Raw genomic sequence first — 57,671 nt, forward strand, 5'->3', positions numbered from 1 at the left:
AATTACAAATACTCAGGGAAAATACCAGCAGAAATCAAATCAAGGCTAAAACGTGCCGGTGAAGCCGCTTTTCAACTTGATGAGGAAATGTCAAAAATAAAGAGTGAAATTCAAGAAGCCCAACGTGCATTTTTAAGAAAAGAAGAACAAAAGAAAAATCCTAGAAAAACATAAAGGAGTGGTGGAGCGATGAAGTTCTCGATCCTTTCAAAAGGTGACCAAAAATCGAATGAAATCCGATCGAAAATCAAGAACTATTTGACGGAGTTCAAGTTGGAATACAATGAAGATGAACCGGACCTTGCTATTTCCGTCGGAGGAGATGGGACATTATTGGAGGCTTTTCATACGTATGTCCATCGATTGGATAAAACAGCTTTCATCGGGATACATACCGGGCATCTCGGGTTTTATGCGGACTGGATGCCAGAGGAATTGGAAAAGCTGATCATAGAAATTGCCAAGACGCCTTTCCAAGTAGTCGAGTATCCACTCCTTGAAGTCACCATCCGCCCAAAAAGTGGAGGGGAAGAAGATCGTTATCTCGCATTGAATGAGTGTACGATTAAAACATCCGAAGGTTCTGTCGTGATGGATATTGAGATTAAAGGTGATCATTTCGAAACCTTCCGCGGAGATGGATTGTGCGTTTCCACACCATCCGGTAGTACAGCTTACAACAAAGCGCTTGGTGGAGCAATTCTTCACCCTTCTCTTGAGGCATTCCAAATCGCAGAGATGGCATCGATCAATAATCGGGTTTTCCGTACGATTGGATCCCCTTTAATCCTCCCTAGCCATCATACATGCATGTTCAAACCGAAGCATGATCGAAGTTTCCTCTTCACCATCGATCATATTACGAGAACCTATAAAGATGTAAAATCGATTCAGTGTCGTGTAGCCGAAGAAAAAGTGCGTTTTGCACGTTTTCGTCCGTTCCCGTTTTGGAAACGGGTCCATGACTCGTTTGTCGCCGATGATTACTCCGATTAAAGTAAGAAAGGAATGGCAGATTACGGAAGCATACTCCGGTTTGTCCGTCCGCGATTTTCTTTGGAAAGCTGGGGAGTTTTCCCGTCAATTGTTAAAAAAGGTGCGGGTAGATGGTTCGGTATTCATTAACGGTATTCAAAAGGATCTATGGCACTCTTTGACCGAAGGCGACGAGATTATGGTCTTGTTTCCTGAAGAAGAAAAAGGATTGATTCTTCCGCATGAAGGTGATCTGCCTGTGGTATTTGAAGATGAAGATGTCCTCGTGCTGGACAAGCCGGCGGGCATCCCGGTCGTTCCTCCGGGTGATCCAAATGAAGCATCGATCGCCAGTTATTTGCTTTATGATTATGAGCGAAAGGGGTACCCCTGCACCGTTCATATCGTTACAAGGCTTGACCGTGATACGTCAGGATTGATGCTGATTGCGAAACATGCGTATAGTCATATGCTCCTAACGAAAAATTTAGAGGCCATTTCCCGTCAATACACAGCTATTGTAGAAGGGAATTTTCCAAATAAGAGAGGAATTATTGATGCACCGATTGCCCGTGCAAAAGATTCCATTATACGAAGGATGATTTCCCAGGAAGGGAAACCATCCAAAACGCGGTATGAACGATTGGAAACCAATGCTTCTTACACGAGGATGCGGTTTAAACTTCTGACTGGTCGCACTCATCAAATTCGTGTCCATATGTCTTCCCTCGGTAACCCGTTGGCAGGAGATACGTTGTACGGCGCCCGAAAAATAGATGGGGTGGAAGGACAGGCTCTTCACTGTGAGCGTCTTCATTTTATTCATCCATGGAAGAAGAAGAAGATGACATTCCTTTCAGAGCCTCCGATGAACTGGTCTGCGCTTGTCTGAAAATTGAAGATGTCTACTCCTCAATAGTACGGAGCATTTTTAAATGGAGCAGGGGCCTTGAGGCTCCTGCTCCATTTAATATCTGAACTTTTCCTCTACAAACGGCAGGGAAGAGGAAACTTGGACGATTTCTTCTTCTGGAAGCCGGAAAGCCGTTAAGCTTCCTCCAAATACACAGCCTGTATCGATATTCACGGTCTTATGAACAAAGCGCGGTTCCCGAACAGGGGTATGTCCATAGACAATCCACCGGTCTCCGGAGTAGTGCTGAGCCCAATCTCTTCGAACGGGTCGTCCATCTGGAAGTTTCTCTCCGGTAATGTCTCCGTAAAGAACGAATGTTTCAATCCTTTTACTTTCATATCCAATATCTTTTTCCTGAATTCCTGCATGAGCAATTACTGCATGCACGTCATTCAGAATCAAATGCAAAGGGGCTTGTTCGTAGAGTTGCTGGAATTGGTTTTTAATGGTACCCTGATCTTCTTTTGGAAGCGAACGATATTCAGCAGAAGTGGTTTCAAGGCCATGCTTTTCCTGGACGGGGTTTCCAAGAAAGAACCGGTATAATTTGTTGCAATGATTTCCCGGGACATAAAGCGCACCTTTTTCCATGACCAGCTGATGAACAAGCCGTATACACTCAATGGATAAGGGCCCACGGTCTGTGATATCACCTACAAAGACGGGAACCCGTCTATCAGGGTGTGCGGGTAGCCCGTCCTCCCATTGATACCCTAGCTTATTGAATAATTCTTTCAATTCATCCAGGCAACCATGAACGTCTCCGATGATATCATAGCGCATATTCATTCTCCTTTTGATTGTTGTTCTGCATTTATCCACTCGTCATGCCAGTCGTCGATATGGGAGATATTTTTCCCAGGGGCTTGGAATACTAAACATACGACATGTCTATTCCCTTATCTGGATTCGTTCTGTTAAACTACATTTATGTGATGGATTTGACTGGATGAAATGAAGAACTTTCGTTGACAAACACGTTCTTCGCCATTAAGATTAAACGGTCAAAAACGAAATAGACGCTGGGGAGGGTTGCTTATGGAACACTTAGATGACCAGGAGCGCCAAGAAGTATGGACGAATATAAAAGATGCTTTATTCAATGATCACATCGATCAGTTCCGAGCTGAATTTCTGGAGTTGCACCCTTACGATCAAGCCCGTATATTTGAAGGTTTGGAACAGGATGTACGCCTGCAGATTTACACCTACCTCTCACCTGAAGAGGTGGCCGACGTTATGGAGCATATCGATTATGAAGAAATTGAACCTTACTTTACGGAAATGGCCCCGACTTTTGCTGCGCAGGTATTTGCTGAAATGTCTACGGATGATGCTGTTGATATTTTCAACGAATTAGATAAAGATAAAGTGGCAAGCTTTTTGACCATCATGGATGATGATGCAGCAGACGAAATCAAAGACCTGCTTCATTATGAAGAAAAAACAGCCGGTTCCATTATGACCACAGAATTTGTTGTCGTTAAAGCCGGTATGACGATCAAGGAAGCGATGGTCCATCTGAGAACAGAAGCCCCTGACGCCGAAACGATTTATTATACTTACGTCATTGATGAAGATAAACGGCTCGTCGGTGTTATTTCGTTGAGGGATTTGATTATTTCAGAAGAAGAGTGGTTGATTTCCGATGTTATGAATGAACGAGTGGTATCGGTTTCAGTCGGCGAAGACCAGGAGGAAGTCGCACGTATGGTACGAGATTATGATTTCCTGGCCCTTCCGGTCGTAGATTTCCAAGACCATCTTCTTGGAATCATTACGGTTGACGATATTATGGACGTTATGGAAGAAGAAGCGAGCGATGACTATTCTAAACTCGCAGCCGTCTCTGATGTCGACAGCCCTGATGATAATGCTTTTGCATCAGCAAAAAAGCGTCTGCCATGGCTGGTCATCCTCCTCTTCTTAGGAAGTCTGACAGCAAGTCTTATCGGTCGATTTGAGGACACCTTGGATCAAGTGGCTATTCTCGCGATCTTCATTCCTTTGATTGCCGGAATGGCCGGAAATACAGGAACGCAGGCCCTGGCCGTTGCAGTCCGCGGAATAGCTACCGGGGAAATTGAGAAACAAGGAAAATGGAAAATGATGATGAGAGAAGCAGGCACAGGAATCATAACAGGATTGTCCTGCGGTGTATTGATCACTCTCATTGTATATATATGGCAGGAAAACTTCTTTTTAGGTGCCTTAGTTGGATTGTCCATCTTTATGACCTTGGTTGTAGCAACATTGGCCGGCTCTCTCGTTCCCCTTCTTATGCATCGTTTAAAGATCGATCCTGCTGTTGCTTCAGGTCCATTCATTACTACAGTAAATGACTTAATTTCCATCTTAATTTACTTTGGACTTGCGACAGCATTCATGAATTTATTGATTTAAGGAAGGAGGGCGAGTATGGAACATGGCGCTTCAGTAACTTCTTTAGTTATTGTAATTATCGCAGCATTCATAACTCCCATCTTACTACACCGATTTAAATTGAACGTCATCCCGGTAGTAGTCGCAGAAATCATCGTAGGATTAATCATCGGTCAAAGTGGATTTGACATTGTAGAACAGGGAAGTTGGTTAGAAATACTGTCTACTTTGGGATTCATTTTTTTGATGTTCCTTAGTGGTTTGGAAATTGATTTTTCTATATTTGCAAGTAGAAAGAAGAAAGCGAAGCCGGAAAACCAGGGGACAGGAGCTCCGAACCCTGTGTGGGTGGCTACCATTGTCTTTATTGGCATATTCGCCATATCCCTGGCACTTTCTTACCTATTCGTGTTGGGCGGTTTCATTGACAATGCCTTCTTGATGACGCTGATCATTTCCACCATTTCCTTGGGGGTGGTCGTGCCGACATTGAAGGATGCACAAATGATGAAGACAACAATCGGTCAGACCATTCTTCTTATCGCTGTTATTGCCGATCTTGTTACAATGATTTTGCTTGCCGTTTTCGTCTCCATCTATGGAGAAAGTGGCGGGAATACGTGGTTACTGCTTATTCTATTCGCCGCAGGTGTTCTCTTCTATTACATCGGTAAAAAGTTCCGGCATCAGTCATTCGTCGAGACGATGGCTAAAGGGACCATTCAAATCGATACAAGGGCTGTATTCACGCTTATCCTTTTACTAGTAGCTTTATCTGAAACGGTAGGAGCAGAGAATATTCTAGGTGCTTTCTTAGCAGGTACTCTGGTTTCCCTGCTGTCCCCTAACCCGGAAATGGTAAAGCGTCTGGACAGCTTCGGGTATGGATTTTTGATTCCAATTTTCTTTGTGATGGTAGGAGTAGAGATTGACATTTGGAGTCTATTCACAGACTCCCGTGTGCTGATTTTAATTCCACTGTTATTCATCGCTCTGCTCGTATCAAAAATTGTCCCTGCCTTGATCTTAAGTAAATGGTACGATAAGAAAACCGTCTTCGGTTCAGGATTCATCCTGACTTCTACTCTTTCCTTAGTCATTGCTGCCGCTGCGATCGGCAAGCGCGAAGGAATGATAGATGATCAAATGGAAGGAGCCCTGATCCTTGTGGCAGTGCTGACATGTCTAGTGGCACCAATTGTCTTCAAGAAGGTTTATGGCCGTTTTGAGGACGAAGACCACAAGACAGTCGTATCGTTCATCGGATCGAACCGTATGACCTTACCTGTTGTGCGGGAGCTCGATATCCAATCGTATGAAACCCATCTGTATCATACAAAGATGGATAAAGTCGATGAAAGAATTAGTAGGAACTGCTTTGATATTAAAGAGTTAGATGGGTACAACGTGGAAAAAATGAGAGAACTCGGAGTCTTTGATGTAGACTTGATTGTAGCATCCACCGGTGATGAAGAGCGAAATGCTGAAATCGCCAGGTATGCTAAAGAACAAGGGGTTGAGCGTATCATCGTACGTGTGGAATCCCCTGATTTATCTCAGGAAATGAAAGACCTGAATATCAATGTCTTCTCTGTATTCCTGTCATCAAAAGCTCTCCTGAAAGCGATGATCGAGGCTCCGAATGTTGTAGATATTCTAACGAAACAAGATAGTGCCCTTTATCAAATCAACATGAACAATTCCGTTTATAACGGGATCCACCTTCGTGAATTTCCATTTACGGGAGATGTCATCATGGTGCGGATCTTCCGTGGGAAAGATTCCATCGTCCCTCATGGGGATACAGAATTGAAAATGGGTGACCGTTTAATTGTGACCGGTTCTCATGAGTACGTAGAAGAACTGAAAATGGAACTTGAATATTGTGAATGGTGTTAACCTTCAACCGCTGCTTCTCATCACGAGAAACAGCGGTTTTTTTACTCTTCTTCCCTATAACTCCCTTCAGTTGAAAACTCAGTTTCGAGATGTTTTTGTGATCCATTCCCCCCAGCCCCTTAACTAATGTCTCGAAATGGAGTCTTCAAAGAAACGGCTAATATATTGAGTGAAATCCATTGGTATATCCTATTTTTGGATAGAGAATGGGCTTATGTATGTGGAAATAGGGGAAGGGTAAAAGGGTGTTTGTTTTTCAAAAGTTTATGGTTTAAAATAGGAGCAGGTACTAATAACAAATACTAATTCAGAGCCTATTACCTCGAGGAGGGTATTAAATATGAACTTTTCATTAGAAGGACGTACTTATGTTGTCATGGGTGTCGCGAATAAACGAAGCATTGCCTGGGGAATTGCCCGCTCCCTTCATTCAGCTGGAGCGCGTTTGATTTTTACCGTGGCAAACGAACGGTTCAAAAAATCCGTTCAGGATCTTGCAGACACGCTTGAAGGTGGCGAAGAATCGCTTGTTTATGAATGTGATGTAACGAATGATGAGGCCATCATCGAAACGTTCGAACAAATCGGGAACGACGTAGGAACAATCCACGGTCTTGCCCACTGCATTGCATTTGCAAATAGAGAAGAATTAAAAGATGAGTTCTTAAATACAAGCCGTGACGGTTTTCTCACCGCACACAACATCAGCTCTTATTCTCTGACGGCTGTAGCTCGTGCAGCTCAACCTTTGATGACTGATGGTGGAAGTATCGTAACCCTCACATATCTCGGCGGTGAGCAGGTCGTGAAAAACTATAATGTCATGGGTGTCGCTAAGGCAAGTCTTGATGCAAGCGTTAAATATTTGGCTAACGATCTTGGGAAGCATAACATTCGGGTCAATGCTATATCAGCAGGGCCGATCCGTACGCTTTCTGCTAAAGGAGTCGGTGATTTCAACCAGATCCTAAAAGTTATCGAGGAACGTGCGCCATTACGCCGTCCGGTTACTCAAGAGGAAGTCGGAGATACAGGCTATTATTTGATGAGTGACCTTTCCCGTGGAGTAACGGGTGAAGTGATTCACGTAGATTCCGGCTTTAGTATCGTAGCTTATTAAAAAAACCCCCTTTCCTGCCTATATGAACTATACCCCGAATAATGGACACTGATAAAAAAGTGCCCTTATTCGGGGTTTTTTGTGTTTCATGACCTCGATTGTCCATTTATAATCGAATTAACTAATGCGAGCGAGGGATAAACATGCCTAAGATTATTTTTACTGAATCACAAAGAAGAGAACTTGAGTCCAACCCAAACATCTTAAGAGTTTCAGATCGATCCATCACCTATTCTCCTGATTTCAAAGTGAAAGCTGTGAAGGAAAACGAGAAAGGGAAAGGACCTCACCAAATCTTTGTCGAACATGGATTCGATCTCTCTATTATTGGTGTTAAAAAGCCAAAACAATGTATAAAGCGCTGGCGAGAAACGTTTCAGAAGTACGGAGAAGATGGGTTTTACACCGAACGCCGAGGGAAAAGTGCGACAGGGCGCCCCTCATCAAAAGAGCTTTCCTCTGAAGATAAGCTGAAGAAAGCAGAAGCGCGCATTGCGTATCTAGAGGCGGAGCTGGACTTCGTAAAAAAGCTCGACGAACTCGAAAGGCAGGCGAAGAAGAACAAGTAACGACATCAGAAAAATTTCAGCTTATTGAACAAATGGTAAGAGATCATAATTTCCCAGAGTTGGTCCAATATTTTTGTGAGTTAGCGGGCGTCAGTCGCTCTGGTTATTATAATTGGTTAAAATCAGAAGGTACCCGCGCAAAAAGAGAGCAGAAAGATGAGGCGGATTACAAGCTGATTAAGAACGTGTATATCCGGAAAAATGGAAAAGTGGGAGCCCTCCAAATCAAAATGATTTTAGAGAACGAAGAGAACGTTGTGATGAACCATAAGCGTATCCGCCGTATTATGAAGAAGTACAGTCTGGTGTGCCGTATTCGGAGATCAAACCCTTATAAGCAAATCGCTCAAGCAACACAAGAGCATAAGACGTGCGAGAATAAATTGGAGCGTCAATTCGATCAACAAGAACCACACAAAGTCCTTCTAACAGATATTACCTATATCTACTATGCGAAAGGGAAGAAAGCTTATTTATCCGTAATTAAAGATGGCGCAACAAGAGAAATACTAGCTTATCATCTTTCAACATCCTTAAAGATGGACATTGTGTACACGACGCTTGATAACTTAATGGAACGCGAAGACTTTATTCCCCACCCAGACTGTCTTATCCATTCCGACCAGGGCGTGCACTATACGCATCCGGAATTCCAAAAGAAAGTCAGTAATCTAGGTTTGGATCAGTCGATGTCCCGTCGCGGTAACTGTTGGGATAATGCCCCGGTGGAGTCCTTCTTCGGGCACATGAAAGATGGGATAGATTTTAAAACATGCACTTCTGTTTTTGAAGTCAAGCAAGCGATTGAAGAATACATGGAGTATTACAATGAAGGTCGATATCAGTGGTCCTTACAAAAAATGACCCCGGTACAATACCGAGGTCACCTACTAGCAGCCTAGCACTTTTTATTAAACTGTCCATTTTTGAGGTTACAGTTCAATATGCAGAGAAGGGGGTTTTTTATTTGACCAGCCAGGAACGAAGTCGGGGGGAAATGAATGTTTCTTTATTCGCGTGGCAAGAGCCCGCGAACTTTATGATATCTGGCAATGGGATGCTGACTTTCCCTTCTCCATCCTGTAAAAGAGCGAAATGATGGTCATAACTTCCACTATATTTAGACAGCCATACCATAAGGTCGGAGAAGGAGGTATGCTCTGAAATCTTCAAAGGATACCATTCTGTGTTATTCTGCTGCTTCACTTGATCGGGGACAGGGTTTTGAAGAGCGCAGGGCGGATAGTCAGGCTTCGCAAAATAATATCCCTGCATTAATGAAATGCCCATTTGGCTCAAATGGAGGCACTCCTTTTCTGTTTCCACACCTTCACCAATGATACCTGCCCCTAGTTTTCTTCCAATATGTTGTATAGCCTCCACCATGAATTGTTTTTCCCGGTAGTGATCGATTTCAGTTATTAACGATCGGTCGATTTTCAGGAAGTCAGGCTTTAATTCTGAAATCATTTGTAGTGAGGAATAACCTGCACCTACATCATCTATGGCAACACGGAAGCCTTGTCTACGATAGTGTTCCAACAGCTCTTTCAAACTGTGAAAATCTGATATGGCTGAATGCTCGGTTAGTTCAAATACGATTTGATCGGGAGAGAGGTTGGTTTGTTTCAAAATGGAATGGGTGAACCCTGGTTCAAAGGAGGGGTCATGGATCACATTCGGTGTTAGATTCACCCACAATAATTGCTGGTTCAATAAATAGGTATGGATGGATTCTATAGCAAGTTCACGAGTGTGTTTCTCCAATTGGAATAGCTGTCCCGCTTCATCTGCCGCTTGGAAAAGGGCCGCGGGGTGATTGAAATGAATATTTGAAGGAAACCGCGTCAGTGCTTCATATCCGTAAATTGCTCCTCGCTTCAAATCGACAATCGGCTGGTAATGAATCATTAATTTATTTTCTCTCATTAAGTAGTTTAATTCTTCCTGGGGCGACTTGCATTCTCGATGTCGAGTAACGATCATGAAAACACTCCTAATAAATAATCTTCTACTACCATACCTATTTTAGGGTAAAAGGGTTTGAGTTTTTCGTAAATATTTTGTAAAAAATTTAGAGGTTTTGTCAGAAAAGGCCAAAAGTGAACATGGCCTGCCATTTGGGCATATACATAAAATGATGACCGATTGGAAAAGGAGAGATTTTGATGGCAGACGAAAAGCGACTTGCTAAGCAGCCGATGCTTTATATTGTTCAGCCAAAAGGCATAAAGCCAGCGGAAGTTCCGATGCAAACCAGCTTTCGAAGTCAACGTCCTTCAGAAGCAGAACAAAAATCCGTACAGCCACCTGTAGAAGTCCCATCAAACGAACAAGAAATTCGGATGCGCCGAAATTCCCCTCATCGCCAGGAATTGGCTAAATTGAATACATCAGATGGAGGAGGAAATGAACCTTCGCGTGACCCTTCAGCCGTCAGTACGGAAGATAAACCAGAGAAGGATGCCCCGCGGGAACGGAGGCAGCGGTTTCATGACATGACGCTAGAGGAGAAAGTTCTGTATTTCTTCAACCTTTCCCCTCATGTGCCGAAAATGAAATGCGAAGTGTCGACGGAGGAAGAGAGTTTTCGAGGGTATATAACGGATTATGTAGATGGCATGGTTCACATGAAGGTCTTTCAACGCCCGTTCCAAAGGGAAATATCATTTGAAGACATTACAGATATTAGACTTTTAGGCTTTTGAAAAAAAGAATAAAAAAACCGCGCCTCTGTGCGCGGTTTTTTACAGAATTATAGAGTTGCTGCTGCTGGTAGACACGTTACGTGGCAGAAGCAGTTCAAGTCTACTGTGATGCAGATTCCTGAAGCACGTAGATTTCTGCAGCTTTGGTCAGCTGGCGTTTTCGGATCGAATCCTCGGTGACGACGGGATCCTTCAACTTCATCCTCGTCATCATCATCATGCCAGCGATCAGCGAAAAGAAGTTCAAGGATTGCGCAGCCATCGTCATCTACAGACTTAACTCTGAAGAAGAAGCTTCCTTTGACGTGGCATTCTTCACCGCTTCGCTTAGATCCGTAGCCTTTGAAAGGTGTGCATCCATCTTTGCAGTAAAGGATGACAGGGACTGTATCGAAGCCGGAACCTCCACCAGTATCACCCAAAAGGTCTGCGATTGAACGCTCACAGCTTGTCGTGCAATCGTGCATGACATCATTCTGTGCATCTACGATATCTTTCAGAATATCAATCACACATGAACCTGAATCGTATTTTTTTCCACAGCTCATTTTTTAATTTCCCCTTTCCATACGCATTGACGTATTGTCTTTACTAGAATATGAAATGTGTCTGGGTCGGTGTGGGCATTTGTCTCTTTTCTCTCCAACCTCACTTTTTTTGTGGTTCTTGGGCAGGAGACTATACCTGACTGGGGCAAACGCCATAGATTAAAAGTGAATTCGAATAAGGAGTGAATGGAATGTCTGATAAAAAGAAGGTCATCCATGTGAAGGACCTTGTCATTAAGGCGGATAATGTCGTCATCGAACCGCAGCGTCACGATCGTCATGACAGAGACGACCGTGTTGATCCATTTTTCGGCGGACCAAGACGACATAGAGAAGAAGAAGTAAGTGAAGAAAGCAGTTCATCAAGAGGACGTCGAAATGAAGATGAATCTTCCGATCGCCGTGGGGGATTCCGCTGGTTTTAAGAAAAATAAAGAGTGAGCCACTACACAGGAAGTAGTGGCTTTTTCTTCATGGGAGTGAATAGATATGACATTTAGTGTAATGGAAATCTTGTTGCTTGCGCTTGCCGCTTTCCGGTTGACACGACTTCTGGTCAGAGATTACATCATGGAATGGATCCGCAGGCCGTTTATTGAAGTGAAAATCGTCAAAAATGAACAGGGATTCGAGGAAGAATGGATTGAGCCTAAAGGTTTCATTGGTGAAGGTTTGACTTGTCAATGGTGTGTAGGTGTATGGTCTGCTCTTATCATGGTGCTTTTTTATCTTGTCGTACCATACGGGGAATGGTTGGTTCTTCTGCTTGCACTTGCAGGTTTACAGTCCATCATTTATGCGTGGGTTGATCGTCAATGACAGAAGAAAAAAAGGAAAAATCTTTATTTGATGTTTTAAAGGAAATCAATGAGGAAACGTCGAAAATGAATGGAATCATTAAACAGCCAGATAAGAAATTCAACCAGTGGGATAAGGATTTCCAGGCCTGGGACCGCCGGTTCTCCAAGCGGATGACGGACATGGAAAAATTCCTGACCAAACAAGTTGGAAAAATGGAACGTTTCTTTGAGTAGGGGGGAAGGGTATAGATAAAAAAAGGAGGCGTCGACATGGGCTATATACTGCCTGTCCATCAGTATCAGTATAAGGATTATCAAACGAGAATCATCCGTCAGGAACGCTCGCCATTTACTCTTGATAAAATACACAGAGCGTCGCTCGTCAATGACAATCGTTCCCATCATCAGGATCAAGTGGATCGCCGGCAGACGGCACCGCTTCATATGACTGAAAAGACCCACGCCATCGACCAGCTGGAAAACTCCACCGCCACGTACAAAGCCGAGAAAATTCTTTCTAATATGACAGGAAAAGGGCGCCACTTCAGCGAAACTGTATGAAAATGCAAAAGGAGTCGTGTGCATGTCTTTTCATCAGTTGAATGAATCTTGTTATTATTATAAGGGAGCAGTTAATATTGGCTACGTATATGGAATGGGGGAAGAAGGGGTATTGATTGATACTGGAATTGATGCTTCTTCTGTGAAAAAGGTGCTCAAGGAGCTTGAAGAACGAGGGCTTCCTTTGACGCACCTTTTTATTACCCATGCCCATGCCGATCATTATGGCGGAGCGCGTTTTGTCCAGGAGAATTATGATGTACATACAGTCGCACCTGTTTTTGAAGAGGCGATCTTAAGGAACCCCGAATTAGAACCCCTTTACTTATTCGGGGGAGTTGAACCGCTCCCGGAACTTCATAATAAATTTGTAGAAGGTCCATCCATCCGTGTGGATGAGATCATCTCAGAGGGGAAGGTTCAGTTCGGGCCCATACAGGCGGAAGTGTATCATATTCCTGGCCATAGTTATCATCAGCTGGCGTTAAAAGTCGATGGGATTTTATATGCAGCCGATGGGTACTTCAGCTCAGAAACCTTAAGGAAGCATAGAATTCCTTTTATCACTGATTTTCAATTAACGCTCCACAGCCTGGAACGCCTCTTGCAAATTCCTTGTAAAGGGGCGGTTCCCGGGCATGGGGAATTCGAGTCTGAACCGTCGGCAACCATCCAAAACAATATCGACTATCACAAGGAGCTTTCAGCATGGCTATATCGACACGTCGCTGATCAAGGGATAATAACGCATGAGACCGTTGTTGCTGAGATGTGTGAACAGTACGAGATTGAAGTACGTGGTCTCTCTCAATGGTTGTTATTCCGTACGGCGGTTACCGCTTATTTGATGGGATTAAAAAAAGCGGGCCTCATCGAGGACCGCATCATGAATCATACGTGGAGCTTTTTTGTGACAAACCAATAACGTATAAGTCCCGCTCGCCCTCTTTGTGCTCAGCATACATAACTTCGGATGGGTCCTTGAAGTTTTGCGCCCTCAGTTGGTCTTCCAGCCAACTTTTGTCCAAACCGGCTTCCTTTAGGTTGTCCCAGATAACTTCGCCGTCACTAATGATCGTACGGGGAAGAGGAACATGACGGGGAGAGAGATTCATATCATCACGGGTGACATTCTGGTATTGAGAGGCTTTTAACACCGAGATCGTTCCATCTGTTTCAAGGACAGCATACTGGACTTCCTGCAGGGAGAATACTTCTTTCGAACGCAGCAGATGCTGGAGCTGATTGAGGTCCAGCTTGTTTTTTTTAAGCTGGTCGCGGTCGATCCTTCCCTTATAAATGACGAGTGAAGGACTTCCTTCCAAAACTTTTCTCGTTCCTTTGAATTTTTGTGTGATTATTTCTGTGGTGAAGATAAGGATACTCCATAATAAAATCGCATACCCGATATCCATGACCCCGACATCTTTATCGTACAGTGCGTTTCCAACTAATTCACCGAGCACCAGAGCGGCAATGAAATCAAATGCTGTGATCTGGGTGATCTGTGATTTGCCAAGCACTTTCGTCATGATGAACAGAGCAGCAAATCCAAAAAGTGTTTCTACAGTAATTTGTAAATAATCCATTGATTTTCACGACCCTTATCTCTAGCCTATACGTTTTATTCTAGACAAAAGGTCCTGAAGATAAACGAAGAAACCCCGGAATTCCGAGGTTTCTTTTTTTAGAGTTTATAGTTTTTTTACCATTGTGACATGAGGGATGCCGGCATCGATGAAAGGATCCGATATCGTCACATATCCAAGAGATTCATAGAACGCTTCTGCGTGGGTCTGGGCATTTAATTTAGCTTTATCAAATGCATACTCACGAATGACGTCTTCCATTGCAGCGATCATTTGCTTCCCAAAAGAATGACCACGTTGCTCTTTGACTACACAAATCCGCTCAAGCTTCCCGAATCCCTGGACGAAACGCAGGCGGGAAGCGGCAGCAGGAACTTGGTTTTCGTATCCTACAAAGTGGATGGCACTCTCATCGTACTCATCGATCTCAAGGTCGATAGGGACTTGCTGTTCTTCTACAAAGACGACTCGTCGTACGTTGAAGGCGTCGTCTTTTTCTTGTTTATTTTTTGCTTTTATGATGTTCACAGAACGTCACCCTTTTCCGAGACGGAAAGTTTCGTAAACGCTCCAAGCTCCATTTTCCAATTGATAAAGCAGCTGGAAGCGATCAACTTTATCATTCAAATCGAACTTAAGCATACGCAGGCTTCCATAAACATCCGAAAATTCTTCATCTGACAATTTTTGTGCAATTGTAATGTGAGGGACGAAAGTAAAGTCTTTTTCTTCTGGAAGTTCTCCAGCGTGCAGCTTATCATTCAATTCGAAAATTTCATCCGATGGTTCGATCTTCAAGTAAATCGTATTCGTAACCGGTGAGAAAGAGCTGACTTTATAAACACCGTATGAAAAAGGCTCGGTGTTTTTTGCAATTTCCTGCAATTCTGGAATGATTTTATTTTCTATTTCTTCCTCTTCTGCATCAAAAGCTTCCTTCATCGTAATATGTGGAGGAATCAACGCATAGTGGGGATCGTAACGCTTGCGGTATGAATTCGCCACATCCTGTACTTTTTTTGATGGAAAAACTGCTATTCCGTATTTCATTAGATTCACCCTCCTGTTTGCTCATTATCTCTAATCTCTACTAAACATTTTCAATAGAGCGCTCTCAAAATCCTTCTGCCATGTCCCCCATGTGTGGTCCCCATCCAGTTCATGATACGTATAGGCAAGAGCCTGGCGGTTCAGGAAATCACGAAGCTCCCGGTTTGGTTCGAGAAAATTTTTTCTCGCTCCTTCTGTCGTTTCAACATCGGTTTCTTCGATCCCGATCGTATGATAAATGGAGAGAGAAGAAAAGTCTTTCGTCGCGTGAACGACCTCTTTGACATGTTCATCTACGTAAGGGCTCTGCATGATGACGTTGCCGAATATATTCGGGAATTTCACCGCTGTCATTAAGGCAAGCGTACCTGCTAATGAATCACCGACAAGTGTACGGCCACGTCCCATGTAATAGCCTGGGAGTTCTTCATCAAGGAAAGGAACAACTTCTCTAATAAGGAAGTTTACATAGGCTCCTTGTTTTTTTCCGTCCGGATGATACTTGTCCTGGCGGTCATACTTGTCATTATAATGGATGCCGATGAAAATCGTGTTTTCAATTTTTTCCTCTTTATGCAGACGATCACTCAAGGTTGCCGCCCGCCCCATAGAATAATAGTCATTTCCATCCTGCATAATACAGAAATGGTATTTATATAATGGAGAGAAATTTTCAGGAGTGTATACCCTTAAAGTCATGGTCTCCTGTAAGTATTGGCTTTCAATTGTATATTCTGTCATGGATCCGTCTCTGCCCATATTCTGACCACCTCCTCACAGCATGGAAAGTTCACTTAGGCTTTCCCACAAAATTTTTCTAATAAACGTTCCACTAATCATTTTATCATATAATTGTCGAAAAAGTTGAAAAGATGATGCGTGGAAGATAAAGGTAGCTTCCAGAGATTAAATCCAATCTTTTTAACATCCGGGAGAGACTTTTTTTGAAACTGCTTCGTCTGGATGAATGTGATAAATCATGGGGGAAGGGGGAACTATGAATGGGTATGGGGAAAGTCTTGACACAATCGATGAATCGTAGTATATTATTCTTTGTCAGCAAGAAACATATTCCTACATACGATTCCGTAGCTCAGCTGGGAGAGCGCCACCTTGACAGGGTGGAGGTCGTTGGTTCGAGCCCAATCGGAATCACTAAATAAAAAAGAGGAGCATTCTTTACGAATGCTCCTCTTTTTTATTCTTTCAGGCTGATTTCTTTATGGCAAGCATCCGCTAATTTCTTCACTTGATCATTAAAACGTTGGCAGTCCAATTCATCGAGCGTATTTACATCGACAGCATTGAGGATCGTTTTTCCGAATGTCCATACATCCTCTCTACTGCTTTCATCTCCTAAATATGCAATTTTGTATAGCGATTCAAGCACACTATTCATGACCGATATATCGTGATGGCCATAAATCTTTATTTGGTAGAAACTCTTGTATAAATATTCTTCAAACGGCTTCGGCTGTGCAATCAGGCGGAGGTCATCAGCTTCATCGATATAATATCGAATAGGCTCGTACACCGATTGAAGTTCAATAAGCAGCGAGCCAATCCGATTGATACAATTGGATGCGGTGTGTGGATCATTGAGGCTTGGAGATATGGCTCTGACGGCAATTTCCACAAGTTTTTGAATCGAAAATTCCACGTCCTGTGTATCGATCCGTTCATTCCCGATCAGGACGAAAGAAGCAGCTGATTTTACATCTTCCTGTTCCTGAGTTGAAGAGTCCCAATATAAGAAGAGAGGCATCCCTTTCTGCACGTATTCTCCCATCAAAAATCCGGTTTCCATAACAACTTTTTTGTTACTTGCCCATTTGATCAGAGACCCATACTGGACATTTTGAACATACCCCGATTTATATGCAGGGATCACAGATGCTTGGGCTGAATTCAGTTCCGGCCATTTATCGTTCCACTCGGTTGCCGTTTTGTATTCTTTATCCCGGAACGTTTGAGTGATAAGTGTAGAAGTACTTTTTCTAATGGTTCCAATCAAGTTATTCACTTTTAAGAACCGTGAAGAGTGGTGGATGAACAATATGAAAAAGGCAAGGCAGACAATAGAAACAATGACTGTAAGTAAAGGACTCACCAATCCAAGTCCAGGTTCCTTCCCTAAAAGGAAAAGATTGATCAGTGAAAAAATGAAACCAAAAGAAAAGACCCCTAATACATGCTGGGTAACGCGGCTTTTCATAAAGTCCTGTAACGTCCGTGGGGAGAATTGAGTGGTATACGTCGTAAGTACCACCATGATGGTTGAAAAACTGATCGTTGTCATAGTCAAGATTGAAGTGACCATGGATCCATATAATGTTTGAGCTACCTCTGATTTTGTCAAAAGTAGGGATGGAATAGACTCTTTGTATTGAGCGACGATCCACTGATCGATGAGCGCAGTCAGGGCAACAGCTAGGATCGACAAGAAGCTGTAGATGGTAGGGAGAAACCAAAAACTGTCTCTCAAGTTGATCCAAACCTTTCCTTTGTTCATAACCTGTACCAACTTTCTTTGTTTGTCGTATGACTCTTAGTATGACCGATTGAACAACAGTTAAAAAGAGGCTTTTACATAAACTTAAAAAACTCTTAAAATTTTATTGACACTCTTTATCTTCCATAGTATATTAATATTTGTCAGCGAAAAGACGACAAAATTCTACATAGGATTCCGTAGCTCAGCTGGGAGAGCGCCACCTTGACAGGGTGGAGGTCGTTGGTTCGAGCCCAATCGGAATCATCCATACTAAGTGCCGGAGTGGCGCAGTTTCTCATCCATGGAGGGGCTGCGTCACTTCTTTTTATTCGGCTGATGGAAGACGATGGATGGCAGGGTGTATGTTCTAAGGGGAGTATGGGGGCACGGATGATGAAAATACATAAATAAAAAAAGCACAACTCCCCATCTTGTGGAGGAGTTGTGCTTTTTTTATGCCACTGCTTATACTTCCTTGAAATTGATCGATAGAATTCGATCCGTAGCAGGGTTATAAATGACAGTTCCTTCAATACTCATCGTTTCTTGAGGGGACTGCATGACGAATTTGTAAACCTCTTTTACCTGATTAGGTTCCGGCTCGGATTCACTTACCTTATTATAATCGGTTGGCTGGTAGTTCGGGTAGGCAGATTGTGCAATTTCCAATAGGTATTTTCCCCACTTCTCTTCTTCCAGCTGTGGATTTGGTGTAATTTCTACATTGATAATCCCGGCATCTACATTTGCTCCGAGAGTTTCAAACGCTTTTCTATGAAGGTTAATTTTAGTTTCTGGAAAACCTGGGACCTGATCAACAACTGTAACGAGAACGACTCGTTGGTTTGAGGGGTTTTTTACTTTTATCGTCTGTCCGCATTGATAAGGGGCGTTTTGCCCGACAGCAGCTGTCATGAAACGGTTGCTTGACCACGGAATTCCACACTTCGTAACGGCCCCGCCATCTGTCCATGTAGCTTGACCGCTGATCGTTTGTCTTGTCGCGTAGCCAAAGGTGTGATTTGTGTAAGTCACCGGATGAGAATACCGGGCATAAGGGAAGTAAGGACTTGCCCCATATGGGTAGCCATATCCATATGAGGCATGATTGAAGTTGGAGTACATACATTTTCCTCCTGTTTTTACTTTATATCCTCAATAGCCTATGCCAGTTGTAGATGGTCTGTGATTCCAACCTGAACAAGAGATCAGTCTACAAGGACCATCCAGTGGTCATTTTCCAGTTTTCTCGGTGATTCTTTGAAAATATTGGAGTAAACAGCTTTCATTTCATCATACAAGTCTTTAGAATGAATGGTCCTCAAGTAGTCATCGGTATTATTTTTAAAAGATTGCAGTTTATGTAAGTGAAGACCAACTTTATAGGAGTAGAAAAGTTCATGGCTTCTTAAGAAAGACTTTTCTGCAGGATCTTCATTGTTTTCAGCAAGGGCTTGTTTGCTATGAACTCTTATTCTTTTTGACGTCTCTCCATCTTCTTCGTATTCCTGACGAACATTATAAAATTTCGTGAAGGGGGCAGGGGATTCGTGATCTATATAGTCTGAGCGAAAGCTGAATTCCACAGCACCTTTTTCTCCGGATACAATGCAAAAAACGTGATAGGTTTTCTTTGTTGTTGTTCCTTGCATGAGTTCTTCCTGGTTACTGAAGCAGTGACAAATACTTTTAACCATGGGGCACCAACTTTCCTAGGTAAGTTGGGCTCATTATATCATGATTCTTTTCCGATCAAGGGAAAAGAGAAGCTTAACCATTGCTTCTCTTCATCCATTTACAGGTACTCCGCCGTTCACATGAATCATCTGACCGGTTACGTATGTAGAATCGCTGCTTGCCAGGTAGACATACGCTGGAGCCAGTTCATATGGTTGTGCTGGACGTCCCATAGGATTAGTCGATCCGAATTCCGCCACCTTCTGCCTGTCAAAACTTGCAGGAATCAAGGGTGTCCAAACTGGGCCTGGTGCAACACCATTGACGCGAATGCCTTTACTGACCACCGATTTAGCCAGCGACCGGGTGAACGCCGTAATGGCCCCCTTAGTAGAAGAGTAGTCGATCAATTGCTCGTTTCCTTCATAGGCAGTAATAGATGATGTATTGATGATCGAGCTTCCTTTTTGTAAATGAGGGAGAACCGCTTTGGTCATATAAACAAAAGAAAAGTAATTCACACGGAAAGTTTTTTCAAGCTGTTCATTCGTAACGGCAGTGAGGTCCTTTTGGGGAAACTGCACAGCAGCATTATTGATAAGAATATCGATCTGGCCAAAGTCATTCATAATTTCCTCGACAGTCTCCTCACAAAAAGAAGCACTCCCGATATCTCCATTGTAAAGGCGGCAGATTTGTCCCTCCGCTTTTATTAAATCCTTCGTTTTTTCAGCATCTTCCTGTTCGTCATAATACATAACAGCAAGATCGGCTCCTTCTTTCGCGAAGTATAGGCTGACTGCACGTCCAATACCGCTGTCACCTCCCGTAATGACCGCGACTTTTCCGGCAAGCTTCCCACTGCCTTTATAACTCGGATCCAGATAGACCGGCAGTGGTTTCATTTCATGCTCAAACCCCGGTTGACGATTCTGATGCTGCTCCGGCTGTATTTCCTTCTTTTCATTGCCCATACAAATCTCCTCCTGGATAATACTGGATGACCTGGTCACCCAATATTAGGATGCCCGGGTCATCCAGTATTATCCAATATATCTACTGGTCTGGTGGGGAGGTCATTTTGTTAAGTCTACGGAGGCTAGATTTGACATTTCGTCCATTGATGATGGAATTTTCTGAATTTATAATATATTGGGAAGGGTGAAAAGGAACAGAATCTACGAGTAGAGGTGAAAAAATGGAGACAACATTTTCGAAAAAGAATCAGGTGACCATTCAAAACTTCATTGGCGGGGAGTGGGTACCTTCCAAAGACGGGCAAACGGAAGACGTACCCAATCCCGCAACAGGCGAGATCATCGCACAAGTTCCTATATCATCGAAAGAGGATGTAGATAAAGCCGTCCAATTAGCAAAGGAAGCATTCAAGACATGGAAAAAGGTTCCGGTACCGAAGCGGGCAAGAGTGATGTTCAAATACCATCAATTGTTGGTGGAAAATCGCGAAGAGCTGGCAAAGGCTCTTACACAGGAAAATGGGAAGACGATGAAAGATGCGACAGGTGAAGTGCAGCGAGGCATTGAATGTGTCGAATTTGCAGCTGGAGCACCAAGTCTTATGATGGGCGATGTCCTTCCAGATATTGCGGAAGGGATTGACTCAGGAATGTATCGTTATCCTGTCGGGGTCGTTGGTGGAATCACCCCATTTAACTTTCCGATGATGGTGCCATTGTGGATGTTCCCGCTCGCCATTGTGTGCGGAAATACATTTGTGCTGAAACCTTCTGAACGTACTCCGATACTCGCGAAAATGCTCGTTGAGCTTATACATGAAGCGGGGCTTCCTAAAGGAGTTCTTAACGTCGTCAATGGTGCTCATGATGTTGTAAACGGATTGCTTGAGCATGACGAAGTGGACGCTATATCGTTCGTCGGATCTCAACCTGTCGCTGAATATGTGTACAAAACGGCGGCCAACCATGGCAAGCGGGTTCAGGCGCTGGCCGGTGCAAAAAACCATTCCATCGTTCTGCCTGATTGTAACTTAGACAAATCGGTAGAAGGTATCATTAATGCTGCTTTCGGAAGTGCAGGTGAGCGCTGCATGGCTTGTTCTGTAGTCGTAGCGGTGGGGGATGTAGCCGATGATCTTGTCGCCAAATTAAAAGAAGCGGCTGACCATTTAAATGTAGGAAATGGTTTGGATGAGGAAACAAACCTCGGTCCATTGATTCGCGATTCCCACCGTGAGCGCGTTCTTGGCTATATCGAAGCCGGAGAACAGGATAACGCGAAACTTGTCCGTGATGGTCGGGTGGAACTCCGTGAGAATGAGTCTGGTTATTTCCTTGGTGCCACGATTTTTGATTACGTAACGGATGATATGAAGATTTGGAAAGATGAAATCTTTGCCCCTGTTCTAAGTATTGTACGTGCCGATACGCTTGATGAAGCGATCGAAACGGCAAATAAATCTGAATTCGCTAATGGGGCCGTCCTATACACGACAAGTGGCAAAGCAGTACAACAATTCAGAGAAGAGATGGATGCCGGTATGCTTGGTGTCAACGTCAACGTACCTGCCCCAATGGCGTTCTTCCCGTTCTCTGGAAATAAAAAGTCTTTCTATGGTGATCTTCATGCCAATGGTAAAGACGGCCTCAATTTCTATACAAAGCGTAAAATGCTGACACAACGCTGGTACTGAGCTATTGGTGCGCGGAACTTTGAAATTTCGCGCACTTCCTTCATTCATCCACAAATTTTGAATATTGTTGGATTATTATTTCGAAACGGAGCCTTTCGCTATAGGGAAGGATTGTTGGAGGCTCCGTTTCGAGACTTTTGTTGAGTGGATGGGGGCTGCGGGGAATAGCTCGCTTTCCGCGGGAGCGCGGTGAGCCTCCTCGGACTACGTCCTGCGGGGTCTCACCAAGCACTCTCTTCCCGCAGGAGTCTCACCATTCCCCTCCCCCCCTTTGCCATATAAGTGTCTCGAAATCACTTTCAGAAGTAGGCGCTCACTATACGAATGGAGAGCTGTATCCCTTACCTCCATCGTATGGATGGAGCTCATAACCACTTGTTATAGAGCACTTTCTTACTATAGGTAGTAATAGTGGAAGGTGGTCCTTCTTGCTGAAAGGGTTCAATTCTCGCATGATTGAATGGGGTGGTTGAGAAGCTGCGAGACTCCCGTGGGAGAAAGGAGATCGGCGAGATCCCGCAGGGCGTAGCCCGAGGAAGCTCGCCACTCCCCCACAGGAAAGCGAGTAGCTTCCCAGCCACCCCTGACGCTCAACTAGGCAATGAATCCCTGGAGCATCTCGAAATAAAGTCTTCAAGAAAAGGGAGCTTTCGTTGAATAAGCCAAATATAAAATTGGAATTTCCTTATTGCAGTAATATCAACACTAAACTTTAACAGAGCCTACAGAAAAACTAATCACAGAAAGCAACATTTAACATTTTGTATAATGGTTTTTTTCATTTTTTATTGTACAGTTAAATTAGTTATTTAAAAATTCTGTAAATAAAGAAAATTAAAACATCAGGAGGTGGTCATGGAGATAAGAAATCAGGATCTTGGGGGATTTGATTTCAAGTACAACAAAAAAGGATTACATAAGGAGGAATTACGGTGTCTGATAAAGTCCAAATCGGTTTGATCCAGGCTTCACACGATGTGGATGGGAGTGAACCTGTAGAGGTTCATAAACAACACTCCATCGAGAAACATATCAAACTAGTGAAAGAAGCTGCGGAAAAAGGGGCGCAAATCATCTGCCTTCAAGAAATTTTCTACGGTCCATACTTTTGCTCGGAGCAAAATTCAAAATGGTATGACTCTGCAGAAGAGATTCCGAATGGTCCGACGACCATCCGTTTCCAGGAACTTGCGAAAGAGCTTGGTGTTGTCATTGTTCTTCCTATTTATGAAAAAGAAGGAATAGCTACCTACTATAACACAGCTGCTGTCATTGATGCAGATGGGTCCTACCTAGGGAAATACCGAAAACATCATATTCCACAGGTCGCGGTAGGGGACAAGGGGCACGGATTCTGGGAAAAATATTACTTCAAGCCAGGAAACCTCGGTTATCCTGTGTTTGACACGGCTTTTGCAAAAGTCGGGGTCTACATCTGCTATGACCGTCATTTTCCAGAAGGTGCCAGAGTCCTAGGTTTAAACGGAGCAGAAGTCGTATTCAACCCTTCTGCGACAGTGGCAGGACTTTCTGAGTACCTGTGGAAACTCGAGCAGCCGGCTCATGCGGTTGCGAATGGATATTACCTTGGAGCTATCAACCGTGTAGGTTATGAAGGACCGTGGAATATGGGAGAATTTTATGGACAATCTTACCTTGTCGACCCACGGGGGAACTTTGTTGCAACGGCCAGCCGTGACCAGGACGAGGTTCTCGTCGCAGAGATGGACAAGAAGTTTATCCGGGAAGTGCGTGACACTTGGCAGTTCTATCGTGACCGTCGCCCGGAAACCTATGAAAACATGGTTGAGCTTCTCCCTTAAACCTTTCAATCAGACACAAAGTAGAAGTTCTGCATAGAGCAAAAGAAAATGAAACATTTTCTCTATGTGGAACTTTTTTATTAGGAGGTATGTGAATGAGCCTCGCGTTAATCAAAGGAGGGAAACATCTTGACCCAGTTAAAGAGCAAAGGGATCTCATTGGAAAATTTGAAGCTGAACTTCGAGGAAGTCCATGATGGGCTGAATGCTCAGGAAGCGATGGAAGAATCAAACCGCTGTTTATATTGCTATGATGCCCCCTGTATTCAAGCCTGTCCAACAGGTATTGATATCCCGAAATTTATTAAGAAAATCGCTTCAGGGAATTTAAAAGGTTCGGCTACCACGATTATGTCGTCCAATCCAGTTGGGGCGACATGCGCCCGGGTATGCCCAACCGAAGAGTTGTGTGAAGGGGCCTGCGTTTTAAATCACTCGACAGAACCTATTTTAATCGGTGATCTGCAGCGTTTCGCTACAGACTGGGCGATAAAGAATGAACAGTTATTGTTCAAGCCCGGCAAAAAGAACGGGAAGAAAGTAGCGGTCGTTGGTGGAGGTCCAGCGGGACTAGCAGCAGCTAGAGAATTGGCGAGGTTCGGTTATGATGTGACCATTTTTGAAGCGGAAGCTGAAGCAGGTGGTCTGGATACTTATGGAATTGTCTCCTTCCGTCTTCCACAGGATATTTCTCGTTGGGAAGTCGACCAGGTCGAGAAGCTGGATGTTGAAATACGAACGAATACAAGGGTGGGCACTGATGTTTCATTTGACGAGTTGACGAATGATTACGACTCCATTGTGTTGACGATCGGGATGGGCAATGTTCCGATGCTTGGCATTGAAGGAGAAGGCTTGGAAGGAGTTCACGATGCCATCGAGTTTGTAAAAAGCACAAAGTCTGGATCGATCACTGATGAACTGCTTGGAAAAAATGTAGTCGTTGTCGGTGCCGGTAATACGGCGATTGACGCAGCGACCTGTGCTGCTCGGAAAGGTGCGGGTGATGTAAAAATCGTCTACCGTCGGACGAGGAATGAAATGACGGCCTATGAGTTCGAATATGACTTTGCCAAGCAGGATGATGTCGAATTCAACTGGCTGACTCAACCTATTGAAATCATAGGTGACGAAAATGGGAAAGTCACACACCTCAAATGCGTGAAGATGGCACTTGGCGAACCGGATGCAGATGGGCGCCGCCGTCCTTCTCCAGTCGAAAACTCTGAGTTCGTCATGGCAGTGGACGCTGTGATTAAAGCCATCGGGCAGAGCCGATATACCGATCTTATTGATGGATTTGGACTTGAGCATGATGGAGGGGTAGTCAAAGTCGATCCGCAAACTTTGCAAACATCGAATCCGAAAGTATTTTCTGCGGGAGATGTCATCTTCGCCAAAGGACAGGGAGAAGCGATGGTCGTTACCGCTGCGCAACAAGGAAAGGAAGCAGCGATGGCGATTCACAAACAACTGGCACCTGAGCCGACGAATGCCTACAAACCATTCAACAAGGAGGAACATACATGGCTGACTTAAGTTTGAATCTTGCAGGGATCAAATCACCGAACCCCTATTGGCTAGCGTCTGCGCCTCCGACAAACTCGGGTTATCAAGTCCAGCGTGCCTTTGAAGCAGGTTGGGGCGGGGCAGTCTGGAAGACGCTTGGAGAACCAATTTTGAACGTATCCTCTCGTTTTGCTGCTGTTGGATTTAATGGAAAACAAGTGGCAGGCTTTAATAATATTGAACTGATTACAGACCGGCCCCTGGAAGTGAATTTGAAAGAAATCTATGAAACGAAAAAAAGGTTTCCAGATCATGCCATCATCGCGTCATTGATGGTTGAACCTACCCAGGAGAAATGGCATGAAATTGTAAAAAGGGTAGAGGATGTCGGCGTGGATGGACTTGAATTAAATTTCGGATGTCCGCACGGGATGGCTGAACGCGGAATGGGTGCTGCCTCCGGTCAGGTACCGGAATTAGTTGAGAAACAAACGATGTGGGCAAAGGAAGTCGCCCAAACTCCAGTGATTGTAAAATTAACTCCGAACATAACGGATATTACGTTTACAGCAGAGGCGGCGGTAAATGGAGGCGCAGATGCCGTCAGCATGATCAATACAATCAACAGTCTGGCAGGAGTCGATATCGATTCCTGGGATACAATTCCGAACGTTGCTGGTAAAGGTGCACATGGTGGATATTGCGGACCAGCGGTTAAGCCGATTGCATTGAACATGGTAGCTGAATGTGCTCGTCATCCTAAAATCAATGTCCCTATTTCCGGCATGGGGGGTGTTTCCAGTTGGAGAGAAGCGGTAGAATTCATGCTCATGGGGGCTACAGGTGTACAGGTTTGTACGGCAGCTATGCATCACGGTTTCAGCATCATCGAGGATATGGTTGAGGGGTTAGATCATTATCTGGATGAAAAAGGTATTGATTCGGTGATGGACCTAGTCGGGAAGTCTGTTGAAAAGTATAGCGATTGGGGGAACTTGGATCTTAATCATCAAGTCGTCGCGCAAATCAATAATGATGTGTGCATCAACTGTAACAAGTGCCATATCGCATGTGAAGATACTTCCCACCAGTGCATCGATATGCTGAAGGATGAACAAGGAAATGATATTTTGAAGGTTCGCGAAGAGGACTGTGTCGGATGTAACCTGTGCAGTATAGTATGTCCGGTCGATGGCGCCATTGATATGGTGGAATATGCGAACGGTAAACCACCGATGACTTGGAATGAAAGACAGGCGGCAATCGGGGCTGCCTCATCCTGTGACGTAAATCTGATCAAATAAATCTGGAGGGATAAAATGAAGAAAATCATTAAAAATGGAACGATTGTGACCGCGGCTGATACGTATCAGGCCGATATCCTTATAGAAAACGAAAAGATCGTACAGATTGGTCAAAACATAAGTGCATCTGGAGCGGAAATCGTAGATGCGGAAGGGAATTACATCTTTCCAGGAGGAATCGACCCTCATACCCATTTAGAAATGCCTTTTGGGGGTACAGTCAGCAAAGATGATTTTGAAACAGGGACCATTGCTGCTGCCCATGGAGGCACTACTACCGTCATTGATTTTTGTCTGACTGATAAGGGTAAACCTCTCCAAAATTCCATCGATCAGTGGCATGCTAAATCGAAAGATAAATCGGTGATCGACTACAGCTTTCATTTAATGATAGGGGAAATGAATGACAGCGTATTAGAACAACTGCCAAGTGTTATTGAAGAGCAAGGGATAACATCTTTTAAAGTGTTCATGGCTTATAAAAATGTTTTCCAAGCAGACGATGGCACGCTTTTTCGGACATTAGAGCAAGCCAAGAAATTAGGAGCGCTTGTCATGGTCCATGCAGAGAATGGGGATGTCATCGACCATCTTGTAAACAAAGCGTTGGAAGCCGGTCAAACGGACCCTATTTATCATGCGTTAACGCGTCCTCCTGAGGTTGAAGGGGAGGCTACCGGGCGTGCGGCAGAATTGACCGGGCTTGCAGACTCTCAATTATATGTAGTGCACGTGACTTGTAAAGAAGCGGTCGAAGCGATTGCGAAAGCTCGTAAGAAAGGATACAACGTCATGGGGGAAACATGCCCTCAATACTTAGTGCTCGATCAAAGTTATTTAGAGAAGCCTGACTTTGAAGGAGCGAAATATGTCTGGTCCCCGCCTCTTCGCGAAAAGCATCACCAGGATGTCCTATGGACAGCGCTCAAGACAGGAGATCTTCAAACCCTTGGTTCGGACCAGTGTTCCTTTGACTTCAAAGGACAGAAAGACCTAGGAAAAGGTGATTTTACGAAGATTCCAAATGGCGGCCCGATCATTGAGGATCGTGTCAGTATTCTGTTCTCTGAAGGAGTGAAGAAGGGGAGAATATCGTTGAATGAGTTTGTGAATATTACATCGACGAAGATCGCCAAGACGTTCGGTCTCTTCCCTCAGAAAGGAACCATATCTGTGGGTGCTGATGCCGATCTTGTCATTTTTGATCCGAATATCGAACGGACGATTTCTGTTGAGACGAGTCATATGGCTGCTGACTACAACCCTTTTGAAGGAATGAAAGTGACAGGACAGCCGGTGAGTGTATTATCCCGAGGCGACTTTGTCATCAAGAACAAAGAATTCGTTGGAAAGTTAGGAAATGGAAATTATTTGAAACGTTCCCGCTACGGTGAACTGACTTCCTCCAAAGAAGAACTTTATCAGAAGTAACCTGTCCGTCTGACATGTTTAGTAGGCTGCCCCGCTTCCTTTAACAGCAGGGCAGCCTTTTAAAAAAACAGGTATAGGTAGGAGGAGTCCAACGATGGACAAAAAAACAAATCATTTAATGTCCCCTGATTTAATGCCCATTCCTCATAAAGAGAAAAAAATAAGCACCCTAGGTTTTTCTTTTATGTGGGTCGGGATGGCTGTCGTTCTAGCGGCGTTTGCAATAGGCGGTGCAGGGGTACAGGAAATATCTTTGATCTGGGTCGTCCTTGGCACGTTACTGGGAACGATTTTAATCGGGCTTGCGATCACGTTGACGGCTGATATAGGAATTGAACATGGCATATCTTTTCCCGTCTATATGAGAGCACCATTTGGTACGGTGGGTACCCACTTTCCTTCCGTCGTCCGCGGAGTAGCGGCTTCGATGTGGTTCGGGATTAATACTTTCTTCGGGTCAACAGCTATAAACGGGATTTTAAATATCTTATTTGGTTTTGATAATTGGTTCATTTGTTATATTCTTTTTGCTTTATTCCAATTGTTTAATACAGCTCTCGGTATTAAGGCTGTAGAAAAGTTTGCAGACCTTGCCGCACCCATTATCATTCTGATTGGTGTTTGGATGTATTTCACTCTTGCCGGAACGGCTTCTGAACAGGGGCGCGACATTTGGGGATGGGTGGAAAGCCCGGTGACAGGAGGAGCGGCTTTCACAGCATTCGTGGTTGTGGTTGTTGGGAATATGGGCTATTGGTCAACCCTCGCAGCGGATATTTCTTCTATATCACGATTTATTAAAGCCCCGAAGCTTGAGCGCAACTGGGTCAAACGAAATAAAGGAGCCCTGGTCGGGAGTCTTGTAGCCCTGCCGCTAACCCAGACTTTTATTGTCGTACTCGGGGCCGTATCCTATATAGCTGTATCCAATTTCGATCCTGTCGTAGCTCTCCAGGAGTCTGCTAGTGGCCTTGTGCTAGGAATTCTTTTATTAATGATAGTGCTGGCCCAGTGGTCGACAAACGTTTCTGCAAATATCGTTCCGGCTGCGACAATCTTTTCAAATGTGGGCGGTCCGAAACTGCCATTTTGGGCAGGGGTCTTTATTGCAGGTCTGGTCGGAACCGTTATCCAGCCGTGGAGCATCTTTAATCTGTTGATTCCTGTGTTACTGATTGCCGCTGCTATTCTATCTGTTATTGTAGGTATTATTTTTGCCGACTATTACTTATTGAGAAAGCGGAGGATGAACGTTTACGATTTGTATAAACAAGGAGGGCAGTTCCGTTATGATGGGGGCGTGAACTGGGCGGGTATTCTTTCATGGGTGATAGGGAGTGTCTTCGCCTATACGTTCTCAACGTATTCCTTCTTTGTCGGTTTTGGCGTCGGAGCCCTTTGCTATTACTTATTAGCGAAACACTGGTATTTCAAAAAACACCCTCAGGCAGAAATTGATCACCCGAGCGATGATGATTACCTCGGAATTACGGTCGGTCGCGACTGGGTGATCGGAGAAAAGTTTGTAGAAGAAAAACTCGGTCAGAAAACAGGAACAGAAGGTTCCCCTCGGAAAATAGACGCTTAAAAGGAGGAGAAAATAATGTCGGATCATCGTGAGTTTGAAGCAGAACGTGAGAAAATTGACTTTTTACTGGAGAAAGGCTATGTCATCAGTGGTGTTACAGAGAATTTGAGTGGTGCCTTCGTCGAATTCCAGTATAAGGGTAACGATGAGGGGATGAGCAGGAAGGAGCGCCTCCACATTCTTCACCCTGATACCCGCAAATACTTCTCAACCATACTTGTCCAGCAACAAAAGAAACAAAGTGTGAAGTAGTATCAAAAAAGATCGGCACCTGCCGATCTTTTTTGATTTGTAAGTGACCTTGTGTTGGGAATGTGACTTCAGGAAGGGATGGATTTTTATTTTAGATCTGATTATATTTGGGAGTGTAGCAATCATAGGGAGTATTGTGTTGTTTCTTGGTTTTATAATCATTTTAGGAAGGAAAGTTCTACAGCCCCATAAGGAACTACATCAAAAAGTTGAACGGCTGGAACGAGAGTTGGAGGATAGTAAAAAGCGTAACTAGTGTACATATAAAACAATCAGTAGTTTCCGTAGATTTAATTATAGAAAAGCAAAATTATATAGTCCAACTGTTCGTACACCGCAGGGTGCCCTGTTAAGATGGGTGACCGTTGATAAAGGCGTGCTCATTCTTTAAAGGGGTGTTAGATTTCATAGGACTAAAAAACTTATTTGTCATAAAATCTCACAATCTATTAGATTTTTCTGAAAAATTGTTGTACTTTAAAAGAGGGGTCATTCAATGAACGAACACATGTCGATTGAAAACATCCTGAAAAGGGATCATTTTTCTTCTGCGGAAGTCGTTGCTGGTCGAGGGGGGCTCGACCGACTGGTCAAATGGGTTCACGTTTATGAAATGATCGAAGTGAGAAAGAACTTGAAAGGTGGGGAGCTTGTCCTTTCTACTGGCTTCGGCTGGAAGGATGATGAGGAACTTTTTCTTCACCTGTTGAAACAACTGATTGATAGGGATGTAGCCGGAATATGTATCGAAATCGGAAGCTTTGTTGATTACATAAGTGAGGAATCGATTGATTTAGCAGATGCCAATGATTTTCCGATCATCCTGTTTCATACGGAAGTTTCCTTTGTGGAAATCACCCAGGATATCCACGCGGACCTGATCAATCAGCAATATGAATTCATTACAAACTTAGAAGATTACTCGCAGCGTTTAAATAAACGATTGTTATCGATTGATAATTATTTTGAAATTCTAAAGAACTTACAACAGTATGTGAAGTGCCAACTTGTCTACATCGCAAAGGATCATACAATCGTCACGATTCCTGCCTTGAGAGAAAAAGAGCGTGAGCAGGTACTGATGGAATTGAGTACGCCGGACCAAAGGACAAAAAGGGTATTGAAGCAATCGGTACAGGTGTTTGACAGAGAGTTTGCAAACATTTACTTAATGTCCAATCGTAGAGAATTCGGGGAATTTGAATCTTTATTGCTTGACCGGACAGCAACAGCTTTAGCTCAATATTTATTACGGGAATTGTACACAGAAGAAAAACGCAAGGTGAAAGAGACGGAGTGGCTTACGGAATGGCTGCAGGGAGAGCATGAAGAGGAAGAAATACGAGATAGACTAGCCATATATAAACTGGATAAAACCGTTAAAGGTGCAATTGTCCTTACTCTAAAACTCAATATGGTGGATAGACAAAAATCCAATCCGGATGTAACGTATATGAATATGCTCATCCATAATATTTTCGATCAGAATGGTTATTATGTCTTTCCTGTCGAGAAACGCCATCAAATCACCTTCATTTTGTTGAACAGGAAGGGAGAGGAAGATTGGAAGAAGCGAGTCAAATCAGGGGTGGCACGATTAAAGAAAATCAGTCTTTTGAATGACTCGAGTATTTCGTCCTTTCAAATTGCTGGTGGAAAATATGTGAAGGCCCTTTCCGATTTGCATGTCAGTTTTCAAACATCGCAAGAGACGTTAACGCTCCAGGAGAAGCTTCCGGATAACCAGTCGAAATTCTTTTATGATGATCTTCATATGTACAGGCTGATCTCACTAGTTCACCAACACAGTAGTCTAGATGGTCTGGTTGAAGAATACTTAGAACCAATCATCCAATATGATGAAAAGAATAACACGAACCTCCTGGAGACTTTGAGGGTTTATTTGGCCTGCAATGGATCTAAAAAAGAAACCGCTTCCAAAGTTTTTGTAGTTCGTCAGACCCTCTATCACCGTTTAGAGAAGCTGGAGAAACTTTTGGGGCCGGATTTTATGGAGTGTGAAAAAAGGCAGGTGATCGAATTTGCTCTTCTTGCGTATGAATATCAAAGAGCGGTCACTTGAGAAAAGCGATTCACTTATCCGACCTTGGATAAGTTTTTTTTTGTTCGTTTTCCATGTTTTATCTTTGTTGTCATTATGTGAAAGCAGAGGAGAGACCGTTTGACACTATGTCTAATGAAAGAAACCGGTAAATGTTAGATAATTGAGACAATTCAAATAAAAGACATTGAGGGGGTTTCTCCGTTGACTAAAGCTAATGTGCAAAATGAGATGCTTTCAAAAGATGAAAAGTTTGTGTGGCATTCTATGAAACCTTATAATCCTGATGCGACGATGGTGGCTAAAAGTGCGAAAGGTTCCTGGATCACAGATTCAGAAGGGAATCGTTATTTGGATGCTATGTCTGGATTATGGTGTGTGAATATCGGTTATGGCCGTGAAGAGTTAGCAGAAGCTGCGTATGATCAAATGAAGAGCCTTTCTTACATGCCGCTTACACAGAGCCATGAGTCAGCCATTCAGTTAGGGGAAAAAATCAACCAAATGCTTGGTGATGATTATGTTGTCTTTTTCTCAAACAGTGGTTCCGAGGCGAACGAGGCTGCGTTCAAAATGGTCCGTCAATATCACCAGCAAAAAGGGGATCACTATCGTACAAAATTCATATCAAGATACAGGGCTTATCATGGAAGTTCCACGAGTGCACTGGCTGCTACTGGTCAGGCTCAGCGTAAATATAAGTATGAGCCTCTGGGTCCCGGCTTTCTTCATGTAGCTCCCCCTGATGAATACAGAAATGATCATGGTGAGAAAGACCGTTTTGGAGCAAAGGAAATCGATGATGTGATGACATGGGAATATAGTGAATCAATTGCTGGAGTCATCATGGAGCCCATCATTACCGGGGGAGGCGTGATCGTTCCACCAGAAGAGTACATGAGAGAGGTACAGGCGGTTTGTAAAAAACATGGAGCGTTATTGATCGTGGATGAAGTGATTTGTGGGTTCGGAAGGACAGGGAAGCCGTTCGGGTTCATGAATTATGGAGTGAAACCGGATATCGTTACGATGGCTAAAGGAATGACAAGCGCGTACCTTCCACTCTCAGCAACCGCGGTCAGACGAGACATCTATGAAGCATTCTGTGGGAATGACACGTATGATTTTTTCCGTCATATTAATACATTCGGAGGACATCCTGCGTCTTGTGCAGTCGCACTCAAAAATATAGAAATCATGGAAAAAGAAAACCTGTTTGAACGTTCCCGTGTTCTCGGAGAAGCAGCGCTCAATGATTTGAACAACCGTCTCCAGTCCCACACCAAAGTCGGGAATGTCAGAGGAAAAGGACTTCTTATTGGAATTGAGATGGTGGAAGACAAAGAAACGAAGGCCCCCCTGGAGATCAGTCAAGTCAACCAAATTATCTCTTTTTGTAAAGACAAAGGGATTCTCATTGGTAAGAACGGAATGACAGTGGCCGGGTTCAATAATGTAATCACACTCTCACCGCCTTTATCTATTGAAGAAGAAGATTTGACTTTCTTGTTGGATACGGTGGTGGACGCCATCCAATCACTTGGATCATGATGGGAGGTTGTTAAAATGCGTATTGGAATCCCTAGGGAAATTAAGAACAACGAAAACCGTGTGGCTATAACCCCAGCGGGTGCACTCCAATTCATCAACGAAGGTCACGAAGTGTTTCTTGAAACGAAAGCGGGGGAGCGCTCGGGATTTTCTGATCGACAATATGAAGAAGTAGGTGTCAAAATCGTAGGTTCCGCAGATGAAGCATGGTCCCAGCCTATGGTTCTCAAAGTGAAAGAACCACTGGCTGAAGAATACCGATACTTTTACGAGGGACTGGTCTTGTTTACGTACCTTCACCTTGCCGCCGATGAAGAATTGACCAAAGCCCTTGTAGAGAAGAAAGTAGTGGCGATCGCCTATGAAACCGTACAATCAGACAATGGCTCGCTGCCTCTTCTTACTCCTATGAGTGAAGTGGCCGGGAGGATGGCTGCACAAAAAGGAGCTCAATATTTGGAGCGTACCCATGAGGGGAAAGGGATCCTATTAGGTGGAGTCCCTGGCGTAAAGCGAGGGAAAGTAACCATCATTGGTGGTGGTGTGGTAGGGACGAATGCCGCCAAGATTGCAATAGGTCTCGGAGCAGATGTCACGATGGTCGATCTAAGTCCAGAGCGGCTCCGCCAGCTGGATGATATCTTCGGCTCTTCGATCAATACTCTCATCTCGAACCCATTGAATTTAGAGCAGGCTGTCAAAGAATCGGATTTGCTCATTGGTGCGGTGTTAATTCCTGGGGCAAAAGCACCAAAACTCGTAACGGAAGCGATGGTCCAGTCGATGGCGAAAGGAAGTGTCATTGTTGATGTCGCCGTTGATCAGGGAGGGATTGTGGAAACCGTTGATCACGTTACCACTCACGATGATCCTACGTATATTAAATACGGGGTTGTCCATTATGCAGTGGGTAATATGCCGGGGGCGGTCCCTCAAACATCGACACTTGCCTTGACGAATGTCACCATCCCTTATGCTGTGCAAATTGCAAATAAAGGGTTCCAGAAAGCCTGTTTGGAAAACAGTGCTCTATTAAAGGGAGTAAACATCGTCAACGGTTATGTCACTTACCGGGAAGTTGCAGAAGCGCATAATCTTGACTATATGGAAGTTGAAAAAGCACTCGGGCCGAAATCATATGTTCCATGAGTAATCGGGACAGCTCCTCCTTGTCAGGAAGAGCTGTCCATTCTTTGAAAAGTACTAAGCTCCTTTAGCCTTGAATAGGATAAAATATAACTTTTTAGGCTTTTGGAGGCGACGACATCATGGACTTCATCACAGATTTTTCTCCTTATGCAGCACTCGCCGTATTGCTGTATGCGATGAGACAGACGAATCGGGTGCCTAATCGATACATTCCGATCCTCGCTGTTTTATTGGGTGTAAGCTTTTCTTACTGGCAGCATGGAATTTCTCCCGGATCGACGGTTGAAGGGTTGAAGTATGCTTTGTTAGGAATTGGTACGGTCGCCGGTGTGAAATATTTTCTTGAAAAGAAGAAAGAGGAAACAAAAGACTGAGCGCTCAGGGGCTCCGTCTTTTTTTATGGCTCTGTTAAAGTTCGGTGTTGATATTTGCATCAACGGATGGAAGTTACAATGAATGATAGGAAGATGAATAGGGAATTTATTTCCAAGTGTCGAAACCTTTAGATGATTTTCTTTCACGATGTAACCAATGAAAACTGAGCCTTTCGCTAAATGGCAGGATTGTTTAAGACTCAGTGTCGAGACTTTTGTTGAGTGGATAGAGGCTGCGGGGAATGACTCGCTTTCCGCGGGAGCGCGGTGAGCCTCCTCGGACTACGTCCTGCGGGGTCTCCCCAAGCACTCTCTTCCTCGTAGATATCCGGTTTCTGCGCCTAGCGGCTAGTGAGACTTCCCTCGCTTCTGTACGATAAGTCAACATCGAATCCCTTCGTTCTTCGTGTTTCCTTTATCTCCTCCAGCTCAGTCCAGTCCATACGCCGCTGAACGAGGCGCCTGCACACTTAAGATAGGAGTCTCGCCATTCCCCTCCGCCCCTTTGCCATGGCAGATTCTCTAAATCACTACTGGAACAAACAGCTTGAATGACTGAGGAAAGTAGATCATATAACCTCTCCACAGCAGGCATTCAGAATTTATAAGCTTGATACAGAGCACTTAATGCCTGCCTTAATATGGGGAAGAGGGAACAATTCCTCTAGGTATAGGGGTCGTTTCTCCTTACTATGAAAGGGGTGGTTGGGAAGCTGCGAGACTCCCGCGGGAATGGATGGGCTGGCGAGACCCCACAGGACGAAGTCCGAGGAGGCTTGGCGCCATCCCCGCAGGAAAGCGAGTAGCTTCCCAGCCACCCCTGACGCTCAACCAGGCAATAAAACCCCGGAACATCTCGAAACTGAGTCTTCCACAAACGGGAGCTTTAGTTGAATAAGCCAATGATAAAAATGAAGAAGCTCCATAACATTCGAAGTTCCTTTTTTGCAGTAATATAAATATTTAACTTTAACAGAACCTTTTTTATAATTCTTTAGTGAGTGATTACTCACTTTACATATCGATAAATCAGAGTATAATGATAGTGAGTAATCACTCACAATATAAAAAGGGGGATGTCACTTGGCTAATGTGGTGGAAATGAAAGGAATCACCCATCAATTTGGGAAAACAACAATTATTGATGATGTGGAGATGAGCATTCACTCAGGTGAAATATTCGGTCTGCTTGGTCCATCTGGGGCAGGTAAGACGACGCTCGTAAAGCTGATCGCGGGAATCCTTGAACCCACAGAAGGAGAAATTTTTCTTAATGAAACTGCTGTGCCAGATCTCGAACAGATGAAGAAATACGGGTATATGGCTCAGTCAGATGCTTTGTACCAGGAACTGACAGCTTTGGAGAATCTTGATTTTTTTGCTTCCATCTATAAAATGTCCAGAAAAAAGCGTAAAGAAAGGATTCATCATGTGTTAAATATGGTGGACTTGTCTTCTTCGGCGGGGAAGCCTGTGGAAACCTTTTCTGGTGGTATGAAACGAAGGTTATCGTTAGCGGCCGCCCTGCTTCATGAGCCGGATTTAATTATTCTTGATGAACCAACGGTGGGCATAGACCCCGTACTCCGCCAGTCGGTATGGGAAGAGTTGAACCGTCTGAAGGAGCAGGGGGTCACCATTATTGTTACTACTCACGTGATGGATGAAGCAGAAAAATGTGATCGCTTGGCTCTTTTAAGGGAAGGAAAGGTTATTGCCCTTGATACACCATCTTCTTTAAAAGAAACATTGGGTGTAAGTACGATTGAAGATGTGTTTTTGCATTATGGGGGTGGAAACAAATGAATACCTTCCATGTGATGAAAAGAATCCTACTCCAATTTAGACGGGATAAAAGAAGTGTTGCACTGATGATCATGGCTCCTCTTCTCGTCTTAACCTTAATGTGGGTTGTACTGGATAATAATGATGCATCTGCCAATATCGGTTTGGTGGATGTTCCGGAGCAGATGGCTGAAAAGTTATCTTCCGATTCATTGGAAGTAGAGACTTTTACTTATTCCGAAGCCGAGGAAAAGTTGATGGAAGGTGATTTAGATGCGATCCTCCTCTTTGAAGATCAGAAACTTTCACTGATGATTGAAGGGAGTAACCCGAATACTTCCGGGACCATTCAAAAAGAATTGAAACAATTACAGCCGGATAATCAAATGTCGGTGGAAGTCAGTTATCTGCACGGATCTGAAGCAATGGGGCTGTTTGATTATGTGGGTCCTGTACTCATTGGTTTCTTTGTATTCTTTTTCGTGTTCATTGTTGGAGGCGTCTCCTTTTTACGGGAACGTACGCAGGGAACTTTGGAGAGACTGTTGGCTACACCGATCAAACGGTCGGAGATCGTGTTTGGTTATCTGGCGGGTTTCGGTATTTTCACGATCCTCCAGTCCGTCATTATCGCTGCCTATTCCATTTATGTTCTTGATGTATTTATGGAAGGGAATTTCTTTTATGTTTTGATTGTTACAATACTGTTAGCATTGACTGCTCTAAGTCTTGGTACTTTACTGTCCTCGTTTGCGAAGAACGAGTTCCAGATGATTCAGTTTATTCCATTGGTCATTGTGCCACAGGTATTCTTCTCAGGGTTATTTCCTACTGAAGGCTTAGCGGTATGGATGCAGTGGATTGGGAATATCATGCCTCTAACATATGGAGCTGAAGCCTTGAGAGATATTATGCTGCGTCAGGCTTCTTGGGGGGATTTCCAAACAGAAGTTTATATTCTTCTTGGTTTCACTACCTTGTTCACCGTGCTGAATATCATGGCATTGAAGAAGCACAGACGCTTGTGATAAGGTACAATGAATGTCGAGGAGGATGGATGGATGACTGATTTTAAAAAAATGGTGGACGCTTTGGAACAATCCACAGGTGAGGAACAAAAGTTAACACCAAAACAGGAAAAAATTCTGCAGGCAGCAGTTGAAATATTTGCTGAAAAGGGATATGCTTCTTCTTCAACAAGCGAAATCGCATCAAGAGCGAATGTAGCAGAGGGGACGATTTTCCGTCACTACAAAACAAAAAAGGAATTGTTGATCTCGATTGTGACACCCTTTATGACTAAATTCACTCTGCCGTTTTTCGCCTCCCATTTCGCAAAGAATGTATTTGACGAGCCTCCCGAAGGATTGGAAGGCCTCGTGCGCAAATTGTTGAAAAACCGTTTTGAATTCGTGCGGGAAAATGCTGCATTGTTACGAATAGTTCTTCAGGAAATGGCCTTTCACCAGGAATTGCAGGAAAGGTTTCAGCAGGTCTTCTTGGAAGAGGTGTTTCCGAAATTCGAGGCAACGTTGAACCAGCTGAAGGAAGATGGAAAACTTGTCGAAATGCCGAATACTTCCATTATCCGCATGATCATGTCTTCAATCATCGGCTTTTTGGTCACCCGTTTTATTATTGCTCCTGACTTGGATTGGGAGGATGAAAAGGAAATTGATCATACCCTTCATTTTATTATGTATGGGTTATCGCAACGATAAATGAACAGGCATCTCTTCAATGAAGGGAGCCTGTTTTTTTAACAAGGCTCTGTTAAAGTTCAGTGTTGATATTTGCATCAACGGATGGAAGTGACAATGAATGGTGAAAGGGGATTTATTCCAGGTATCGAAACCTTTAGATGATCTACTTTCACGATGTAACCATTGAATCTTGTTGGATTCTTATTTCGTAACTTTTGTGTTGTGGATAGGGGCTGCGGGGAATGACTCGCTTTCCGCGGGAGCGCGGTGAGCCTCCCCGGACTATGTCCTGCGCGGTCTCACCAAGCACTCTCTTCCTCATAGATATCCGGTTTCTGCGCCTAGCGGCTAGTGAGACTTCCCTCGCTTCTGTACGATAAGTCAACATCGAATCTCTACGTTCTTCGTGTTTCCTTTATTTCCTCCAGCTCAGTCCAGTCCATACGCCGCTGAACGAGGCGCCTGCACACTTAAGATAGGAGTCTCGCCATTCCCCTTCGCCCCTTTGCCTTTTAAGTGTCTCAAAACCACTCTCAGAAATAGGCGCTCACTATACGAATGGAGAGCTGTATCCCTTATTTCTATCGTATGGATGGAGCTCATAACCGCTTGTTATAGAGCACTTTCTTACTATAGGTAGTAATAATGGAAGGTGCTCCTTCTTGGTGTAGGGGGTAGATTCTCGCATGGTCGAATGGGGTGGTTGGGAAGCTGCGAGACTCCCGTGGGAGAAAGGAGATCGGCGAGATCCCGCTAGGAAGCTCGCCACTCCCCGCAGGAAAGCGAGTGGCTTCCCAGCCGCACCTGACGCTCAACCAGGCAATGAATCCTCGTAACATGTCGTAATAAAGTCTTCAAGAAAAGGGAGCTTTAGTTGAATAAGCCAAATATACAATTGGAAGTTCCTTTTTGCAGTAATATCAATACTAAACTTTAACAGAGCCTTTAACAAAAGGAAGCCGTGGGAGAGAACATAAAAAAAGCAGACCTGGATAGGTCCGCTAAGGGGCGATGGTTGTTTTATCTGGTTTAGTTTTCTCTGCGAGCCAGTAGCAGACCACCACTAATGATCAACAGCACCATCCCGGAAAGAGCATATGTAGCATACGGGGTTGCTGTCTCAGGAAGTTCACCGCCTTGTTCATCATCCGCGGAGGCTTCTTCGGTTCCATTCTCTTCCGACTCTTCCATACTGCCATCATCTGTGCTGGAACTATTTTCAGAGGAACCTTCGCCACTGCTTTCACAAGGGATTCCGTCTTTATCCCGATCAAGTCCATCTGGGTCATTGTTTTCATCATAACCATTTTCAGCCCAGTACTGCTCGGCTTCTTCGGTCGATCCAAAATCACTACAATCCTTATCCCCATCATGATTATCCGCAAACACGGTTCCTGCACTGCCAAAAATCAGACTGAAGATAAAAAAACATGCGAAGAACTTTTTCATACGACTCCACTCCTCTTCTGAGATTTTACCATCACCCATGAATTTGTCTGTCTAGTTGTCTATTGCCTAATATTTTACAAATAAAACCATTTTATATAGGTATTGTAAATGAAAGTTGTGAAATTTTGCTTTTTAGGCAGGGGAAGATATTGTAATAAAATGGAAGGGTGTTGCGGAGGCTGCTATGAGGCAATAAAAAACATGAGGCTTGAGCCTCATGTTTTTTAACTTGGCTGTACTTTTTTCTTTTTGCGTGCTTTTTCTTTCTCGATTTGTTTACTACGCAACTGACCACAGGCTGCATCGATGTCCGTTCCATGCTCAGTTCTTACTCCGCATCTAATTCCACGATCCATCAATGTTTGATAGAAGGTAAGAATAGCTTCTTTCTCACTTCGTTCGTAAGGATTATCGGCGACCGGGTTGTATGGGATCAAGTTTACGTAGGAAAGGTGGCGTTTGTCCTTCAACAAGTCCGCAAGCTCCTCGGCTTCTTTCTTATGGTCGTTGACATCCTTCAGCAGGATATACTCGAAAGTGATCCGCCGGTTAGTCTTTTCAAGGTAATAATCAATGGCTGGCATCAATTTTTCGAGCGGATAGGCCCTGTTAATCTTCATGATTTGGGTGCGTAGCTCATTGTTTGGTGCGTGGATAGAAAGAGCCAGATTGATCTGGATTCCCTCATCAGCAAATTCGTACATTTTTGGAGCAATTCCACTTGTGGACACCGTGATATGCCGTGCACCAATGGAAAGTCCTTTTTGATCGTTTACAACCTTTAAGAAGTCGATCAGGTTATCGTAGTTGTCAAATGGCTCTCCGATTCCCATGACAACGATGTGGCTGACACGTTCATCGTTCCCCTGTTTATCGAGGTGCTGTTGGACCTGCATGATCTGTTCTACTATTTCGCCACTGGATAAGTCACGGTTTTTCCGCAGAATACCGCTGGCGCAGAACGAACAACCGATGTTACATCCGACCTGTGTCGTTACACATACAGACAAACCGTAGTTGAAACGCATAAGGACCGTTTCAATAATATTCCCATCATCCAGTTTGAATAGGAACTTGACGGTTCCGTCCTGGGATTCTTGTTTTATTTCCTCTGAAAGTGTTTCAATCGTGAAATGGTCATTAAGAACATCGATACAAGATTGATTCACGTTTTTCATTTGCGAAAAATCAGTGACCCGTTTTTGATAGAGCCAGTCCCACACTTGTTTTGAGCGGAACTTTTTCTCTCCGTGATCGATAAGCCAATCCGTCAGTTGATCAAACGTCAATCCGTAAATGGATCGTTTCATATATACGCTCCTCATTAAAAAAAATCGCTATTCCTATCATACTCGAAATCGAAAGCAGAAACAATAGACCATGGTATGTTAAAATTTTATGAATATTATCATGGGGGAGTATTGAAGGTGGGAAATCTCTTCTATAAAGGGGACTATGGAAGTAGTTTGTTTCATGTGGGTTATTTTTCGGCCAGAACGGGAAGAGTTTTTCCCAGTACTTCAAAATTCTGTGATGGAGGCACACCAATGTTTACACTGAATGATATTCCAATGTTCATCATAAACTTTTTTTTGATTCTGCCAATGGTAACACTCGTACATGAAACCGGTCATGTTCTTATTGCACGATTATTTGGAGGGAAAATTAAATATTGCATAGGTACTGGTAAATTAATGTTCCATATAGGCGCCTTGGAGGTACGCCGCATGTATTTCATGGAAGGCTGGTGTCAGTATGAAAAGCTCTCCTATAATAAAACGTGGGCTCATGTAGCGATCTACGCCGCAGGTAGTGCCTTTAATCTAATGGTCATCATGATTTTGAATCTATTAATCACTAACGAAGTTCTGCCGGTGGATTTATTTTTCTACCAGTATTCCTATTTCTCTGTTTATTTTATCTTTTTTTCTTTATTTCCTTATCGTAATGGAGAGGGAAAACCAAGCGACGGGATGGCCATCTATGATGTAATCCGTTATGGGAAGGCAGTCGATCCTATTGATTAAAGGAAAGGCTAATGATCACAGGTTCATGGAAGGCTTTAATTCGAAAAGCTTATCAGGGATCTTCCTTTGGTGCTGGGCTTATGGAAAAAGTGTCTGACCGAGGTGCAGGCCGAAGCCTTTCATTCTTTGAATAAGACGAAGATAAAAGGAGAAACTTCCATTCTTATGGAAGTTTCTCCTTTTATTGCTGGAACGATCAACTCTATGCGGGAACAGAGTTAATAGTAAAGGGAAAGCCTGTAACTATTATATTTTTCCAATGGAAGACTTACTCTTCTACATCAAGAAGCAGCGTCCGATTCATGTAGGCGCCTTTTTCTTTCCTGCGGTGCTGACGGATGTGTTCGAGTTCCTCGAACGTGGCGCCGTGAGTATAAGACAAGGCGTGAACGACCTCCAGAAGGTCTGCCAGATAGATTAGGGCTTGTTCGTTATCTGCGGTTTGAAGGTAACCCTCAACTTCCTCTTTTAATTTTTCTTTTAATGAATCTTTGTAATCTTTTTGGTTCAGTGTTCGAGTGCGGATCGTTTTTCCTGAACCTTCTAATTGGTTTGGGACTTTGTCTCGAACAAGTTTATGTTGTTCTGTCAATTTTCAACTCCCCTTTCACCTTTTACCCACCCTTAGCCGTTTTTCACTCTGTAGAAACTATAGAATATGAAGGAGTGGGGGGGCGTTTGAGGGGTTGGATAGAGAAAAATCCGGACCTTAGTTGAACCAAGCTCCGGATTTTTTTCAAACATACGCTTCTTGTTGAGAATCTTTTTCTTTTTTATTTTTAACATATTGATACACAGAAATCGCTGTGAATACACCTAAGCCAATGAGAGAAATGACAAGGCTTGGGTACACGAGCAAGAGACCTGCTGCTACAAGAGCGATACGTTCTACCCAAATGACTTTTGTAGCAAAATAACCGATCAGAGCAGAACTGATAGCAGCCATCCCCAGTAAAGCGGTTACTACGCTGATGGATAAATTAAAGGCGTTGACGTCTCCCTGCAGTAAAAGGAGCGGGTTAGTCACGAACACATAGGGGATGATGAAAGCAGCGATCGCTAATTTGACGGCGGTTACTCCCGCTTTCATCGGGTTTGCTCCTGCGATCCCGGCCCCTGCATAAGCAGCTAGGCAGACAGGAGGTGTAATGTCGGCAACGATACCGAAATAAAAGACAAACATGTGTACAGCGATCACGGGTACATCAAAGGCTAGCAAGGCCGGGGCCGCCATCGTAGCAGTGACAACGTAATTTGCTGTCGTAGGTAGTCCCATTCCCAATATGATGCAGGCGATCATCGTGAAAAACATGACGAGGAAGAATTGGCCCTGGGCAAGGTCGATGATTCCGCCCGCGATTTTAGGACCAAGCCCCGTGGTCGTCACTGTTCCTGCAATAATGCCTGCTGTAGCACAAGCTGCGATGACAGGGAGAGCCACTCGTGCTCCTTCTTCCAGCAGTTTAATAATTCCTTTCCAGGACATCCTCGTATCTTTACGGAAGAAGCTGATGACGAATGCTGTCACAATTGCAAATAAAGCGGCATATGTCGGTGTCCTGCCTGCCAGGAGGAAACCAATGATTATGACAAGCGGTAGGAATAGGTCCAAACGTTTCAAAAGCTTATTCGTTTTTGGAAGTTCATCTTTAGGCAGTCCCCGGATGTTCTGCTTTCTCGCTTCAAAGTGTGTGCCGAGAAATACGCCCGAAAAATACAAAAGGGCCGGAATGATGGCGATGACGATAATTTCGTTGTAGGGAACTCCAGTATAGGAAGCCATGATGAAAGCTGCTGCACCCATGATTGGTGGCATGAGCTGTCCACCGGTAGAGGCGGAAGCTTCAGAGGCCGCAGCGAAATGAGGTTTGAAACCTGCGTTTTTCATCATAGGAATTGTAAATGATCCAGAACCTACAGTATTGGCAACAGAACTTCCACTGACCATTCCTTGAAGTCCACTGGCTGCGACGGCCGCTTTGGCTGTTCCACCCGTGTATTTTCCAGTCAAACGGAGGGCGAGATCATTAAAGAATTGTCCGATATTGGTCTTCACAAGAATAACCCCGAAAAAGAGGAAGAGAAAGATGTAAGTAGAAGATATTTGGATTGGAATACCGAATATCGCGCTTGAACTGAAAAACATCTTGGTCGCAAGGGTCGGCCAATCATTGCCGGCATGTCCGATCACAGGAATGAAGTTGCCGAACATTCCGTAGAGAAGCGCGAGCACAGCTATAATGACAATGGGGAGTCCCACGACCCGCCGGGTGGCTTCCAGTAATAACAGTATGCCAGCGGTCGCCACAAATTGATCTAAATAGTTGAAACCGAATATAATCGCTTCGTTGATGAGACGATCATAGTTTTGAATAATATAAAAGTTTGAATAAAGAGCAACGGCTGCAAAAACAAGGTCATACCATGGAATACCTCGCTTACCCGTCAAAGAAGATTTTACGGGGTAAAGAAGGAATACCAAACATAAAGCTGCACCTAAATGGATTGCCCCCTGAATAAGGGATACATAGGCGCCGCGGTAAGCTGTATACAATTGAAATATAGTCAGGGCACTCCCGAGGATTAGGGTCAGCCAGCCCCAAGGTCCGAGGTTTGTGCGGAATGTGCTTTCTTTGTCGTATTTCTTCATCATTTCCTGCTTTTCGACTTTCTGGTTATCTTTAGTTGTCACACTCTCCTGCCTCCATTCTTTTATTAAATCAGCGCTCTAAAGAACCGGACAATCCAATGTCCGGTTCAGTTTGCTGCCTTTATTCAAGAATACCTGCTTCCTTGAAGTACTTTTCTGCCCCTGGATGTAATGGAAGCTCCTGGGCACCTGTCAAGGCGCTGTCTTTGGTTACCAATTTCGCCTGAGCGATCGACATGTCTCCGGAGTTTTCATAGAGTGTCTTCGTCATTTCGTAGGCTAGATCTTCACTGATCTGGCTTGTCGAACCGAGAAGTAAAGCCATAGCTGTAATGGTTTCGACCGGCTCTTCCTGCCAATCATATGTGCCGGGTTCTACCGTGTATGCTTCATACTGACTGTTGGAAACCACTTCTTCAAGAGCTTCACCTTCGATATTCAGGAATTTAACTTCCCCGGTAGCTGCTTCCAATTCGTCTGTTGTTGAAGATGGAACACCTACTACAGCGAAAGAGGCGTCGATTGTATTGTTTTGCAGTTTGCTTTTCGCATCACCAAAACCTTCTTCAAACGCTTCGTAGTCTCCTTCTTCAATGCCATAAGCGGAAAGGACCATTTCTGCAGCTTCACGTGTCGCTCCACCTGGTGGTCCCACTGCTACTTTTTTCCCTTTTAAATCTTCAATGGATTCAATTCCTGTAGAATCAAGGGTTACAACTTGAAGTCCCTCTGGATAAAGAGAACCAATGACGCCGACATTCCCGACATCTTTTCCTTCAAATTCTCCTTTACCCTCAACCGCATTGATCATTGTCGTGTTTTGAGCAATTCCGAGTTGGAAATCTCCTGACTGGATTTTTGCAATGTTTTCAACGGATGCGCCGGATTCAACGGAACTTACGTCAAACCCTTCCGTGTCGATGTTATCGGCGAACAGGTTGGCCATTTCCCCGCCAAGTGGATAATAAACGCCGCCAACACTGCCTGTCCCCATCGTCAGGTTGGTCATTTCTTCACCGCCATCACTTCCGCCATCATCTCCATCGGAAGAACCGCCGTTTCCACTTTCACCACAAGCACTTAAGAAAAGGCTCATCGTGAAGAGGAGGATGAACATCAACCATGAATACTTTTTCATTTGAAGACCCCCAATATATTAATGTATGGATTGAAAAGGAAAAAGATCCTTTTCAATCAAAATGTTCCTTATATTTACATGATTTTACCTTGTTTATGATTGAATTACAATAATATTGAGAAAATTACAACGGGTGAGGTTGAAAAGACAGGGGAGCTGTATAAAGCATCCCCTATAAAAAAAGCTGAGTACTGAGGGAGGAGTTTTACCATTGACCAACTCGTGGAAATCCCAGATGCAAGAAAGTCATCATCTTTCTACGAACTTCTAAACAACCAGCACTCCTATAGGGAAACATCCCTATAGGAAAGTCAGGGAAGGTTAGGATAAACTTTCACACACAAGTCCGTCCTGATCCTTACCGTCAAGTCGATGGGGATCGTGATCGGGGCCTCCTGCTGCTTCATAGAACAATTGTGCTTTTTTCTGAGACCTGAAATCGCTACAGTCCCGGTCAGGTCCTTTCGGATCATACGGGAGGTCGGTTTCTGAGGTTCCAGGTATCTCGTATTCTTGATATTGTTTTTCTTTGGAGAATCCATCATCTGTTACATAACCTCTAATACTCCAGACGCCTTCCTTTCTGTGTTCGGCTTCATTCTCCGCCTTCTTCATAGTAGTTGAGTGTTTGTAAGGCGGGTCATATTCATAAGCGTATCTTGCAAGTCCTTTTCTCAACAGCTGCTGATTGAAGTTCATTCCATCTACCCAGATATAGGCAAGAAGGCGGTCATATCGATCTCTTTTAGGACCGTCAAATTCAATGCGTACTTTCTTGCCTCTCAACGTTTCCTTGGCATAGGCACTAGCCTCAGGTCCATACGGCTGGACAGGAAGGTGAGGGTGGACGGTTTCAGGCGTGTCGACGAGCAATAAGCGAACTCGTTCTTCTGTGTTATGGATTTTAAGATCGACAGTGTCTCCATCCACTACATTTGTGACGACGCCCACAGTCTCGTTGCTTTCTGATAATGGGGGAGTACTTGATTTTTCTGCAGAGGGTGTCTGGTTTTCTGAAGGATTCATGGATTGGCAGCCTGCCCCTAGAGTTAAGGAGAAGATGACCAATAATATGTATCGAATGGTTAACTTGGCGGTGATGGATATTCCTCCTTTCGGACAGTCAATCAATCTTCTATTATAAGCTGATTATCATTCTACAAGCCCTTATGTTCTTTTACAATTCAATAGGACGAATGCATTGTGAACTCGTTCAAGAACAGGTGATCCCTGAGGACAAACGTTGACAAATGCCCCCTATATTCGAGACACTGTTATTATTAAGGAAATAGGGAGAGATACTTATGGCATTTGTCATTACCCAACCGTGCCAAGGTGAACAAGCGGGTGAATGCGTAGACGTATGTCCTGTCGATTGTATAGAAAAAGGGGAAGATCAGTACTACATCAACCCTGATATTTGTATAGACTGTGGAGCGTGTGTATCGGTGTGTCCGGTCGATGCGATCGTGGAAGAATATGAGTTGATGCCTGAAGAAGAACCTTATCTTGAAAAAGCAGAGAAATTTTTCGGCAACATATAGTCACTTAAAACGCCCATTAGCGGGCGTTTTTTTTGTCGATCTGATGATTTACTCGATTTACAAAACTTAATATATGAAAGGTGAGAGGGATGAAACTCACCCGAAATGCATTGGATTCGTTTTGAAACAGGACTCTTTATAAATATCTGATAATTTCGATAACTAAATCGGAATTAAAAGAGGAAAAAGGGGTATGGGAGTAGAAAGAACATATTACTATAATCTTTGTTCAGGAGTTGATTGCATGCTCGTGTCGTTACATCCCTCTGAAGGTATGTATAAGGAAAGGTACTTCTTAATTGATCAGTTGAAGGATTTAGGCTACACCGAGGATGCCTTTGGAAAAAGAACGAGAGATATGACCTTGCCGGAATTGCAGCAAATTATTATTAATTTGGAATATCAAAGGGAGTGTGCTTTGGAGAATTGAGAGGAGTTAATGGTCTCAAGAAAAAAGATAAATACCTTGAAGGCCGGTGTGCTGTGATGAACGACTTGGTGAGGCCGGCCCATATATAAGTGTGGTCATTATATAAATATAATAAACGAATGAATCCGTAAAAAAACCAGAGCAGTTCTGCTCTGGTGTTGAAAGAGGGAGACGCTCTACAGGTAGAGGTTGTAGAGAGCATGTCTCCTTTTCTATTATAACCAGCCCTATATCAGAAAAACAAACTCTCTGTTATTTTTCTTTGGCTGACATACGATCAATGAACCAGAAGGTGGTGATGACCTCTGGTTCTTTTTTATGCACACCTGAGCAGCGGAAAGGCGTAAACGACCATCCGCTTTTTGTGTGAACCACTTATTTTGAGTAACGGTGGTTCACACGCAAAGGTTTTTAGTTGTAGAAAGAAGCTCCTACGATAATCAAAAGGATGAACAATACAACGATCAAAACGAAAGTGCTTCCGTTGTTGTAACCGCCGTATCCGCCGCAGCCACCATACCAGCCCATATCTTTCACCACCTTTTGTGTTCCTATACGACACAATATGAGAGGACGGGCTCGAAAGGAAGGGCGGATGTCCTTTGAGTTGGTGAAACATTTATGCTTTTCCCAGGAACACTTTTTCACCAATAAATTCCTTGAAAGGAGATAAAAAAGAAAAAAAGAAAAGAGAAAAAGAAAGAGGAAGTCATGTCTCTCAAGGATGTAAGCGCTTTACCCATTCATTGAATCTTTTGAGTGTTCAGAAAATTTGCGGAAAACCTGTTGACCTTCCCTCAAAATGGGTTTAAAGTAGTCCTCAATCAACCACAACGATGACTTGAATCGTCCGGTTGGTTCGTGTGAAAGACCTGAGACTGGGACCCTGAAAATGTAAGATTTCCACTTACCTGAAGGGTCCACATTTTCTTTATCATTCTTTAACCATTTCAAACATTAAACTATAAAAGAAAGGAGTGCTGAGAATGAGCAGCCAGTGGATTTATATGAGCGGCGAATATGTGAGGAAAGAAGAAGCAGTCGTTTCCGTTTATGATCATGGTTTCTTATATGGAGATGGGGTGTTTGAAGGCATTCGCGTTTATGAAGGCAACATCTTCAAGCTGGATGAACACTTAAACCGTCTGTATGATTCGGCAAAGTCGATCATGCTCGAAATTCCATATGACAAGGAGGAGCTCGAAGAGATTATTGCGGAAACTGTCCGCCGTAACCAGTTGGAGACCGCTTATATCCGGGTTGTCGTTTCCAGAGGTGCTGGCAATTTGGGTCTCGACCCGTCCAGCTGTGCAAATCCTCGTTTGGTTGTCATTGCTGAAGCACTCGCTTTATTCCCGAAAGAATTATATGAACGCGGAGTCAGGCTCGCGTCTGTTTCAAGCAGGAGAAACCGACCGGACGTACTGCCACCACAAGTGAAATCATTAAATTACTTGAATAATATCCTGGTGAAAATGGAAGCCAATCAGGCCGGGGTTGATGAAGCTCTAATGCTCAATGATCAAGGCTATGTGACAGAAGGCTCTGCCGACAACATTTTTATCGTGAAGAATGGAACGATCCTGACACCGCCGACTTATTTAGGTGCCCTGGAAGGGATCACCCGTAACGCTATCATCGATTTAGCCGAAGAGAAAGGCTATAAAGTAAAGGAGCAGCCGTTTACAAGACATGATGTTTACGTAGCTGATGAAGTGTTTTTAACGGGGACAGCAGCAGAAGTCATCGCTGTTGTGGAAGTCGACCAACGGAAAGTCGGAGATGGAACACCCGGCGTTGTTACGAACCACTTGCTATCAGAATTCAGAAAAGTAACGACTAAGGATGGCCACAAAGTGTACAGCAATAATCAAGCACACGTGAGTTGAACTTGACGCAATTGAAAACTGAACGAATCTAACACGATGAAAGGAATAAAGGAATAAGTTCTTGTATTCCCAGAGAGCCGGGGTTGCTGGAAGCCCGGAAATACACCTTATTCTGACATCATCCTTGAGTGTCCACGCTGAACGTTTGACCAGTAGGCGGGACCAGGTGTTTCACAGCACCTGTTATCAAAAGGGATTCAACTTGAATCCCATAAGGTGGAGCTATTTTAATAGCTTCATGAATGAGGGTGGTACCGTGGAAGTAAAGAGAGACCTTTTCACCCCTCATATTCTTGCACACCCATGATGGTGGAGGAATTTGAGGAGGGAAAAGGTCTCTTTTTTGTTCGAAAGACGAAAGGTTGTAAAGCGGAGCTATCAAAACGACGGACCGCTTTTTCTATAATAGACAGTTAAACACAGGAGGGATGAAAAAAATGAAGGCACAGGCAAGTGTAGAACAGCAGACTGCTGCTAAAACAGGTGCTGATTTGCTCGTGGAAGCTTTGATCGGTCAAGGTGTTGGAACGTTATTCGGGTATCCAGGTGGTGCGGTTTTACCAATTTATGATGCGATTTACCGTGCGGAAGGAAGTTTCGATCACATTCTGCCAAGACACGAACAGGGAGCAATCCATGCCGCGGAAGGCTACGCGAGGGTATCCGGGAAAGCCGGAGTAGTTATTGGTACTTCAGGACCTGGTGCAACGAACTTAGTGACAGGCATTGCGGATGCGATGATGGACTCGATCCCTCTGGTCATTTTCACGGGCCAGGTAGCGAAAGGTGTAATCGGCACGGATGCTTTTCAGGAATCGGACATCATGGGGATCACGACGCCAATTACCAAACATAATTATCAAGTGCAGGAAATTGAAGACCTTCCTCGTATCGTGAATGAAGCCTTTCACATTGCGACCACCGGGAGGCCGGGTCCTGTCGTTGTAGATATTCCGAAAGACATCAGTTCTACGGTTTACGCAAAAGACGTAAAAAGTGAATTCCACTTGCCTGGCTATCAGCCGACCGTTAAACCGAATCCGCTGCAGATCAGTAAGTTGCATGATGCGCTGATCGAAGCTAAAAAACCTGTGGTCCTTGCTGGATCCGGCGTTATTCACGCAGGAGCTTCCGAGCAGTTGAAAACGTTCGTCCAGAATTATCAACTTCCGGTTACGACGACGCTGCTTGGGCTTGGGAGTTATCCGGGAAGCTGTGATTTGTCCCTCGGTATGGCAGGTATGCATGGGACGTATTCAGCAAATACCGCGTTGTATGAATGTGATTTGCTCATAAATATAGGCTCCCGCTTTGACGATCGGTTGACAGGCAACCTGAAACACTTCGCACCGAATGCAACCGTTGCCCATATCGATATTGATCCTGCTGAAATTGGCAAAAACATACCCACTCACATTCCGATCGTATCTGATGCCCACGCTGCATTGGAAGCTTTGAATGCGAAAGCAGTGAAAGGTCTTGATCATGAAGGATGGATGGATGCGATCAGTCAAAACAAACGGGACTATCCTCTATGGCATGATCAGCCGGATGAACAGATTGTCCCTCAATGGCTCATGCAGAAAGTCTATGAATATACCAATGGCGAAGCGGTGGTCACGACAGATGTAGGTCAGCACCAAATGTGGGCCGCCCAATACTATTCTTTTGATCGTCCGAACCGCTGGGTCACATCAGGCGGGCTTGGAACGATGGGGTATGGTTTCCCGGCAGCGATTGGTGCCCAACTTGCTGATATGGATTCCACTTGTGTTGCTGTTGTAGGCGATGGTGGTTTTCAGATGACGCTGCAGGAACTGTCTGTACTACAAGAGCGAAGGCTGCCGGTCAAAGTGCTGATAGTTAACAATCAGGCCCTTGGCATGGTAAGGCAGTGGCAGGAGAAATTTTACAGCGAGCGTTATTCAGAATCAATCATTGATGTTCAACCTGACTTTGTGAAACTCGCAGAAAGTTACCAAATACCAGGATATAAGATTGAAACTCAAGAAGAGCTTTTAGAGGTCCTTCCGAGAGTCCTTGGGGATGACCAGCCCGCAGTTATAGACTGTCGTGTTCTTCAGAAAGAAAATGTCTATCCGATGATCGCACCAGGCAAGGGACTACACGAGATGATTGGGGTGAAACGATGAAGCGAATCGTCACAGCGACCGTTCATAATAGGAGCGGGGTGCTGAACAGAGTCACAGGCTTACTCGCGAAGAGGCAGTTCAATATTGAAAGCATCTCCGTCGGCCGGACAGAAACAGAAGGGGTCTCAAAGATGACCTTTGTCGTGGAAGTCGAAGATGACCGCAAACTTGAGCAGTTGACAAAACAATTGAACAAACAAATCGATGTTTTGAAAGTCTCAGATATTACCGACAAAGCGATTGTCGCCCGGGAACTCGCGATGGTAAAGGTGATCAGTAACCCGCAGATCCGCAGTGAAATCCAGGGCATCATCGAACCGTTCCGGGCATCTATCATTGATGTGAGTAAAGAAAGCGTCACGGTTCAGGTAACAGGTAAATCTGATAAAGTCGATGCCCTCATCGATCTATTGAGGCCCTATGGAATCAAGGAACTGGCAAGAACAGGATTAACTGCTTTCACCCGTGGACATCAACCACAGGTGGCAGAATTCAAATCATATTCTCTATTAAAATAATTTCTCTGAAAGGATGGATGTAAAAATGGCACACGTATACTATCACAACGATATCAAAGATGAGGTCCTGAAAAATAAGAAGGTAGCAGTTGTAGGATATGGATCCCAAGGTCACGCCCATGCTCAAAACTTGAAGGAAAGCGGACATAACGTTGTCGTAGGTCTACGTAAAGGGAAGTCATGGGATAAAGCGGAACAGGATGGACTTGAAGTGAAAAGTGTTGCCGATGCTGTCGCAGAATCTGATGTGGTTATGGTTCTTCTCCCGGATGAACACCAACCGAAAGTCTATGAAGAGTCCATCAAACCGAATTTGAAATCCGGTGCAGCTCTTGCCTTCGCTCACGGATTCAACGTTCATTTCAATCAAGTGGTCCCTCCATCTGACGTAGATGTATTCCTTGTCGCTCCAAAAGGCCCTGGTCACCTCGTCCGTCGCACCTTTGAAGAAGGCGCTGGTGTACCCGCTCTGATCGGAGTTGAACAGGACGTGACAGGCGAAGCAAAAGAGGTCGCCCTTGCTTATGCGAAAGGAATAGGCGGCGGTCGTGCCGGAGTCCTTGAAACATCCTTCCAGGAAGAAACAGAAACCGACCTTTTTGGTGAACAGGCTGTACTTTGCGGAGGACTAACTAGCCTGGTGAAAGCCGGTTTTGAAACATTGACAGAAGCTGGATATCAGCCGGAAGTGGCCTACTTCGAATGTATGCATGAGCTGAAATTGATCGTTGATCTGATGTACGAAGGTGGACTGGAAGGCATGCGTTATTCCATTTCCGACACAGCTCAATGGGGTGACTTTGTATCCGGGCCACGAGTGGTTGATGAAAGTACAAAAGCTCGGATGAAAGATGTACTGACTGACATTCAGACAGGGAAGTTCGCCAAAGGATGGATCCTTGAAAACCAGGTGAATCGTCCGGAGTTCAATGCGATCAACTCCCGTGAAAACAACCATCAAATCGAGAAGGTGGGTAGAGAGCTCCGTGAACTGATGCCGTTCGTCAAGAAATCCCAATCCAAAGAAAAGGATGTGGTCACACATGGCTCACGTTAACGTCTTCGATACGACATTGAGAGACGGGGAACAATCCGCAGGGGTAAATTTGAATCGTTTGGAGAAAGTGGAGATTGCCAAACAGTTGGAACGCTTAGGGGTGGATATTATGGAGGCAGGTTTTCCTGCTTCCTCCCAAGCTGATTTTGAAGCCGTCAAAGAAATTGCCGACACGATACGCGGTTGTTCCGTTACAGGCTTAGCGCGAGCGAATAAACGTGACATCGACATCGCATGGGAAGCTTTGAAGGGCGGGGCAGAGCCGAGGCTTCACGTTTTCATTGCTACTTCACCGATCCACATGACTCATAAATTGAAGAAAACTCCGGATGAGGTCGTCCAGAAAGCGGTAGAGATGGTTGCCTATGCAAAAGAGAAATTCCCATACGTCCAGTTTTCCGCGGAGGATGCGCTTCGTTCCGATCAAGAGTTTCTTGTGCATATCATTGAAAAAGTGATTGATGCAGGAGCAAGTGTCATCAACCTTCCGGATACAGTGGGCTTCACAACACCTGATGAAATTGGAAGGCTCTTCCGATATGTAAAAGAGAACGTGCCAAATATCGATCAGGCGGTTTTGTCTACACACAATCATGATGATTTGGGCATGGCCGTAAGCAATTCCCTGGCTGCTATTGAAAGCGGAGCGAGACAAATTGAAGGGACAATCAACGGGATCGGCGAAAGGGCTGGAAACGCAGCCCTCGAAGAAATCGCTGTCGCTTTGAAAATCCGACAAGATCGTTTTGATTTTGAAACAGGTCTTGTTCTGAAAGAGATTAAACGGACGAGTGACCTTGTCAGCCGCCTTACAGGAATGCAGGTTCCAGGCAACAAAGCAGTCGTTGGTCGTAACGCTTTTGCCCATGAATCAGGAATTCATCAGGACGGAATGCTGAAAGAGTCGACGACGTACGAAATTATAACACCAGCGATGGTTGGCATCGATTCCAATCGAATGGTGTTGGGGAAACATTCCGGCCGACATGCTTTTACACAAAAAGCGGAAGAGCTTGGTTTTAATCTTAATGAAAGCAAATTAAAAGAAGCGTTCGAATCCTTTAAGACCCTTACCGGGAAAAAGAAAGAAGTCACGGATGATGACCTATTCGCCATTTTGACAGACACTCAAACTGAAAACGAAGATCAGCCTAAATACGAGTTGAAAGCTTTCCAAGTCCAGTATGGCAGCATCAACCGTCCGACAGCGACTGTTCTTCTGACTCGACCTGATGGGGAAGAAGTGGAAAAAGCCAATACCGGTGAAGGAAGTGTTGAAGCGATCTATAATACGCTTGATGACCTGATTGATGCCGATGTTCATCTGCAGGACTATCAGTTGAGCTCGATCGGTAAAGGGCGCGATGCACTGGCAGAGGTTCATGTTCAATTGACCGTTGATGGGGTTAAAGCATCTGGCCGCGGCTCTGCGCAGGATGTGTTGGAAGCCTCTGCTCACGCTTTTTTGAATGCTGTGAACCGAACACTATATAGAAGTAAATTGGAAAACATTCAAAAAGTACAAGTATAACTAAAGGGGGATGCACATGGAAAAACATATCGTACTTTTACCGGGAGATGGAATTGGACCCGAAGTGACGAAGGCTGCCAAACAAGTGTTGCAGTCGGTGGCGGATCGATTTCAACATACGTTTACCTTCGAAAATCATGATATTGGAGGAGTGGCGATCGACAATCATGAAACGCCCCTGCCGGAAGATACGGTCGAAGCGGCTAAAAAGGCGGATGCTATTTTCTTAGGAGCAGTCGGCGGTCCGAAGTGGGATCAGCTTCCTGGTCATATGCGGCCGGAGAAAGGGCTGCTCGGCATACGCAAACAGCTCGGTTTATTTGCGAATCTCCGCCCAGTCAAAGCTTTTCAACAGTTGCTCCATGCATCACCTTTAAAACAGGAAGTTGTTGCTACTAGTGATCTTCTGATCGTACGAGAGCTGACCGGTGGCTTGTACTTTGGTGAACCAAGGGAACGTCGCAACAACGGAAACTCTGTTGTAGACACACTAGCGTATGAACGTAGTGAAATTGAGCGAATCGTTGAGCAGGCTTTCCAGAGTGCCAAGGTGCGGAAGAAGCATCTCACTTCTGTTGATAAAGCGAATGTACTTGAATCGAGCCGCATGTGGAGAGAGGTCGTGGAAGAGAAAAAAAACCAGCATCCAGATGTGAAAGTTGAACATATGCTCGTGGATGCAGCAGCTATGAAGCTTGTAACGAACCCTGCCTATTTCGATGTCATCGTAACAGAGAACATGTTCGGGGACATCTTGAGTGACGAAGCATCGGTTCTGACAGGATCACTTGGAATGCTTCCGTCTGCCAGCTTAAACGAAACAGGGGTTGGACTTTATGAACCCGTCCACGGTTCTGCGCCTGATATCGCTGGTTTGGATAAAGCGAATCCTCTAGCTAGTATTTTATCTGTAGCTATGATGTTAAAGCATTCGTTCGGTATGGAAGAAGAAGCGGAACAAGTGGAAGCCGCTGTCCAGGAAGTATTGGATGAAGGGTATCACACAGCAGACATCGATCTCGTCGGAGGGACAGTTGTGAGCGGAAGTGAACTGGCACGAAGAGTGGTTGATCAGATCAACACGAGTGATACAACAGAAAATATCATGCGTTGCTACGTATAAATAGGAAGGGAGCGGAACGGAATGAGTCAACCAAAAACCATTGTAGAAAAAATTTGGGATCAGCATGTCGTCCATGAAGAAGAAGGGAAGCCGAATCTCCTCTATATCGACTTGCATTTGATTCATGAGGTGACCTCTCCCCAGGCATTTGAAGGGTTAAGGATGGCCGGGAGGAAAGTGAGAAGACCTGATCGGACGTACGCTACGATGGATCATAATGTCCCTACGATCCATCGACATGTCATAAAAGATGAAGTTTCCAAAAAGCAGATGGAAACATTGAAAGCGAATTGTGAAGAGTTCGGTGTTCGTCTGGCAGACATTAATCATCCGGATCAGGGAATTGTCCACGTCATCGGTCCGGAGCTTGGTTTGACTCAGCCCGGAAAAACAATCGTCTGTGGGGATAGCCATACTTCCACCCATGGAGCTTTTGGAGCCCTTGCTTTCGGAATAGGTACGAGTGAAGTTGAGCACGTACTTGCTACTCAATCTTTATGGCAGGCACCTCCGAAAACCCTCCAAGTTAATGTCGATGGGGTGCTTGGAACAGGCGTCACCGCTAAAGATTTGATCCTTGCCATCATAGGGAAATACGGCGTGCGTTTCGGTACAGGTCACGTGATCGAATACACCGGTGAAGCGGTCCGAAGCCTTTCAATGGAGGAACGTATGACTGTATGCAACATGTCCATCGAAGCAGGAGCAAGAGCTGGTTTGATCAGTCCTGATGCAACGACCATTGATTACATGCGAGGCAAACGCTATGTGCCGGAAGGAAAAGATTTTGACGAAGCAGCTGAACAGTGGCTTGCTCTAGCTTCAGATGAAGGGGCTGCCTATGATCAGACCCTTACGATGCATGCGGATGAGATTGAACCACAGGTCACATGGGGGACCAACCCATCCCATTGTGTTCCTGTGGGCGGGCGGGTTCCGGCTCCTGATTCCGTGAAAGATGATCGTGATGGGATTGAGCGGGCCATTGAGTATATGGGCCTTGAGCCGAACCAGAGCATTGAATCCATCCCTGTGGAACATGTTTTCATCGGCTCCTGTACAAATTCCAGATTGAGTGATTTGCGTAAAGCCGCTGAAATCGTTCGTGGTGCGCGTGTCCATGAAGGGGTAAGAGCACTAGTCGTACCGGGTTCTAAATCTGTGAAAGATGCAGCAGAAGCAGAAGGATTGGATACCATTTTCCTGACCGCAGGGTTCGAATGGCGCGATGCCGGATGCAGCATGTGTCTGGCGATGAACGATGATATCGTTCCTCCGGGAGAGCGCTGTGCTTCCACTTCCAATCGAAACTTCGAGGGGCGCCAGGGGAATGGAGCCCGTACCCATCTCGTCAGTCCGGAGATGGCAGCAGCTGCTGCTTTGGAAGGTCATTTCGTAGATGTGAGAAAATATGCCAGTACAGTAGGAGGGTGAGCAGATGGAGCCAATTAGAACACACAAAGGTCTGGTTTACCCATTGGATCGATCGAACGTCGATACCGACCAGATCATTCCGAAACAATTTCTGAAAAGGATTGAACGGCAGGGGTTTGGCCAGTTTCTCTTCTACAACTGGCGTTTCAATGAGGATGGCACATTACGTGACGATTTCTCATTGAATGATCCGAAGTATGATGGAGCTTCGGTTCTTGTCGGCGGTGAAAACTTCGGG

56 protein-coding genes and 2 tRNA genes (2 of these 58 cut by a window edge) are annotated in these 57,671 nt (G+C 44.4%); 40 read left to right on the plus strand and 18 right to left on the minus strand.

Annotated elements, in window-relative coordinates; genetic code table 11:
• The 3 genes in view from yjbM to ACXADE_RS06035 are tightly spaced (at most 15 nt apart) and all read left to right on the plus strand, a layout consistent with a single transcriptional unit that may run on beyond the window.
• Positions 1-174, plus strand: the 3' end of a protein-coding gene (yjbM, locus tag ACXADE_RS06025) for a GTP diphosphokinase (RefSeq protein ID WP_474979582.1). 465 nt of this gene lie to the left of the window's left edge; 174 of the gene's 639 nt are visible here — the last part of the coding sequence; the start codon falls outside the window, past its left edge; the stop codon is at positions 172-174.
• A gap of 15 nt (positions 175-189) precedes the next feature.
• Positions 190-996, plus strand: coding sequence for an NAD kinase (locus ACXADE_RS06030; RefSeq protein WP_089653950.1), 807 nt, complete (start codon positions 190-192; stop codon positions 994-996).
• A complete protein-coding gene (locus ACXADE_RS06035; protein WP_474979583.1) occupies positions 962-1,867 on the plus strand; it encodes an RluA family pseudouridine synthase in 906 nt (301 codons plus the stop codon). Before ACXADE_RS06030 ends, ACXADE_RS06035 begins: the two co-directional genes overlap by 35 nt.
• Positions 1,868-1,942: 75 nt before the next feature.
• Here the strand turns inward: ACXADE_RS06035 and prpE are convergent, their stop codons facing one another.
• The gene (prpE, locus tag ACXADE_RS06040) at positions 1,943-2,674 is read right to left on the minus strand and encodes a bis(5'-nucleosyl)-tetraphosphatase PrpE (RefSeq protein WP_474979584.1); all 732 of its coding nucleotides are present in this window, start codon (positions 2,672-2,674) and stop codon (positions 1,943-1,945) included.
• Positions 2,675-2,929: 255 nt separating this feature from the next.
• On the opposite strand from prpE, the gene mgtE reads away from it, so the two are divergent.
• The 4 genes from mgtE (at position 2,930) to ACXADE_RS06060 (ending at position 8,763) form a co-directional block, all read left to right on the plus strand.
• Positions 2,930-4,294 carry a magnesium transporter gene (mgtE, locus tag ACXADE_RS06045; RefSeq protein ID WP_474979585.1) on the plus strand — a complete coding sequence of 455 codons (1,365 nt, stop codon included), beginning with the start codon at positions 2,930-2,932 and terminating at the stop codon, positions 4,292-4,294.
• Between the two features lie 15 nt (positions 4,295-4,309).
• Positions 4,310-6,172: a monovalent cation:proton antiporter family protein gene (locus ACXADE_RS06050; RefSeq protein WP_474979586.1), complete on the plus strand. Its 1,863-nt coding sequence runs from the start codon at positions 4,310-4,312 to the stop codon at positions 6,170-6,172.
• 340 nt (positions 6,173-6,512) lie between these two features.
• Positions 6,513-7,292, plus strand: coding sequence for an enoyl-ACP reductase FabI (gene fabI / locus ACXADE_RS06055; RefSeq protein WP_474979587.1), 780 nt, complete (start codon positions 6,513-6,515; stop codon positions 7,290-7,292).
• A 143-nt stretch (positions 7,293-7,435) separates the two neighbouring features.
• A protein-coding gene (locus ACXADE_RS06060) for an IS3 family transposase (protein WP_474979588.1) occupies positions 7,436-8,763 on the plus strand; the annotation gives its coding sequence in 2 pieces (ribosomal slippage) (positions 7,436-7,808 and positions 7,808-8,763; 1,329 coding nt in all).
• 61 nt (positions 8,764-8,824) lie between these two features.
• Here ACXADE_RS06060 and ACXADE_RS06065 read toward each other — a convergent pair.
• Positions 8,825-9,847 (minus strand): EAL domain-containing protein, encoded by a 1,023-nt coding sequence (locus ACXADE_RS06065; protein WP_474979589.1) that lies wholly within the window; start codon positions 9,845-9,847, stop codon positions 8,825-8,827.
• 182 nt (positions 9,848-10,029) lie between these two features.
• Here ACXADE_RS06065 and ACXADE_RS06070 point away from each other — a divergent pair, with 182 nt between their 5' ends.
• On the plus strand, positions 10,030-10,569 hold the full coding sequence (locus ACXADE_RS06070) for a CotO family spore coat protein (RefSeq protein ID WP_474979590.1): 540 nt from the start codon (positions 10,030-10,032) through the stop codon (positions 10,567-10,569).
• A gap of 47 nt (positions 10,570-10,616) precedes the next feature.
• Here the strand turns inward: ACXADE_RS06070 and ACXADE_RS06075 are convergent, their stop codons facing one another.
• Positions 10,617-11,117: a CotY/CotZ family spore coat protein gene (locus ACXADE_RS06075; protein WP_474979591.1), complete on the minus strand. Its 501-nt coding sequence runs from the start codon at positions 11,115-11,117 to the stop codon at positions 10,617-10,619.
• Between the two features lie 191 nt (positions 11,118-11,308).
• On the opposite strand from ACXADE_RS06075, the gene ACXADE_RS06080 reads away from it, so the two are divergent.
• From ACXADE_RS06080 to ACXADE_RS06100, 5 genes are all read left to right on the plus strand, one after another.
• On the plus strand, positions 11,309-11,542 hold the full coding sequence (locus ACXADE_RS06080) for a hypothetical protein (protein ID WP_474979592.1): 234 nt from the start codon (positions 11,309-11,311) through the stop codon (positions 11,540-11,542).
• Between the two features lie 64 nt (positions 11,543-11,606).
• Complete coding sequence (locus ACXADE_RS06085) at positions 11,607-11,936, plus strand: DUF1360 domain-containing protein (RefSeq protein ID WP_474979593.1); 330 nt, start codon at positions 11,607-11,609, stop codon at positions 11,934-11,936.
• Positions 11,933-12,151 (plus strand): hypothetical protein, encoded by a 219-nt coding sequence (locus ACXADE_RS06090; protein ID WP_474979594.1) that lies wholly within the window; start codon positions 11,933-11,935, stop codon positions 12,149-12,151. The genes ACXADE_RS06085 and ACXADE_RS06090 overlap by 4 nt, the downstream gene beginning before the upstream one ends.
• A 36-nt stretch (positions 12,152-12,187) precedes the next feature.
• A complete protein-coding gene (locus ACXADE_RS06095; RefSeq protein WP_474979595.1) occupies positions 12,188-12,478 on the plus strand; it encodes a hypothetical protein in 291 nt (96 codons plus the stop codon).
• A 22-nt stretch (positions 12,479-12,500) separates the two neighbouring features.
• Positions 12,501-13,403 carry an MBL fold metallo-hydrolase gene (locus tag ACXADE_RS06100; protein ID WP_474979596.1) on the plus strand — a complete coding sequence of 301 codons (903 nt, stop codon included), beginning with the start codon at positions 12,501-12,503 and terminating at the stop codon, positions 13,401-13,403.
• Here ACXADE_RS06100 and ACXADE_RS06105 read toward each other — a convergent pair.
• The 4 genes from ACXADE_RS06105 to ACXADE_RS06120 all read right to left on the minus strand — a co-directional run bounded on the left by ACXADE_RS06105 (position 13,363) and on the right by ACXADE_RS06120 (position 15,876).
• Positions 13,363-14,067, minus strand: a complete 705-nt coding sequence (locus ACXADE_RS06105; protein ID WP_474979597.1) for a YetF domain-containing protein — start codon at positions 14,065-14,067, stop codon at positions 13,363-13,365. The genes ACXADE_RS06100 and ACXADE_RS06105 overlap by 41 nt on opposite strands.
• Positions 14,068-14,172: 105 nt before the next feature.
• On the minus strand, positions 14,173-14,595 hold the full coding sequence (locus ACXADE_RS06110) for a GNAT family N-acetyltransferase (RefSeq protein WP_474979598.1): 423 nt from the start codon (positions 14,593-14,595) through the stop codon (positions 14,173-14,175).
• Between the two features lie 6 nt (positions 14,596-14,601).
• Positions 14,602-15,117: a 2'-5' RNA ligase family protein gene (locus ACXADE_RS06115; RefSeq protein WP_474979599.1), complete on the minus strand. Its 516-nt coding sequence runs from the start codon at positions 15,115-15,117 to the stop codon at positions 14,602-14,604.
• Positions 15,118-15,147: 30 nt separating this feature from the next.
• Positions 15,148-15,876: an alpha/beta hydrolase gene (locus ACXADE_RS06120; protein WP_474979600.1), complete on the minus strand. Its 729-nt coding sequence runs from the start codon at positions 15,874-15,876 to the stop codon at positions 15,148-15,150.
• Between the two features lie 323 nt (positions 15,877-16,199).
• Between ACXADE_RS06120 and ACXADE_RS06125 the strand changes: the two genes are divergently transcribed.
• Positions 16,200-16,272: transfer RNA gene (locus tag ACXADE_RS06125), tRNA-Val, on the plus strand.
• A 43-nt stretch (positions 16,273-16,315) separates the two neighbouring features.
• Here the strand turns inward: ACXADE_RS06125 and ACXADE_RS06130 are convergent.
• Positions 16,316-17,629, minus strand: a complete 1,314-nt coding sequence (locus ACXADE_RS06130; RefSeq protein ID WP_474979601.1) for a DUF2254 domain-containing protein — start codon at positions 17,627-17,629, stop codon at positions 16,316-16,318.
• A gap of 173 nt (positions 17,630-17,802) precedes the next feature.
• Between ACXADE_RS06130 and ACXADE_RS06135 the strand changes: the two genes are divergently transcribed.
• A tRNA-Val gene (locus ACXADE_RS06135) sits at positions 17,803-17,875 on the plus strand.
• A 201-nt stretch (positions 17,876-18,076) separates the two neighbouring features.
• Here ACXADE_RS06135 and ACXADE_RS06140 read toward each other — a convergent pair.
• The 3 genes from ACXADE_RS06140 to ACXADE_RS06150 form a co-directional block, all read right to left on the minus strand.
• The gene (locus tag ACXADE_RS06140; RefSeq protein ID WP_474979602.1) at positions 18,077-18,736 is read right to left on the minus strand and encodes a DUF3889 domain-containing protein; all 660 of its coding nucleotides are present in this window, start codon (positions 18,734-18,736) and stop codon (positions 18,077-18,079) included.
• 83 nt (positions 18,737-18,819) lie between these two features.
• The gene (locus tag ACXADE_RS06145) at positions 18,820-19,308 is read right to left on the minus strand and encodes a hypothetical protein (protein WP_474979603.1); all 489 of its coding nucleotides are present in this window, start codon (positions 19,306-19,308) and stop codon (positions 18,820-18,822) included.
• 90 nt (positions 19,309-19,398) lie between these two features.
• Complete coding sequence (locus ACXADE_RS06150) at positions 19,399-20,262, minus strand: SDR family oxidoreductase (protein WP_474979604.1); 864 nt, start codon at positions 20,260-20,262, stop codon at positions 19,399-19,401.
• A gap of 224 nt (positions 20,263-20,486) precedes the next feature.
• Here ACXADE_RS06150 and ACXADE_RS06155 point away from each other — a divergent pair, with 224 nt between their 5' ends.
• The 14 genes from ACXADE_RS06155 to ACXADE_RS06220 all read left to right on the plus strand — a co-directional run bounded on the left by ACXADE_RS06155 (position 20,487) and on the right by ACXADE_RS06220 (position 38,508).
• Positions 20,487-21,959, plus strand: a complete 1,473-nt coding sequence (locus tag ACXADE_RS06155) for a CoA-acylating methylmalonate-semialdehyde dehydrogenase (protein ID WP_474979605.1) — start codon at positions 20,487-20,489, stop codon at positions 21,957-21,959.
• Between the two features lie 932 nt (positions 21,960-22,891).
• Positions 22,892-23,782, plus strand: a complete 891-nt coding sequence (locus ACXADE_RS06160) for a nitrilase-related carbon-nitrogen hydrolase (protein ID WP_474979606.1) — start codon at positions 22,892-22,894, stop codon at positions 23,780-23,782.
• A gap of 129 nt (positions 23,783-23,911) precedes the next feature.
• Positions 23,912-25,321, plus strand: coding sequence for an NAD(P)-dependent oxidoreductase (locus tag ACXADE_RS06165; RefSeq protein ID WP_474979607.1), 1,410 nt, complete (start codon positions 23,912-23,914; stop codon positions 25,319-25,321).
• The gene (gene preA, locus ACXADE_RS06170) at positions 25,309-26,595 is read left to right on the plus strand and encodes an NAD-dependent dihydropyrimidine dehydrogenase subunit PreA (RefSeq protein ID WP_474979608.1); all 1,287 of its coding nucleotides are present in this window, start codon (positions 25,309-25,311) and stop codon (positions 26,593-26,595) included. Before ACXADE_RS06165 ends, preA begins: the two co-directional genes overlap by 13 nt.
• A 15-nt stretch (positions 26,596-26,610) precedes the next feature.
• On the plus strand, positions 26,611-28,026 hold the full coding sequence (gene hydA / locus ACXADE_RS06175; protein ID WP_474979609.1) for a dihydropyrimidinase: 1,416 nt from the start codon (positions 26,611-26,613) through the stop codon (positions 28,024-28,026).
• 94 nt (positions 28,027-28,120) lie between these two features.
• Positions 28,121-29,614 carry an NCS1 family transporter gene (locus ACXADE_RS06180; protein WP_474979610.1) on the plus strand — a complete coding sequence of 498 codons (1,494 nt, stop codon included), beginning with the start codon at positions 28,121-28,123 and terminating at the stop codon, positions 29,612-29,614.
• Positions 29,615-29,629: 15 nt separating this feature from the next.
• On the plus strand, positions 29,630-29,866 hold the full coding sequence (locus ACXADE_RS06185) for a hypothetical protein (RefSeq protein WP_474979611.1): 237 nt from the start codon (positions 29,630-29,632) through the stop codon (positions 29,864-29,866).
• A 496-nt stretch (positions 29,867-30,362) separates the two neighbouring features.
• Entirely contained in the window at positions 30,363-31,949 is a 1,587-nt protein-coding gene (locus ACXADE_RS06190; RefSeq protein WP_474979612.1) for a PucR family transcriptional regulator, read from the plus strand.
• A gap of 183 nt (positions 31,950-32,132) precedes the next feature.
• On the plus strand, positions 32,133-33,479 hold the full coding sequence (locus ACXADE_RS06195) for an aminotransferase (protein ID WP_474979613.1): 1,347 nt from the start codon (positions 32,133-32,135) through the stop codon (positions 33,477-33,479).
• 15 nt (positions 33,480-33,494) lie between these two features.
• Positions 33,495-34,628 (plus strand): alanine dehydrogenase, encoded by a 1,134-nt coding sequence (gene ald / locus ACXADE_RS06200; RefSeq protein WP_474979614.1) that lies wholly within the window; start codon positions 33,495-33,497, stop codon positions 34,626-34,628.
• A gap of 119 nt (positions 34,629-34,747) precedes the next feature.
• Positions 34,748-35,002, plus strand: a complete 255-nt coding sequence (locus ACXADE_RS06205) for a phage holin family protein (protein ID WP_474979615.1) — start codon at positions 34,748-34,750, stop codon at positions 35,000-35,002.
• A 1,101-nt stretch (positions 35,003-36,103) separates the two neighbouring features.
• Positions 36,104-36,808, plus strand: coding sequence for a heme ABC exporter ATP-binding protein CcmA (ccmA, locus tag ACXADE_RS06210; protein ID WP_474982203.1), 705 nt, complete (start codon positions 36,104-36,106; stop codon positions 36,806-36,808).
• A complete protein-coding gene (locus tag ACXADE_RS06215; protein ID WP_474979616.1) occupies positions 36,805-37,815 on the plus strand; it encodes an ABC transporter permease in 1,011 nt (336 codons plus the stop codon). Before ccmA ends, ACXADE_RS06215 begins: the two co-directional genes overlap by 4 nt.
• A 33-nt stretch (positions 37,816-37,848) precedes the next feature.
• Positions 37,849-38,508 carry a TetR/AcrR family transcriptional regulator gene (locus tag ACXADE_RS06220; protein ID WP_474979617.1) on the plus strand — a complete coding sequence of 220 codons (660 nt, stop codon included), beginning with the start codon at positions 37,849-37,851 and terminating at the stop codon, positions 38,506-38,508.
• A 1,011-nt stretch (positions 38,509-39,519) separates the two neighbouring features.
• Here the strand turns inward: ACXADE_RS06220 and ACXADE_RS06225 are convergent.
• Together ACXADE_RS06225 and rlmN are read right to left on the minus strand one after the other, a co-directional pair.
• Positions 39,520-39,939, minus strand: coding sequence for an excalibur calcium-binding domain-containing protein (locus tag ACXADE_RS06225; protein WP_474979618.1), 420 nt, complete (start codon positions 39,937-39,939; stop codon positions 39,520-39,522).
• A gap of 224 nt (positions 39,940-40,163) precedes the next feature.
• Positions 40,164-41,249 carry a dual-specificity RNA methyltransferase RlmN gene (gene rlmN, locus ACXADE_RS06230; RefSeq protein WP_474979619.1) on the minus strand — a complete coding sequence of 362 codons (1,086 nt, stop codon included), beginning with the start codon at positions 41,247-41,249 and terminating at the stop codon, positions 40,164-40,166.
• A gap of 237 nt (positions 41,250-41,486) precedes the next feature.
• Here rlmN and ACXADE_RS06235 point away from each other — a divergent pair, with 237 nt between their 5' ends.
• Entirely contained in the window at positions 41,487-41,966 is a 480-nt protein-coding gene (locus tag ACXADE_RS06235) for a site-2 protease family protein (protein WP_474979620.1), read from the plus strand.
• Between the two features lie 268 nt (positions 41,967-42,234).
• Here the strand turns inward: ACXADE_RS06235 and ACXADE_RS06240 are convergent, their stop codons facing one another.
• The 4 genes from ACXADE_RS06240 to ACXADE_RS06255 all read right to left on the minus strand — a co-directional run bounded on the left by ACXADE_RS06240 (position 42,235) and on the right by ACXADE_RS06255 (position 46,780).
• A complete protein-coding gene (locus tag ACXADE_RS06240; protein WP_474979621.1) occupies positions 42,235-42,558 on the minus strand; it encodes a nucleoside triphosphate pyrophosphohydrolase in 324 nt (107 codons plus the stop codon).
• Between the two features lie 144 nt (positions 42,559-42,702).
• The gene (locus ACXADE_RS06245) at positions 42,703-44,619 is read right to left on the minus strand and encodes a TRAP transporter permease (protein ID WP_474982204.1); all 1,917 of its coding nucleotides are present in this window, start codon (positions 44,617-44,619) and stop codon (positions 42,703-42,705) included.
• A 118-nt stretch (positions 44,620-44,737) separates the two neighbouring features.
• Positions 44,738-45,754 carry a TAXI family TRAP transporter solute-binding subunit gene (locus ACXADE_RS06250; RefSeq protein ID WP_474979622.1) on the minus strand — a complete coding sequence of 339 codons (1,017 nt, stop codon included), beginning with the start codon at positions 45,752-45,754 and terminating at the stop codon, positions 44,738-44,740.
• Between the two features lie 321 nt (positions 45,755-46,075).
• Entirely contained in the window at positions 46,076-46,780 is a 705-nt protein-coding gene (locus tag ACXADE_RS06255) for a thermonuclease family protein (RefSeq protein ID WP_474979623.1), read from the minus strand.
• 278 nt (positions 46,781-47,058) lie between these two features.
• Here ACXADE_RS06255 and ACXADE_RS06260 point away from each other — a divergent pair, with 278 nt between their 5' ends.
• Together ACXADE_RS06260 and ACXADE_RS06265 are read left to right on the plus strand one after the other, a co-directional pair.
• Entirely contained in the window at positions 47,059-47,298 is a 240-nt protein-coding gene (locus ACXADE_RS06260; protein ID WP_089653998.1) for an indolepyruvate ferredoxin oxidoreductase subunit alpha, read from the plus strand.
• Between the two features lie 244 nt (positions 47,299-47,542).
• Positions 47,543-47,728: a hypothetical protein gene (locus ACXADE_RS06265; protein ID WP_474979624.1), complete on the plus strand. Its 186-nt coding sequence runs from the start codon at positions 47,543-47,545 to the stop codon at positions 47,726-47,728.
• A 411-nt stretch (positions 47,729-48,139) separates the two neighbouring features.
• On the opposite strand, the gene ACXADE_RS06270 is transcribed toward ACXADE_RS06265, so the two are convergent.
• On the minus strand, positions 48,140-48,256 hold the full coding sequence (locus ACXADE_RS06270) for a YjcZ family sporulation protein (protein WP_474979625.1): 117 nt from the start codon (positions 48,254-48,256) through the stop codon (positions 48,140-48,142).
• Positions 48,257-48,714: 458 nt separating this feature from the next.
• Between ACXADE_RS06270 and ilvE the strand changes: the two genes are divergently transcribed.
• From ilvE to leuD, 8 genes are all read left to right on the plus strand, one after another.
• Positions 48,715-49,617: a branched-chain-amino-acid transaminase gene (ilvE, locus tag ACXADE_RS06275; protein WP_474979626.1), complete on the plus strand. Its 903-nt coding sequence runs from the start codon at positions 48,715-48,717 to the stop codon at positions 49,615-49,617.
• A 437-nt stretch (positions 49,618-50,054) separates the two neighbouring features.
• Positions 50,055-51,770 (plus strand): biosynthetic-type acetolactate synthase large subunit, encoded by a 1,716-nt coding sequence (ilvB, locus tag ACXADE_RS06280; RefSeq protein ID WP_474979627.1) that lies wholly within the window; start codon positions 50,055-50,057, stop codon positions 51,768-51,770.
• Entirely contained in the window at positions 51,767-52,288 is a 522-nt protein-coding gene (gene ilvN / locus ACXADE_RS06285) for an acetolactate synthase small subunit (protein WP_089654003.1), read from the plus strand. Before ilvB ends, ilvN begins: the two co-directional genes overlap by 4 nt.
• A 25-nt stretch (positions 52,289-52,313) precedes the next feature.
• On the plus strand, positions 52,314-53,345 hold the full coding sequence (gene ilvC / locus ACXADE_RS06290) for a ketol-acid reductoisomerase (RefSeq protein ID WP_474979628.1): 1,032 nt from the start codon (positions 52,314-52,316) through the stop codon (positions 53,343-53,345).
• Complete coding sequence (locus ACXADE_RS06295) at positions 53,332-54,876, plus strand: 2-isopropylmalate synthase (protein ID WP_474979629.1); 1,545 nt, start codon at positions 53,332-53,334, stop codon at positions 54,874-54,876. The genes ilvC and ACXADE_RS06295 overlap by 14 nt, the downstream gene beginning before the upstream one ends.
• Positions 54,877-54,892: 16 nt before the next feature.
• The gene (gene leuB, locus ACXADE_RS06300; RefSeq protein ID WP_474979630.1) at positions 54,893-55,999 is read left to right on the plus strand and encodes a 3-isopropylmalate dehydrogenase; all 1,107 of its coding nucleotides are present in this window, start codon (positions 54,893-54,895) and stop codon (positions 55,997-55,999) included.
• 21 nt (positions 56,000-56,020) lie between these two features.
• A complete protein-coding gene (gene leuC, locus ACXADE_RS06305) occupies positions 56,021-57,433 on the plus strand; it encodes a 3-isopropylmalate dehydratase large subunit (RefSeq protein WP_474979631.1) in 1,413 nt (470 codons plus the stop codon).
• A gap of 4 nt (positions 57,434-57,437) precedes the next feature.
• Positions 57,438-57,671: the beginning of a 3-isopropylmalate dehydratase small subunit gene (leuD, locus tag ACXADE_RS06310; protein ID WP_474979632.1), read on the plus strand. 372 nt of this gene lie beyond the right edge of the window; only the first 234 of its 606 coding nucleotides appear in the window; the start codon lies at positions 57,438-57,440; the stop codon falls past the right edge of the window.

This window comes from Halobacillus sp. ABR2_026 (assembly GCF_056158545.1).

Bases quoted from the DNA above. Each gene is read 5' to 3' on its own strand.
- ACXADE_RS06030 (WP_089653950.1), top strand. From the start codon at position 190: ATGAAGTTCTCGATCCTTTCAAAAGGTGACCAAAAATCGAATGAAATC.
- ACXADE_RS06035 (WP_474979583.1), top strand. From the start codon at position 962: ATGACTCGTTTGTCGCCGATGATTACTCCGATTAAAGTAAGAAAGGAA.
- prpE (WP_474979584.1), bottom strand. From the start codon at position 2,674: ATGCGCTATGATATCATCGGAGACGTTCATGGTTGCCTGGATGAATTG.
- mgtE (WP_474979585.1), top strand. From the start codon at position 2,930: ATGGAACACTTAGATGACCAGGAGCGCCAAGAAGTATGGACGAATATA.
- ACXADE_RS06050 (WP_474979586.1), top strand. From the start codon at position 4,310: ATGGAACATGGCGCTTCAGTAACTTCTTTAGTTATTGTAATTATCGCA.
- fabI (WP_474979587.1), top strand. From the start codon at position 6,513: ATGAACTTTTCATTAGAAGGACGTACTTATGTTGTCATGGGTGTCGCG.
- ACXADE_RS06065 (WP_474979589.1), bottom strand. From the start codon at position 9,847: ATGATCGTTACTCGACATCGAGAATGCAAGTCGCCCCAGGAAGAATTA.
- ACXADE_RS06070 (WP_474979590.1), top strand. From the start codon at position 10,030: ATGGCAGACGAAAAGCGACTTGCTAAGCAGCCGATGCTTTATATTGTT.
- ACXADE_RS06075 (WP_474979591.1), bottom strand. From the start codon at position 11,117: ATGAGCTGTGGAAAAAAATACGATTCAGGTTCATGTGTGATTGATATT.
- ACXADE_RS06080 (WP_474979592.1), top strand. From the start codon at position 11,309: ATGTCTGATAAAAAGAAGGTCATCCATGTGAAGGACCTTGTCATTAAG.
- ACXADE_RS06085 (WP_474979593.1), top strand. From the start codon at position 11,607: ATGACATTTAGTGTAATGGAAATCTTGTTGCTTGCGCTTGCCGCTTTC.
- ACXADE_RS06090 (WP_474979594.1), top strand. From the start codon at position 11,933: ATGACAGAAGAAAAAAAGGAAAAATCTTTATTTGATGTTTTAAAGGAA.
- ACXADE_RS06095 (WP_474979595.1), top strand. From the start codon at position 12,188: ATGGGCTATATACTGCCTGTCCATCAGTATCAGTATAAGGATTATCAA.
- ACXADE_RS06100 (WP_474979596.1), top strand. From the start codon at position 12,501: ATGTCTTTTCATCAGTTGAATGAATCTTGTTATTATTATAAGGGAGCA.
- ACXADE_RS06105 (WP_474979597.1), bottom strand. From the start codon at position 14,067: ATGGATTATTTACAAATTACTGTAGAAACACTTTTTGGATTTGCTGCT.
- ACXADE_RS06115 (WP_474979599.1), bottom strand. From the start codon at position 15,117: ATGAAATACGGAATAGCAGTTTTTCCATCAAAAAAAGTACAGGATGTG.
- ACXADE_RS06120 (WP_474979600.1), bottom strand. From the start codon at position 15,876: ATGGGCAGAGACGGATCCATGACAGAATATACAATTGAAAGCCAATAC.
- ACXADE_RS06130 (WP_474979601.1), bottom strand. From the start codon at position 17,629: ATGAACAAAGGAAAGGTTTGGATCAACTTGAGAGACAGTTTTTGGTTT.
- ACXADE_RS06140 (WP_474979602.1), bottom strand. From the start codon at position 18,736: ATGTACTCCAACTTCAATCATGCCTCATATGGATATGGCTACCCATAT.
- ACXADE_RS06145 (WP_474979603.1), bottom strand. From the start codon at position 19,308: ATGGTTAAAAGTATTTGTCACTGCTTCAGTAACCAGGAAGAACTCATG.
- ACXADE_RS06150 (WP_474979604.1), bottom strand. From the start codon at position 20,262: ATGGGCAATGAAAAGAAGGAAATACAGCCGGAGCAGCATCAGAATCGT.
- ACXADE_RS06155 (WP_474979605.1), top strand. From the start codon at position 20,487: ATGGAGACAACATTTTCGAAAAAGAATCAGGTGACCATTCAAAACTTC.
- preA (WP_474979608.1), top strand. From the start codon at position 25,309: ATGGCTGACTTAAGTTTGAATCTTGCAGGGATCAAATCACCGAACCCC.
- hydA (WP_474979609.1), top strand. From the start codon at position 26,611: ATGAAGAAAATCATTAAAAATGGAACGATTGTGACCGCGGCTGATACG.
- ACXADE_RS06180 (WP_474979610.1), top strand. From the start codon at position 28,121: ATGGACAAAAAAACAAATCATTTAATGTCCCCTGATTTAATGCCCATT.
- ACXADE_RS06185 (WP_474979611.1), top strand. From the start codon at position 29,630: ATGTCGGATCATCGTGAGTTTGAAGCAGAACGTGAGAAAATTGACTTT.
- ACXADE_RS06190 (WP_474979612.1), top strand. From the start codon at position 30,363: ATGAACGAACACATGTCGATTGAAAACATCCTGAAAAGGGATCATTTT.
- ald (WP_474979614.1), top strand. From the start codon at position 33,495: ATGCGTATTGGAATCCCTAGGGAAATTAAGAACAACGAAAACCGTGTG.
- ACXADE_RS06205 (WP_474979615.1), top strand. From the start codon at position 34,748: ATGGACTTCATCACAGATTTTTCTCCTTATGCAGCACTCGCCGTATTG.
- ccmA (WP_474982203.1), top strand. From the start codon at position 36,104: ATGAAAGGAATCACCCATCAATTTGGGAAAACAACAATTATTGATGAT.
- ACXADE_RS06215 (WP_474979616.1), top strand. From the start codon at position 36,805: ATGAATACCTTCCATGTGATGAAAAGAATCCTACTCCAATTTAGACGG.
- ACXADE_RS06220 (WP_474979617.1), top strand. From the start codon at position 37,849: ATGACTGATTTTAAAAAAATGGTGGACGCTTTGGAACAATCCACAGGT.
- ACXADE_RS06225 (WP_474979618.1), bottom strand. From the start codon at position 39,939: ATGAAAAAGTTCTTCGCATGTTTTTTTATCTTCAGTCTGATTTTTGGC.
- rlmN (WP_474979619.1), bottom strand. From the start codon at position 41,249: ATGAAACGATCCATTTACGGATTGACGTTTGATCAACTGACGGATTGG.
- ACXADE_RS06235 (WP_474979620.1), top strand. From the start codon at position 41,487: ATGTTTACACTGAATGATATTCCAATGTTCATCATAAACTTTTTTTTG.
- ACXADE_RS06245 (WP_474982204.1), bottom strand. From the start codon at position 44,619: ATGATGAAGAAATACGACAAAGAAAGCACATTCCGCACAAACCTCGGA.
- ACXADE_RS06250 (WP_474979622.1), bottom strand. From the start codon at position 45,754: ATGAAAAAGTATTCATGGTTGATGTTCATCCTCCTCTTCACGATGAGC.
- ACXADE_RS06255 (WP_474979623.1), bottom strand. From the start codon at position 46,780: ATGAATCCTTCAGAAAACCAGACACCCTCTGCAGAAAAATCAAGTACT.
- ACXADE_RS06260 (WP_089653998.1), top strand. From the start codon at position 47,059: ATGGCATTTGTCATTACCCAACCGTGCCAAGGTGAACAAGCGGGTGAA.
- ACXADE_RS06265 (WP_474979624.1), top strand. From the start codon at position 47,543: ATGCTCGTGTCGTTACATCCCTCTGAAGGTATGTATAAGGAAAGGTAC.
- ACXADE_RS06270 (WP_474979625.1), bottom strand. From the start codon at position 48,256: ATGGGCTGGTATGGTGGCTGCGGCGGATACGGCGGTTACAACAACGGA.
- ilvE (WP_474979626.1), top strand. From the start codon at position 48,715: ATGAGCAGCCAGTGGATTTATATGAGCGGCGAATATGTGAGGAAAGAA.
- ilvB (WP_474979627.1), top strand. From the start codon at position 50,055: ATGAAGGCACAGGCAAGTGTAGAACAGCAGACTGCTGCTAAAACAGGT.
- ilvN (WP_089654003.1), top strand. From the start codon at position 51,767: ATGAAGCGAATCGTCACAGCGACCGTTCATAATAGGAGCGGGGTGCTG.
- ilvC (WP_474979628.1), top strand. From the start codon at position 52,314: ATGGCACACGTATACTATCACAACGATATCAAAGATGAGGTCCTGAAA.
- ACXADE_RS06295 (WP_474979629.1), top strand. From the start codon at position 53,332: ATGGCTCACGTTAACGTCTTCGATACGACATTGAGAGACGGGGAACAA.
- leuB (WP_474979630.1), top strand. From the start codon at position 54,893: ATGGAAAAACATATCGTACTTTTACCGGGAGATGGAATTGGACCCGAA.
- leuC (WP_474979631.1), top strand. From the start codon at position 56,021: ATGAGTCAACCAAAAACCATTGTAGAAAAAATTTGGGATCAGCATGTC.